This window comes from Nocardia sp. NPDC058058 (assembly GCF_042885355.1).
Classification (GTDB): domain Bacteria; phylum Actinomycetota; class Actinomycetes; order Mycobacteriales; family Mycobacteriaceae; genus Nocardia.
In genome coordinates this window covers 1-40,908 of the sequence record NZ_JBHVSA010000002.1, presented here as the reverse complement: position 1 = coordinate 40,908, position 40,908 = coordinate 1, and the positions used below count along the sequence as shown (strand labels likewise).

Annotated in this window: 39 protein-coding genes and 2 tRNA genes; 31 read left to right on the top strand and 10 right to left on the bottom strand. The window is 66.4% G+C overall.

What is annotated here, in order from left to right:
• Window positions 1–118 precede the first annotated feature (118 nt).
• Complete coding sequence (locus ACFVUS_RS15335; RefSeq protein ID WP_387765748.1) at window positions 119–1,156, bottom strand: hypothetical protein; 1,038 nt, start codon at window positions 1,154–1,156, stop codon at window positions 119–121.
• Between the two features lie 76 nt (window positions 1,157–1,232).
• Window positions 1,233–1,775 carry a MarR family winged helix-turn-helix transcriptional regulator gene (locus ACFVUS_RS15330; RefSeq protein ID WP_387765745.1) on the bottom strand — a complete coding sequence of 181 codons (543 nt, stop codon included), beginning with the start codon at window positions 1,773–1,775 and terminating at the stop codon, window positions 1,233–1,235.
• A gap of 89 nt (window positions 1,776–1,864) precedes the next feature.
• Between ACFVUS_RS15330 and ACFVUS_RS15325 the strand changes: the two genes are divergently transcribed.
• Complete coding sequence (locus ACFVUS_RS15325; RefSeq protein ID WP_376072579.1) at window positions 1,865–2,707, top strand: DUF3105 domain-containing protein; 843 nt, start codon at window positions 1,865–1,867, stop codon at window positions 2,705–2,707.
• Window positions 2,708–2,770: 63 nt separating this feature from the next.
• Window positions 2,771–2,844: transfer RNA gene (locus ACFVUS_RS15320), tRNA-Cys, on the top strand.
• A 55-nt stretch (window positions 2,845–2,899) separates the two neighbouring features.
• Here the strand turns inward: ACFVUS_RS15320 and ACFVUS_RS15315 are convergent.
• The 4 genes from ACFVUS_RS15315 to ACFVUS_RS15300 form a co-directional block, all read right to left on the bottom strand.
• On the bottom strand, window positions 2,900–3,253 hold the full coding sequence (locus tag ACFVUS_RS15315; RefSeq protein ID WP_387765741.1) for a hypothetical protein: 354 nt from the start codon (window positions 3,251–3,253) through the stop codon (window positions 2,900–2,902).
• A 158-nt stretch (window positions 3,254–3,411) separates the two neighbouring features.
• Entirely contained in the window at window positions 3,412–4,533 is a 1,122-nt protein-coding gene (locus tag ACFVUS_RS15310) for an ABC transporter ATP-binding protein (RefSeq protein ID WP_387765738.1), read from the bottom strand.
• Window positions 4,530–6,080 carry an ABC transporter permease gene (locus ACFVUS_RS15305; protein ID WP_387765735.1) on the bottom strand — a complete coding sequence of 517 codons (1,551 nt, stop codon included), beginning with the start codon at window positions 6,078–6,080 and terminating at the stop codon, window positions 4,530–4,532. Before ACFVUS_RS15305 ends, ACFVUS_RS15310 begins: the two co-directional genes overlap by 4 nt.
• 3 nt (window positions 6,081–6,083) lie before the next feature.
• On the bottom strand, window positions 6,084–7,103 hold the full coding sequence (locus tag ACFVUS_RS15300; protein WP_387765732.1) for an iron ABC transporter substrate-binding protein: 1,020 nt from the start codon (window positions 7,101–7,103) through the stop codon (window positions 6,084–6,086).
• 151 nt (window positions 7,104–7,254) lie between these two features.
• On the opposite strand from ACFVUS_RS15300, the gene ACFVUS_RS15295 reads away from it, so the two are divergent.
• From ACFVUS_RS15295 to ACFVUS_RS15285, 3 genes are all read left to right on the top strand, one after another.
• Complete coding sequence (locus ACFVUS_RS15295; protein WP_387765729.1) at window positions 7,255–7,761, top strand: hypothetical protein; 507 nt, start codon at window positions 7,255–7,257, stop codon at window positions 7,759–7,761.
• Window positions 7,762–7,768: 7 nt separating this feature from the next.
• A complete protein-coding gene (locus ACFVUS_RS15290) occupies window positions 7,769–9,175 on the top strand; it encodes a metallophosphoesterase (protein ID WP_387765727.1) in 1,407 nt (468 codons plus the stop codon).
• A gap of 168 nt (window positions 9,176–9,343) precedes the next feature.
• Window positions 9,344–10,663: a hypothetical protein gene (locus ACFVUS_RS15285; RefSeq protein ID WP_387765725.1), complete on the top strand. Its 1,320-nt coding sequence runs from the start codon at window positions 9,344–9,346 to the stop codon at window positions 10,661–10,663.
• Here the strand turns inward: ACFVUS_RS15285 and ACFVUS_RS15280 are convergent.
• Window positions 10,618–11,910 (bottom strand): alpha/beta hydrolase family protein, encoded by a 1,293-nt coding sequence (locus tag ACFVUS_RS15280; RefSeq protein WP_387765722.1) that lies wholly within the window; start codon window positions 11,908–11,910, stop codon window positions 10,618–10,620. The genes ACFVUS_RS15285 and ACFVUS_RS15280 overlap by 46 nt on opposite strands.
• Before the next feature lie 226 nt (window positions 11,911–12,136).
• Between ACFVUS_RS15280 and ACFVUS_RS15275 the strand changes: the two genes are divergently transcribed.
• On the top strand, window positions 12,137–12,628 hold the full coding sequence (locus ACFVUS_RS15275; protein ID WP_387765719.1) for a beta-class carbonic anhydrase: 492 nt from the start codon (window positions 12,137–12,139) through the stop codon (window positions 12,626–12,628).
• Between the two features lie 68 nt (window positions 12,629–12,696).
• On the opposite strand, the gene ACFVUS_RS15270 is transcribed toward ACFVUS_RS15275, so the two are convergent.
• The 3 genes from ACFVUS_RS15270 to ACFVUS_RS15260 all read right to left on the bottom strand — a co-directional run bounded on the left by ACFVUS_RS15270 (window position 12,697) and on the right by ACFVUS_RS15260 (window position 14,580).
• Window positions 12,697–12,769, bottom strand: a tRNA-Arg gene (locus tag ACFVUS_RS15270).
• 120 nt (window positions 12,770–12,889) lie between these two features.
• A complete protein-coding gene (locus tag ACFVUS_RS15265; RefSeq protein WP_387765716.1) occupies window positions 12,890–13,606 on the bottom strand; it encodes a DUF305 domain-containing protein in 717 nt (238 codons plus the stop codon).
• Window positions 13,606–14,580: a DUF3105 domain-containing protein gene (locus ACFVUS_RS15260; RefSeq protein WP_387765713.1), complete on the bottom strand. Its 975-nt coding sequence runs from the start codon at window positions 14,578–14,580 to the stop codon at window positions 13,606–13,608. The genes ACFVUS_RS15265 and ACFVUS_RS15260 overlap by 1 nt, the downstream gene beginning before the upstream one ends.
• Before the next feature lie 125 nt (window positions 14,581–14,705).
• Between ACFVUS_RS15260 and argS the strand changes: the two genes are divergently transcribed.
• From argS to murA, 25 genes are all read left to right on the top strand, one after another.
• Window positions 14,706–16,364, top strand: coding sequence for an arginine--tRNA ligase (argS, locus tag ACFVUS_RS15255; protein WP_387765710.1), 1,659 nt, complete (start codon window positions 14,706–14,708; stop codon window positions 16,362–16,364).
• Window positions 16,365–17,786 carry a diaminopimelate decarboxylase gene (gene lysA / locus ACFVUS_RS15250; RefSeq protein WP_387765707.1) on the top strand — a complete coding sequence of 474 codons (1,422 nt, stop codon included), beginning with the start codon at window positions 16,365–16,367 and terminating at the stop codon, window positions 17,784–17,786.
• Entirely contained in the window at window positions 17,783–19,114 is a 1,332-nt protein-coding gene (locus ACFVUS_RS15245; protein ID WP_387765704.1) for a homoserine dehydrogenase, read from the top strand. Before lysA ends, ACFVUS_RS15245 begins: the two co-directional genes overlap by 4 nt.
• The gene (gene thrC, locus ACFVUS_RS15240; protein WP_387765701.1) at window positions 19,111–20,196 is read left to right on the top strand and encodes a threonine synthase; all 1,086 of its coding nucleotides are present in this window, start codon (window positions 19,111–19,113) and stop codon (window positions 20,194–20,196) included. Before ACFVUS_RS15245 ends, thrC begins: the two co-directional genes overlap by 4 nt.
• A gap of 26 nt (window positions 20,197–20,222) precedes the next feature.
• Window positions 20,223–21,173, top strand: coding sequence for a homoserine kinase (thrB, locus tag ACFVUS_RS15235; RefSeq protein WP_387765698.1), 951 nt, complete (start codon window positions 20,223–20,225; stop codon window positions 21,171–21,173).
• Window positions 21,174–21,498: 325 nt separating this feature from the next.
• A complete protein-coding gene (gene rho / locus ACFVUS_RS15230; protein ID WP_387765694.1) occupies window positions 21,499–23,556 on the top strand; it encodes a transcription termination factor Rho in 2,058 nt (685 codons plus the stop codon).
• Window positions 23,557–24,218: 662 nt separating this feature from the next.
• The gene (gene rpmE / locus ACFVUS_RS15225; protein WP_387765691.1) at window positions 24,219–24,446 is read left to right on the top strand and encodes a 50S ribosomal protein L31; all 228 of its coding nucleotides are present in this window, start codon (window positions 24,219–24,221) and stop codon (window positions 24,444–24,446) included.
• Window positions 24,447–24,573: 127 nt separating this feature from the next.
• Complete coding sequence (prfA, locus tag ACFVUS_RS15220) at window positions 24,574–25,653, top strand: peptide chain release factor 1 (RefSeq protein ID WP_387765688.1); 1,080 nt, start codon at window positions 24,574–24,576, stop codon at window positions 25,651–25,653.
• Window positions 25,654–25,745: 92 nt separating this feature from the next.
• Window positions 25,746–26,621 (top strand): peptide chain release factor N(5)-glutamine methyltransferase, encoded by an 876-nt coding sequence (gene prmC, locus ACFVUS_RS15215; RefSeq protein WP_387765685.1) that lies wholly within the window; start codon window positions 25,746–25,748, stop codon window positions 26,619–26,621.
• Between the two features lie 122 nt (window positions 26,622–26,743).
• Window positions 26,744–27,409, top strand: coding sequence for an L-threonylcarbamoyladenylate synthase (locus tag ACFVUS_RS15210; protein ID WP_387765682.1), 666 nt, complete (start codon window positions 26,744–26,746; stop codon window positions 27,407–27,409).
• Between the two features lie 11 nt (window positions 27,410–27,420).
• The gene (locus tag ACFVUS_RS15205) at window positions 27,421–28,614 is read left to right on the top strand and encodes an MraY family glycosyltransferase (protein WP_364646470.1); all 1,194 of its coding nucleotides are present in this window, start codon (window positions 27,421–27,423) and stop codon (window positions 28,612–28,614) included.
• 11 nt (window positions 28,615–28,625) lie between these two features.
• Window positions 28,626–29,054: a hypothetical protein gene (locus ACFVUS_RS15200; RefSeq protein ID WP_364646473.1), complete on the top strand. Its 429-nt coding sequence runs from the start codon at window positions 28,626–28,628 to the stop codon at window positions 29,052–29,054.
• Window positions 29,055–29,323: 269 nt separating this feature from the next.
• Window positions 29,324–30,172, top strand: coding sequence for a F0F1 ATP synthase subunit A (gene atpB, locus ACFVUS_RS15195; RefSeq protein ID WP_387765678.1), 849 nt, complete (start codon window positions 29,324–29,326; stop codon window positions 30,170–30,172).
• Between the two features lie 71 nt (window positions 30,173–30,243).
• Window positions 30,244–30,489: an ATP synthase F0 subunit C gene (locus ACFVUS_RS15190; protein ID WP_067562316.1), complete on the top strand. Its 246-nt coding sequence runs from the start codon at window positions 30,244–30,246 to the stop codon at window positions 30,487–30,489.
• A 26-nt stretch (window positions 30,490–30,515) separates the two neighbouring features.
• Window positions 30,516–31,067, top strand: a complete 552-nt coding sequence (locus tag ACFVUS_RS15185; protein WP_364646480.1) for a F0F1 ATP synthase subunit B — start codon at window positions 30,516–30,518, stop codon at window positions 31,065–31,067.
• A gap of 19 nt (window positions 31,068–31,086) precedes the next feature.
• On the top strand, window positions 31,087–31,899 hold the full coding sequence (locus ACFVUS_RS15180) for a F0F1 ATP synthase subunit delta (RefSeq protein ID WP_364646483.1): 813 nt from the start codon (window positions 31,087–31,089) through the stop codon (window positions 31,897–31,899).
• Between the two features lie 88 nt (window positions 31,900–31,987).
• On the top strand, window positions 31,988–33,628 hold the full coding sequence (gene atpA / locus ACFVUS_RS15175) for a F0F1 ATP synthase subunit alpha (protein ID WP_387765672.1): 1,641 nt from the start codon (window positions 31,988–31,990) through the stop codon (window positions 33,626–33,628).
• Window positions 33,629–33,686: 58 nt separating this feature from the next.
• Window positions 33,687–34,655 (top strand): F0F1 ATP synthase subunit gamma, encoded by a 969-nt coding sequence (locus ACFVUS_RS15170; protein WP_364646489.1) that lies wholly within the window; start codon window positions 33,687–33,689, stop codon window positions 34,653–34,655.
• A gap of 16 nt (window positions 34,656–34,671) precedes the next feature.
• Window positions 34,672–36,114 (top strand): F0F1 ATP synthase subunit beta, encoded by a 1,443-nt coding sequence (atpD, locus tag ACFVUS_RS15165; RefSeq protein ID WP_067702204.1) that lies wholly within the window; start codon window positions 34,672–34,674, stop codon window positions 36,112–36,114.
• Window positions 36,115–36,120: 6 nt separating this feature from the next.
• Window positions 36,121–36,498, top strand: coding sequence for a F0F1 ATP synthase subunit epsilon (locus ACFVUS_RS15160; protein ID WP_364646492.1), 378 nt, complete (start codon window positions 36,121–36,123; stop codon window positions 36,496–36,498).
• Between the two features lie 258 nt (window positions 36,499–36,756).
• A complete protein-coding gene (locus ACFVUS_RS15155) occupies window positions 36,757–37,362 on the top strand; it encodes an MspA family porin (RefSeq protein ID WP_387765666.1) in 606 nt (201 codons plus the stop codon).
• A gap of 29 nt (window positions 37,363–37,391) precedes the next feature.
• Window positions 37,392–38,084, top strand: a complete 693-nt coding sequence (locus tag ACFVUS_RS15150; RefSeq protein ID WP_387765663.1) for an MspA family porin — start codon at window positions 37,392–37,394, stop codon at window positions 38,082–38,084.
• Window positions 38,085–38,248: 164 nt separating this feature from the next.
• Window positions 38,249–38,668, top strand: a complete 420-nt coding sequence (locus ACFVUS_RS15145; protein ID WP_364646501.1) for a DUF2550 domain-containing protein — start codon at window positions 38,249–38,251, stop codon at window positions 38,666–38,668.
• A gap of 12 nt (window positions 38,669–38,680) precedes the next feature.
• On the top strand, window positions 38,681–39,274 hold the full coding sequence (locus ACFVUS_RS15140; protein WP_387765659.1) for a cob(I)yrinic acid a,c-diamide adenosyltransferase: 594 nt from the start codon (window positions 38,681–38,683) through the stop codon (window positions 39,272–39,274).
• A 10-nt stretch (window positions 39,275–39,284) separates the two neighbouring features.
• On the top strand, window positions 39,285–40,547 hold the full coding sequence (murA, locus tag ACFVUS_RS15135) for a UDP-N-acetylglucosamine 1-carboxyvinyltransferase (protein ID WP_387765656.1): 1,263 nt from the start codon (window positions 39,285–39,287) through the stop codon (window positions 40,545–40,547).
• Window positions 40,548–40,908 lie beyond the last annotated feature (361 nt).

The window sequence follows — 40,908 nt, the reverse complement described above, 5'->3', positions numbered from 1 at the left end:
GCCCGGCCCGTGGCGTTGTCTCCTGCCTCGACACACTCCCACACAACGGCGCATATGTGGGGGTGGTTTTGGCGGGACGGCACCCCAAACCCCCTTCTTCTTGCGCCGAAGGCGCGAGTCAATGTCGGGTCGGCCCGACCACTTCCACGGTCGGCTGCTTGCCGTCGGTGTGCTCGCCCTCGTGATTCATGGCGAGCGCACCGGCGATGGTGCCGCCGAGGGTGGCCGTAACCGCAATGGCCGCAACGAGTTTGCGGCGTGAGGGGATATCCTCGCCGCGCAGGCTGGGGACGGGATTGAAACGCACACTGCGCACCCGGCGTGCGGAGGGGCGTTCGGCGGCCAGCAGCACCGCACCGCGGGTGGAGACGAATTCGGGTTCCGGATCGTAGATCAACGGCAGATCGAGTTGCTGCTTCAGTTCATCGCGAATGCTCTTGTTGCGGGTGCACCCGCCCAGCAGCGCCATGGCGGAGGGGTGCACGCCGGTCTCATCGATCATCTGCCGGACGAACGACGCCGAATGGTGCACCCCCGCCGACACCAGATCGGCGAAATCGCTGCGGGTGATGACCGCGCGGTGCCCGTTGATCGGATCGCACACCGTGATCACGCGATCACCGGCCAGGGCTTCCTTGTGGCGGCGGGCGGTGGCCAGATCCACACTCACGCCGCCGCGGGCCAATAACCAGCGTAGTAGCGCGTCATGCCCGTCACCGCCGAGCACCGTACTGCGTTTGCTGGCCAGAATCGCCTCGGTGCGGCAGTCGATCTGGGTCAGCGTCAAACCCGAAGCGCCCAGGTCATATAGGAGAATCGACCCTTCGGCGGGCAGTCTGCCGGTGAACCGCAGATATCTGAGCTGCGCGACCTGCTCGTCGATCAGGGTCAGGCGATTGCGCCCCGCCGTGGTGCGAATGGCGTCCGCGTGCGCCGAGCACCGGCAGGTGACCGCGATACCGGTAATGAATTCATCACGCCGAGCAGCGGATTTGCGCATCAGGCGGACGGCTTCGAAAACCCCCTCCTCGATACCGCCGCCGGTGCGGCGCGCCACTTTGCAGCGGTCGATGGGGGGCAGATGCGGCTGGTCGGAATGGGTGAGCATGGCGCGCGCACCCGCCGCGCCAGCTGACACCCCGAGGACCAGCACCATGGCCTCAATGGTGAACCTTTTGCGGTCCGATTCCAAGACTATGACGCAGGAAATTGGCTGACCGGATGCTGGACGGTTACTGGGTGGCCCATCTGGTCGGCGAGCCACCACTGTCGAAGTCGCCCGCGGTCTGCCGGAATTCCGCCAGCAATCGCAGCAGCAGCTGTAATCGATCCGGTGGCAGGCCGGTATTCGCGAACACCTGCCGGTTCAGCTCAGTGGTGGCCTTGGACACCAATTCTCTTCCGGCATCGGTGATTTCGATCAAGGTCGCGCGCCGGTCACTCGGATGCGGCACCCGCTTCACCAAATGCGCGGCCTCCAGTCGATCGACCGTATTGGTGACGCTGGTCGGATGCACCTGCAAGCGTGCGCTGGCAACCGCCATGGGCAGCGCACCCGTTTTGCTGAAGCCCAACAACATCAGTAGCTCGTACCGGGAAAAGGTGAGCCCGGACGGTTTGAGCGCCTCGTCGACCCGGGCCATCACGATCTGCTGCGCCCGCACCAGCGAGGTGACCGCCGCCATCCCGTCCGCGACCTCGCCCCAGCCGTGCTCGGTCCACTGGCGATGCGCCTCTTCGATCGGATCGAGTGGCAGGGGACGTGGCCGAGACATGTCCACGATCATCGCATGCGAAGCACTCGTATTCCGCCGCACCGAGCCCTATTTCGGTGTCGTACTCTTTGCGGACAAGGAGGCAGTACGTGACCAACCCGCTCGGCCCGAAGTTCGACCCGGCATCATCCGCACCCCGGGGCCCGTACAGTGTGCCCTTCCCCGAATTCACCCCGCGCAAGCCCGATCGCAAACCGCTCTTCATGGGCCTGGCCATCGCCGTGATCGCCGCCGGCGTCGCCGGAATTCTCCTGTGGCCGCAGAACGCCGGCGGCGACTCCGCAGCCGCCGCCGACGAATTCGTGCCCACCGCGACCGACCACGATCCCTCGACCCGGATCGACGGCGTGGTGCGCAAGGACTATCCGGCCGGTGTGCACGTAGCAGCGAACCAGCGCGTCGCCTACACCCAGAGCCCGCCCTTCGGCGGTGCGCACGACAGCTCGTGGCTGCCGTGCACCGGCGTCAACTACACCGTGCCGATCCGCAACGAGAACGCCGTGCACGCACTCGAACACGGCGCGGTCTGGATCACCTACAACCCGACCACGCTCGGCGTCGACGGCGTCTCGGTGCTCACCGGACAGGTCGGCGCGAAGCCCTACATGCTGCTGTCGCCGTATCCGGGACTGGACACCCCGATCTCGCTGCAATCCTGGGGCCACCAGCTCAAACTCAGCGATGCCCGCGATCCGCGCGTCGGCCAGTTCATCACCGCGCTGCGGCTGAACCCGTACACCTACCCCGAGCCGGGCGCGAGCTGCTCCAACCCCACCATCGATACCAACAACCCGCCGCCGTACGACCCGACACCGCCGGGACCGTACGCGGTCACCGAAGCCGGAGTCACCCCGCCGCCGCCTCCGCCGCCACCGGCCCCGGAACCCGCGCCCGAACCGCCGCCGGGACCCGAACCCGCGCCCGAAGGCTGATTGGAATCAGGCTGATTCGAACACTGGCCCCGAATGCGCACGCCCGGCATCATTTACAGCGATGCGGGTGTGACCGAGGGGCTAGGTAGCGGTCTGCAAAGCCGTATACGCGGGTTCGACTCCCGCCGCTCGCTCCAAAGGAAATGTCCCCCATGGAAATCCATGGGGGACATTTCGCGTTTCGGTGCCGCGCTACGCGCAGCGGAAGCGGAAGGTGGCGACCGGGATGATGCCGGGCACCGTGCTCACCTGTTGTGCCGCATCACCATCGAGTGAGCAGCCGGTCGGCGTGGCGACCTGCACCCGATAGCAGCCGGAGCCGCCGATGAAGGTGGCGCTACCGTCCCGGCCGGTGGTGATGGTGCCCGCGGCCGGACCACCCGTGCACGGGGTGACATCGGCGGTGACGCCCGCGATGGGGAACTGCTCCACGCCGTACACCGCCTGCACCTTCACCGCGGAGTCTCCGGCGGGGTCGGCGGCCGCGAGCGGGGCCAGGGCGACGGCCGCGCCTACGACGGACAGGGCGAACAGCATGCTGCGCAACGAGACTCCTCAGGTAGTACCCGGGGCAATTCGCCCCCGCGCCAATATAGGTGCTCGGAGACGTGTCCGGTGGGAGCACGCCGAGTAGACCGGCGGCGCTGTCACATTCACGCCGTGCCGACCCTCGCGCGGCAGCCCGGGCGGCGCGCTGCTCGGAGTCAGACGGCCAGGGCGTCCCGGGTGACAGGCGCGCCGACAGCCCCGTTGGTCAACCGGGCGGCCGATGCGCACTGTTCGGCGGTGAATGCGACTGCCGCGCCGAGGACTTCGAGGTCCACGCGGTCTCCGACGGCCGGGGCGGCGACACTGACGCGGCGCACCTGGATGGGGTCGGCGCGGCCGTCCAGATCCAGGGTGAGCATGACGTCCGCACCGCGGAATTCGACGCCGCGCACCGTGGCGCAGCCCGGATCACCGTTCGAAACCACGTGGGCGACAAGCTGTTCCGGGCGCATCATGACGGTCGCGGCGCCGGCGGGGGCGTCCGGCTGCACCGGAATGCGGCCCAGGGCGGTCTCGGCGGAATCGGCCCGCAGGGTGGCGTCCAGCAGCACGGTGTCACCGAGGAATCCGGCCGTGAACAGATCCGCCGGAGCGGCGTAGACCTGTTCGGGCGTGCCGACCTGGGTGAAGCGACCGGTGCACATGACCGCGACCTGATCGGCGAAGGACAGCGCCTCCTCCTGATCGTGGGTGACCAGAATGCTGGTCATGCCCGCCGCGCGCAGCGTATCGGCGACGGCCTGCCGGGTGGCGGCGCGCAACCCGGTATCGAGTGCGCTGAACGGTTCGTCGAGCAGCATGAGATCGGGTTTGCGCGCCATGGCGCGGGCCAGCGCCACCCGCTGCTGTTGCCCGCCGGACAGCTGATGCGGTCGCCGATCCGCGTAATCCGCTCCCAGCGAGACCATTTCGAGCAGTTCGCGCACCTGGGCTTTATGCCGCCGCCGTCCAGCCAGGCCGCCGTTTAGGCCGTAGGCGATGTTCTGTCCCACCGTCAGATGCGGGAAGAGCGCCCCGTCCTGCGCCACGTAGCCGATGCGGCGGCGATGCGGCGGGAGCGAGAACCCGTCCCGGGTAACCACTTCCGAGCCGACCATGACCGAACCGGCATCCGGGTTCTCGAATCCGGCGATCACCCGCAGCAGCGTGGTCTTACCGCAGCCGGAGGAGCCGACCACGGCCGTCGCGCCGCCGTCGGGCACATCGAGGTGAATACCGTCCAGCACCCGGGTCGGCCCGAAGTGCTTGCGGACATTGTCGACGACAAGACGACTCATAGCCCGGCCGCCTTCCTGGATTGAGTGAACAGCAGATACGTGACCGGCACCGCCGCGATGATCATGATCAGCGCGTAGGGCGCGGCCGCCGCGTAGTCCAGTTCGCCGGACAGCGACCAGAAGCGCATGGCCAGGGTGCGAGTTCCATTGGGGGCCAACAGCAGTGTGGCGGTCAGCTCGGTGGCCACCGCCACGAACACCATGGCCGCCGCCGACGCCGCGGCGGGCGCGGTGAGTCGTAAGGTGATGCGCAGGAACGTCATCGGCCGCGAGGTGCCCAGCGCCTGCGAGACCTCCTCCAGGCCGACCGGCACCTGCGCCAGCCCCGCGCGCACACCGACCAGCGCTCGCGGCAGGAACATGAGCGTGTAGGCGGCGAGCACGGTCGCGGCGGTCTGATACAGCGCGGGCAGCCAGCGAATGCTCACCGTCACCAGGGCCAGCGCGATCACGATGCCCGGCAGCGAACTGGTGATGTAGTTGGCGCCCTCGATGATTCGGGCGAAACGCGAGGTGGAGCGCACCGCGATCCAGGCCACCGGGAACGCGCACAGCGTGGTGATGACCGCGGCGGTGGCGGCCAAACCGATGGTCTGGCCCAGGGATTCGCCGATATCGGCCATATCCCAGACCTTGGAACCACCCAGCCGCAGCCAGCGGATGATGGTCCACAGCGGCACCCCGAGCGCGAACACCAGCGCGGCGGCCAGCAGCAGGAATACCGGAATCTTGTTGACGCCCAGCCGAACCCGGATCGCGGCGCGCGGAACACCGCTGCCGATGCGGGCGTAGCGGGCATTATCGCGCGCGGCCGCCTCACCCGCCAGCAGTACCAGGCACAGCACCACCAGCACCCCGGCCAGCGTATTGCCCGCCGCCCCGGCGAAACTGGATTGGTACTGCTCGAAAATCGCGGTGGTGAAGGTGGAGAACCGGATCATGGCGAACGCGCCGTATTCGGCGAGCAGATGCAGCGCGATCAACAGCCCGCCGCCCAGAATGGCCAAGCGCAACTGCGGCAGCACGATTCGCGCGAATACCGTGACCGGGCCCGAGCCCAGCGCTCGCGCGGATTCCTCCACCGCCGGATCCAGCCTGCGCAATGTCGCGGCCGCGGGCAGGTAGACCAGCGGGAAGTAGGACACGGTCGCGATGAGCACCCCCGCCCACAGTCCGTGCAGGGACGGGAAAGCGCTCACCCAGCCATAGCTGTTCACGAACGCGGGGACCGCCAGCGGAGCCGCGAAGATCGGCCCCCACCAGGTGGCTCCCGGTACGTCGGTGCGTTCCACGATCCAGGCCAGCCCGATGCCGAGCACCAGGCAGACCGGCACCGTGATGACCACCAAACCCACCGTATTGCGCAGCAATTCACCGACCCGGGGCCGGAAGATCAGGTGCGCGGTCTCGGTGAATCCGGTGCTGAACAGCGTGGACACGATGTAGCCGAGCGGTACGAACGTCGCGGCCACCAGCAGCAGCGCGAGGATCGTGACGAGCGGCCCGGGCCGGGTGGCCCGGGAGGCGACAGCGGTCCGGACTGCCATGGGTTAGAGCAGACCGGCGTCGGTCATCAACTGGGTGACCTTCTTGGCGTCCAGCTTGCTGGGGTCGACCTTCGGCGCGTCCAGCGAAGCCAGCGGCGGCAGCGCCGGATTGGCGGCGACGGTGGCCGAGACCGGGTACTCCATCGAATCGCCGTCGCGCAGCACCTCCTGGCCCTTCTGCGAGGCGATGAAGGCGAGGAACTTCTGCGCGTTCTCCGACTTCTTGCTCGACTTCAGCACGCCGCCACCGGAAATGGAGACGAACGCGCCCGGGTCCTGGTTCTTGAAGTAGAACAGCTTGGTGTTGTTGCTGTTCTCCTTGGTATTGGCCTGATCGCGGTACCAGTAGTAGTGGTAGATCACGCCGCCGTCGAACTGCCCGGCATTGACGCCCTTCATGGTCGTCACATTGTTCTGCGAGGCAATGGCGTTCTCTTTCATGCCCTTGAGCCACGCCTTGGTGACGTCCTCACCCTTCAGGGCGAGCAGGGCGGCCACGATGGCCTGGAAATCCGCGCCGGACACGCCCGCGCTCCAGCGGCCCTTCCACTGCGGCTGCTGCAGATCCAGCAGCGAATGCGGCAGCTGATCGGCCTGGAGCTTGCCGGTGTTGTAGACGAAAACGGTTGAGCGGGCGGCGATTCCGGTCCACTTGCCGGTGGAGGGGCGGAACTGCTCGGGCACCTGCGCGAGGGTGTTCGGATCCACATCGGCGAACAGCCCGGCGTTCTCGACCAGGGCCATGGCGGGGGAGTTCTCGGTGAGGAAGACATCGGCGGGCGAATTCTTGCCCTCGGCGACGAGCTGGTTGCCCAGATCGGTGTCACCGCCCTGGCGCAGGGTCACCTTGATACCGGTCTCCTTGGTGAAGGCCTCGGCCCACTCCTTGGTCAGCGATTCGTGCTGGGCGTTGTAGACCAGGATCTCGTTGTCGTCCTTGGACGAACTCGAGCATCCGGTTGCCGCCAGCAGGGTGATCGCGGCGATCGCACCGGACACCAGTTTCCATCGAGCCGCTGCCATGACCGTCCTTTCGACATGCCAATCCTCATTCCTGAGGTTTGGCTAACCAACGTACCGTCTCGCGGGGTGGACAGATCCGGCACCCCACCGAATCGCAACCTATTTGCCGTAGTCTGCGGACATTCAGTGGTGGACCGATCGAAGGAAATCGATGACCCTGCCGCCCGGCGGACAACCGTACAACCCTGCTACGGACATCCAGCAATCTGCTGGCAAACGCGGTGGGGGAGGTCGTAAACCACTCTTCGTCGGATTGGCCGTGGCGGCCGTCGTCGTGGTCGGCGGCGGCGTCGCCGCGGCGGTCTCGCTGTCCGGCAAAGACTCTCCGAGTGACAGCCAGCGCATCGACGCCGGTATTCGCGATTTCTACGGCACGCTGTCCGCCAAGGGACCGGGCGCCGCGGTCACCAAGGCCTGCGCCGCGGACCGCGCCGAATACGACGCGCTGTCCACCGCGCAGAAGAACGCCTCCGAACAGGGCCGGATGGACATCCGCATCGTGAGCATCGACCAGATCGTCGTGACCGGCGATCGCGCGACCGCGAAAATGGTTGGCGCGCTGTCGGTATCAGGCGCGGACGACAAGTCGACCACCGCCACCGAACATCTCCGCAAGGAGGAGGGCACGTGGAAGGTGTGTTCGACCGACGGCAGGTAGCCCGGTCGTGAACTGCTGCGGGCCGAACCGGCGCACCGTACTGGGTGCGCTCGCGGCGGCCACCCTGCTACCGCTCGCGCGGCCGGGAGTGGTTCGCGCACAGCCGGGTTCGGTGATCGCGACCGACCTGGAGGTCGTCACGATCACGGCCGAGTCGGCGATCTTCACCTGGACTACGTTGGGGCTCAACGCCAATGGTGACCCGGTGCCGGTCGAGACCGACGCCGAGGTGTGGCTGGGACCGGCCGACGGCACGGGTCTGCGGCAGGTGTTCGCCGATCCCGAACCGACGGCGTACCACTACGCCGAGATCACCGGCCTGGAACCGGGGCGCCGCTACCGATTCGAGGCGCGCTCACTGGGGGTGACCGCCGCGCCCGCGCTGAATGTGGCCACCCGGCTACCGAATACGCCGGAGGCGAGCGGTGAGTTCGGTACGCCGATACCGCCGCCGGGCCGACTGCTGCGCACCATCGCGCTCTGCAACGATGTGCACTACGGCGAGGAGATCAGCGGCCTGATCGCCGCCGGACTGCCGCCCGGCGTGCGCCAGGATCCCGGTCTCGCACCGTATCCCGAGGTCATGCTGGCCGCGATCCTGGATGATCTGCACCGTCCCGACCGCGCCGCCGATCACCTCGTGATCGCGGGCGATCTGACCGCGGAGGCGACGGCCGAACAGGTGCGCGGTGTCGATCGGGCGCTCGCGAAATGGGGTGTGGCGGGTCAGGATTGGTTCGCCTGCCGGGGCAATCACGACCGCCCGCATCTCGGCGGCGACTACGCGGGCTGCGCACCGTACGCCGATCACTTCGACTGCTGGGGCGAATCCTTCGGTCCCCGACAGCGATTGGGGGAGTACGAGGTCGGCGAGCTGCGCCTGCTGGCCCTGGATACCACCGAACTCGACGGCTCCGGCGGCAGTATCGACCGACCGCAGCTGGATCGGCTGCGCGAGGTGCTGCTGGCCGATCCGGACCGCCCGACGCTGGTCTTCAGCCATCATCCGGTTACCGCCGAATCCGGCTGGACGAATATCGCGGGGCCGGGATTTGTCCTGAACAGCGCCAATTCGGCTGAGCTGCAATCACTTTACCGGTCCGCGCCCGGCGTATTCCTGCATCATTCCGGCCACACTCATCGAAATCGCCGCACCCGCCCCGACTTTCCCATTCCGGTGGAATTCCTCGAGGTCGCCGCGGCCAAGGAATACCCCGGCGGCTACTCCCTGCTGCGGCTCTACGAGGGCGGCTACACCGTCAACTTCTACAAGACCCGGACGGCGGGCGCGCGCCGCTGGAGCGCTCGCTCGCGCGGTGAGTATTTCGGGCTGCTGCCCGAGTACACCCTGGGCTCCACGGCCGACCGCAATCACACCGTGCCGCGTGATCTGTCAGGTCTCGATTCGGTCTGAGGCAATGGGCTGGGTCACTGGCCCCGGCACCCATGCGCATTTGCTGTTAATCTCGCAAACAGTTAGCTGTTTCGTTCGGCTGTAGCGCGAGAAGCGTTCGATCACCGGTGAAAGGGTGACGAGATGGGCGCGAAGTTCGCGTTGGTGCAACCCGTGAGCGTGTCCGAAATGCCTGATATACGCAGGTTCGACGGGGTACTCCAGCCTGCCTCCGCCTTCTTCGGGGCGGTGGTCGCCGGACTGTTGCTCATGGCGCCGCTCGATCTCGGCTGGTCCAACGACGCCCCGCTCGAACTCGATCTGCTCGTGATGAACATGCCCCGCGCCGCCGCGGCCGGCGGCATGTTCGCGGTCATCGCCGCCGCCCTGGCCGTGGCACTGGGCCGCCGCACCGCCTGGATCGTCTCCTTCGGCAGCGCCGCCGTGCTGGCCGCCGACCACCTGTGGAATATGCGCTCGGCGCTGAGCGGCACGCTCATCACGGTCAATTACATCGACGCCATCTTCGGCGGCATCCTGCTCGGCGCACTGGCCGTCGCGGTCTTCGGGAAACCCATCGCCACCGGCGCGTACCTGCTGGGCGCGGTGGTCAGCATCACCGTCGGCGACCTGACCGCGCTCCCCGCGCCCGGGGCCGAGAGCCGCACCCTCATCGAATGGGCCTCCAGCGGCACCCCGCCGCTGTGGATGATCCTGGCGACCGTGGTGCTGCTGGCTCTCGGGGCGCTCGGCGAACGCGTCGACCCGGCCGCCGATCCGGCGGAGAACGCCGACCTGCCCATCGGGCCGATCCTCGCGGCACTGCTGCTGGTCGGGGCGACGGCCTTCTCCACCGACTGGTACGTCCGGCACGCGGACACCTTCGCCCAGACCGCGCTCGCGGTGGGCGTCACCGTGCTGGCCGCGCTCGGGGCCGCGCTGCTGCTGCCCGGGCGGGACGGGGTGCTGGTGCTGCTCGCGGTGGCGGTGACCAATTCCGGCAGTTCCATCTTCACCGTGCCGCGCCCGGATTGGAGCGCACCGCTGCCCATCATCGCGGTGGCCATCGGGTGGTACGCGGGACGGCGCGCACACCTGCCCTGGGCGGTCTTCGCCGGCACCGGGGCGCTCGCCGTTTTCGCGTCCACCACCGCGGGCAGCGCGCATCACGCGATACTCATACCGCTGATCGGCATCACCGGACTCGGCTTCCTCATGGGCTACTGCTTCGCCGGACACACCCCGCGCAACGCCCCGAGCATGGTGGTCGCACTGGCGGCGCTGGTGGTGCCGTGCCTGGTGATCGCGGTGCGCGGCAGCGGTTTCGGCCGCGTCGCCTATTCACCGCGCTGGTATCGCGACCCCTCGAGCATCACCTCCAGCACGCCCGGCTGGGTGGCGCTCGCCGTCACTCTCGGCTGTGCCGCCGGACTGGCGCTGCTGTATCGGTGGCGATCCGCCGATCACCTGCCGAAGCGGCCGTCGACCCAGCTCAGCGCATCCGCGTAGGACGCCTCCAGCACACCCCGGTGGTCCACCCCGGGATAGCCGCGATACTGCACCGGCTGGCCCGCCGCGCGCTGGCGCACCACCATGACATCGGTCGCGGGCGCGGGCACCGTGGTATCGGCCCGGCCCTGCAATACCAGTAGCGGCTGCGCGAAAGTCAGTGTGCTGGGGTCATTCTCATTCAGCACCCGGGTCAGCGCGCGAATATCGCCGGCGGGCGCGAACACCTCGCTCGCGGTCAGCCCACCCCACTGCTGCGGACTCCGCAGTTGCGCAATGCATCCCACATCGGCCAGGGTGACCATCGCCGACGCCTCGGGGGTCAGGAAACGCGCCGGATCGATATCGGCGACCGTCTGCGCACCACGAATGATCAAGGGCAGGAACGCGGTCGCGCCACCGGTGAGCGGGCCGAGCGCGGTCGAGGCCCCCACCGCCGTCGCCAGTTGCGATGCCTGGATGCCGATGCCCTGATGCGACGCCGGAGCCATCGCCACCGCACCCAGCAATTGCAGTTCCGGCGCCCACTGCTGCGCCTGCGCATCGGCGAAAACGGCGGCCTGCCCACCCTGCGAATGGCCCATCGCCACCCATCGGGTACCGATCTCCGGATCGATTTCCCTTGCGGCCCTGGCCATATCGGTGACCGCGCGCTGCTCGGCGGTGCCGATCAGATAGCCGTGCGGGCCGGGCGTGCCCAGACCCTGATAGTCGGTCTGCGCCACCGCGTATCCCGCGGCTATCCACTGCGCCTGTACTTTTCGCACCAGGGAGGTGTAATCGTGCGCCGGGAACTCGTCGGAGGTATCGCGCGAGGGCGCGCAGGAATCATCGACCCCGGTGGTGCCGTGCGCCCACGAGATCAGCGGCCAGCCGCCCGGCGGCGGGCTGCCCTCGGGCACCGCCAGCGTGCCCGATACCGCCACCGAATCGCCCCGCATATCGACGGATCGGTACAGCACCAAGTAGTTTCGCGCACCGGGCAGTCCGGGATCGCCGTCGATGGGCCGCAACTGGATCACCGATCCGTGCACACCGGCCACCCGATCCTCCGGCGCGGTGTAGAACGCCGCGACGTCGGTCGTCTCGTCCATGATCGCGATGGGGGTGACGGGGGTGGCGTGACCCGGTGCGACGGCGATGCAGGTACCCGCGATTGCGGCCAGGGCCGCACTCGCTATCGATCCGGCCCGTCGCACATGTCGCCGCCGTGGTAGGTCCGCGCACCTCGCCTCGATGTCCGACATGCCCAAAAGATACCGGTCTGTCGGACAATTCAGGGCCAAGGCAACACGCCCTGGTGAGTGTCCGTTCTCACCCGCGCCCGCCCGCCACGTGCACCGACCGGACCGGATATCCGCAGCGCAAGCGTTTATTTCACGGTGCGCGCATCCCTCGCGCGACACCGTCGGCTACGCCACGGTCGATGCAGAGATTCGCATGTCCGCACCCCACCGACGCAAGGACGCGACCATGACAGTCACCGACGAATACCTCGCCAACAACGCCGAATACGCCTCCCGCTTCGCCGGGCCGCTGCCGTTGCCGCCCAGTAAGCAGGTCGCGGTGCTGGCCTGCATGGACGCCCGGCTCGACGTGTATCGCATTCTCGGGCTGGGGGACGGGGAGGCGCACGTCATCCGCAACGCGGGCGGTGTGGTCACCGATGACGAGATCCGCTCGCTCGCCATCAGCCAGCGCCTGCTGGGCACCACCGAGATCATCCTCATCCATCACACCGACTGCGGCATGCTCACCTTCACCGACGACGACTTCAAACGCACCATCCAGGACGACACCGGCATCAAGCCCGCCTGGTCCGCGGAGGCCTTTCCCGACCTGGACGATGATGTGCGGCAATCGATTCGGCGCATCGAGGCCAGCCCCTTCATCACCGCGACAACGTCCTTGCGCGGCTTCGTATTCGACGTGGCCACCGGCAAACTCAACGAAGTGGTCGGCTGAGACCGCACCCGTCCGGGACAAGAAAAAGGCCCCGACCGGCGAATGCCGTTCGGGGCCTTGCTCTTCGGTGCCCTCGGCAGGATTCGAACCTGCGGCCTTCTGCTCCGGAGGCAGACGCTCTATCCCCTGAGCTACGAGGGCGGGGGTGGACCCGCTCGGACTTCTCGACTTTCCGAGTGGGCTGGGAAAGCGTATCGCATTGCCTGCCCTGCACCAAAAACCCGGGTGGACCGGGCGTTTTGCGGACGCCCGGCACCGAACTCAGTTGAGCGGGAGGGGTTTGGCGTTGCGCTCGGCGAGCATCTGGGTCATCAAATCGGCTTCGCTGGACTGGGTTTTGGCCATGCTCTGCGCCAGCGACCGCACCACATCGATATCGGCACGCTGCTCGGCGTACTCGATCATGGGCATACCGCCCTGATGATGGCGCAGCATCAACTGCAGGAACATGGTGTCCAGCGCCGGACCGGTGGCCGCGCGCAGCGCCGTGATCTCCTCGGTGGAGGCCATCCCGGGCATCACCGCCACCGGACCCGAATGCTCGGCGGTGCCCATGTGGTGATGCGCCGACATATCGGTCATCCAACCCATGTAGCCGCCCGTGGACAGCAGCGGTTCGCCCCAGCTCTGCAGCCAGGCCTGCATGCGGCCCGCCTGGTTGCCCTGGGTGGTGAGAATGTCATAGGACAGCCGCTTCACCGCCGGATCGACGGTGCCGCTGAACGCGATCGCGGCCATTTCCACCGCCTGCGCGTGATGCACCGACATGTCCTGGCTGAAGCCGATATCCACCGCGCTCGGCTTCGGATCCGAGGCCCGCAGATTGCCGACCATCAGACCCGCCGCGAAACCGGCCAGCAGCACCGCGATCACGCCGAGGATGAGCAGCGCGGGCCGCTGACCGCGGCCCGTCGCCTCCACCGGTTCGGCTGCCTCGGAATCGCCGGGCTCGTTCGCGTGCGACAAGAACGGCGGCATTACTGCGCCGGAGCCGGCTGCTCCGGCTGCGGGTCGCCGGTGGGCACGGGAATGCTCGGAATGCCGCCGGGCAGCGTGCCGTCGCCGCCGGGCGCGGTCGCGTCACCGCCGGGCAGGGTGCCGCCGGGGATGGTGCCTCCGGGCAGGCCGGGGATGCCGCCGGGGATGTTCGGTATGCCGCCGGGAATCTGGCTGCCGCCGGCACCGCCGAGCTCGGTGGTGTCCTTGGTCAGGCCCTTACCGTCCAGCGGCACCGCGTCCGGACCCGGCTTGGACGGATCGAACGGCGGCGGGTTGTTGGTGTCGAAGGTCGGGTTCGCGCAGCTCGCGCCGACCTCGGGGTAGGTGTTCGAGTTCAGGCGCAGGTCCTTGATGAACCGGTCCACCCGGGAATCGTCGGCCTTCTGCAGCTTGAGCTGATGACCCCACGCCTGCAACGAGATCGGGGTGTCCAGGCCCGGGTACGGCGACATCAGCATGTACTGCTGGCCTTCGACCTTCTTCTTCAGCGTGTCGATGGTCGCCTGATCCACCTTGTCGGGGTTGTAGGTGATCCACACCGCACCGTGTTCCAGCGAATGCACAGCATTCTCCGTACGGATCGCCTTGGCGTACACATTGCCCATGCAGGCCGCCCACGAACCGTCGTGCGGGCCACCGAACGGCGGTGCCTGGTCGTAGGCCACGCGCTGCGTGGAGGACACGTGCAGACCGGCCGGGTAGTCCTTCTTGACGACGCCGTCGATATACGCGGAAGGGTTCTTGATCTCTTCCTTGGCGTTGTACTTGGGCACCAGGAAAGCGGCGATTCCGCCGATCAGCGCCAGCACGGCCACCACCGCGGCAATGGTCATCCACGGGATGTTCCGTTTCACGGGCAGTTTGCCCCCGGACCCGCCTTTACGGCCCGATCCCGACGATTTGCCCGCGGCCTTAATAGCCTTGGCCGACTTGGCACTGGTGCTGTTCGGCATAACTAGTTGTGCTCTCTTCGACGTGTTCGGACAATCAAGCGATGCGGCGGCATCGTTTGCTGGGCGCCTGCCCGTGCGGTGCCCGCGCGCGGCGTGCACCTGCTCAGACCATAGGATAGTGACTCGTGACTCCAGCTGACCTTGCAGATCTCCTTCGCGCAACCGCGGCGAAGGTACTTGTCGAACGTGGATCCGACCCTGCGGTCCTGCCCGACGAGGTCAAGGTGGAGCGTCCCCGCAACCCCGAGCACGGTGACTATGCCACGAATGTGGCCATGCAGGTAGGTAAGCGGGCCGGAATGAACCCGCGCGACTTTGCGAATCTGCTCGCCGAGGCGCTGGGACAGACCGAGGACATCGAGGTCGCCGAGGTCGCCGGACCGGGCTTCCTGAACATTCGCCTCGCCAAGGCCGCGCAGGGCGCGATCGTGGAGAAGATTCTCGCGGCGGGCCCGAAGTACGGCAGCGGCGACGCGCTCGCCGATACGAAGATCAACCTGGAATTCGTCTCCGCCAACCCGACCGGACCCATCCACCTGGGCGGCACCCGCTGGGCCGCGGTCGGTGACGCGCTCGGCCGCATCCTGTCCGCCCAGGGCGCGGATGTCACCCGCGAGTACTACTTCAACGATCACGGCGCGCAGATCGACCGCTTCGCCAACTCCCTGGTCGCGTCCGCGAACGGACAGCCGACCCCGGAGGACGGCTACGGCGGCGCGTACATCAAGGAGATCGCCGACACCATCGTCGCCGCGCACCCGGATGCGCCGAGCCTGCCCGCCGCCGAACAGCACGAGCTGTTCCGCCGCGAAGGCGTCGAGCTGATGTTCGCGCAGATCAAGCAGAACCTGCACGAATTCGGCGTCGACTTCGACGTGTACTTCAACGAGAGCTCGCTGTTCGCCTCCGGCGCGGTCGAGAAAGCCATTCAGACGCTGAAGGATTCGGGCAAGCTCTACGAGAAGGACGGCGCCTGGTGGATCGCCTCCACCGAATACGGCGATGACAAGGACCGCGTCGTCATCAAGAGCGATGGCAACTCCGCGTACATCGGCGGCGATATCGCCTACTTCCAGAACAAGCGCGCGCGTGGCTTCGACCTGTGCATCTACATGCTGGGCGCGGACCATCACGGTTATATCGGCCGTCTGAAGGCCGCCGCCGCCGCGTTCGGCGACAACCCGGACACCGTCGAGGTGCTCATCGGTCAGATGGTGAATCTGCTCGATGGCGATGTGGCCGTGCGCATGTCGAAGCGCGCGGGCACCGTGGTCACCCTGGACGATCTGGTCGAGGCGATCGGCGTCGACGCCGCGCGCTACTCGCTGGTGCGCTCCTCGGTGAACTCCAGCATCGATATCGATCTGGACCTGTGGACCAAGCAGGACACCGAAAACCCGCTGTACTACGTGCAATACGCGCACGCGCGCACCAACAACATCATCGGCAATTCCGCCGCGTTCGACTTCGCCTCGGTCGCACCGGATTTCAGCCTGATGACCGCAGACCGCGAGGGTGAGCTGATTCGCACCCTCGGTGAATACCCGCGCGTCCTCGCCACCGCCGCCGAGATGCGTGAGCCACACCGGGTAGTCCGCTACCTGGAGGAGCTGGCCGGGGCCTACCACCCCTTCCAGTCCGATAAGGAAATGCGCGTCATCCCCATGGGTGACGAGCCTGTCACCCCCCGAAACGCCGCTCGCCTCGAGCTGGTCAAGGCCACCCGTCAGGTGCTGGCCAACGGTCTCGGCCTGCTAGGCGTCACTGCCCCGGAGCGTATGTAGATGAGTGCACATCCCGCCGGTCCCCGTCACGCGGACATCCCGCCCGCTCAGAATCTCCCTGAGCGGCCGGAGAATTCGCAGCAGATGATTACGCTGCCCGCGAATGTGTGGCCGCGCAATGCTTCTCGCGATGCCGACGGCGTCGTCCGGCTCGCGGGTGTGCCCGTGCACGAGCTGGCCGCCGAATTCGCCACCCCGCTCTTCGTCATCGACGAGGACGACTTCCGGTCCCGCTGCCGCGATATGGTCAGCGCGTTCGGCGAGGGTTCGCGAGTGCACTACGCCTCCAAGGCTTTCCTGTCCGCCGAGATCGCGCGCTGGATTCGCGATGAGGGCCTGCACCTGGACGTGTGCTCCGGCGGCGAGCTCGCCGTGGCGCTGCACGCGGGCTTCCCCGCCGAGCGAATCGCGTTGCACGGCAACAATAAATCGGTTCCGGAGCTGGAGACCGCGGTCGCGACCGGCGTCGGCCACATCGTGCTGGACTCGCTGATCGAGATCGACCGCCTGGAGGCCGTCGCCAAGACCGCGAACAAGGTCGTCGATGTGCTCGTCCGCGTCACCGTCGGCGTGGAAGCCCATACGCACGAATACATTTCGACCGCGCACGAGGATCAGAAGTTCGGCTTCTCGATCGCCAGCGGTGATGCCATGCAGGCCATCGCCCGGGTCTTCGAATCCGACAATCTGCGTCTGGTCGGGCTGCACTCGCACATCGGCTCGCAGATCTTCGAGATCGACGGTTTCGAGATCTCCACTCGTCGCATGCTGGGCCTGCTGCGCGAGGCCGCCGACAAGTTCGGCATGGAGCGCGCGGCGCAGATCAATGTGCTGGATCTCGGTGGCGGCCTTGGTATTTCGTACCTGCCGCACGAGGATCCGCCGTCCCTGGCGGACTTCGCGGCCAACCTGCGCCGCATCGTGGCCGAGGAGGCCGAGCGCGCGGGCTTGCCCATGCCGACCATCGCGGTCGAGCCGGGCCGCGCCATCGCCGGACCGGGCACGGTCACCCTGTACGAGGTCGGCACCACCAAGGATGTGGTGCTCGACGCGGGCGCGCGTCGCCGTTACGTCAGCATCGACGGCGGAATGAGCGACAATATCCGGCCCGCGCTGTACCAGGCCGAATACGATTGCCGTCTGGTCTCGCGCTCCAGCGAGGCCGCGCCGGTGGTCGCTCGGGTGGTCGGAAAGCATTGCGAGAGTGGGGATATCGTCATTCGCGATACCTGGCTCCCGGCCGATGTCGGCCCGGGTGACCTGGTCGCGGTGGCGGCTACCGGCGCGTACTGCTACTCGATGTCGAGCCGTTACAACATGCTCACCCGGCCCGCCGTGGTCGCGGTGCGAGACGGCAAGGCGCGCTTGATTCTTCGCCGCGAAACGGTGGAGGACCTACTCAGCTTGGAGGTGAATGCATGACCGAGGTAACCAAAACCGGCGTGTGGGGATCGGATCATCCGATCGGAATCGCGGTCCTGGGGATGGGCACGGTCGGCACCGAAGTGGTTCGCATCATTCGCAACCAGGCTGATGACCTCTGCAATCGTGTCGGCGCGCCCGTCGTGCTGCGCGGCGTTTCCGTGCGTGATCTGAGCAAGGATCGCGGCATCCCCGCCGAGCTGCTCACCACCGACGCCGAGGCCCTCGTGGCCCGCGACGATGTGGACATCGTGGTCGAGGTCATGGGCGGTATCGATCCGGCCCGCGCGCTCATCCGAACCGCCCTCGAGCACGGCAAGTCCGTGGTCACCGCCAATAAGGCGCTGCTCGCCGACCACACCGGCGAACTGTCCGCCGCCGCCGAATCGCACCGCGCCGACCTGTATTTCGAGGCCGCCGTCGCCGGCGCCATCCCGGTGCTGCGCCCGCTCATCCAGTCGCTGTCCGGTGACCGGGTGAACCGCGTGGTCGGCATCGTGAACGGCACCACCAACTTCATCCTCTCGGCCATGGCCGAGACCGGTGCGGCGTACGCCGACGTGCTGGCCGAGGCCACCCGCCTGGGCTACGCCGAGGCCGATCCCACCGCCGACGTCGAGGGTTACGACGCCGCCGCCAAGGCCGCCATCCTGGCCTCGGTCGCCTTCCACACCCGCGTGACCGCGGCCGATGTCTACCGCGAGGGCATCTCCAAGATCACCGCCGAGGATCTGGAGACCGCCGCGGCCGTCGGCTGCACGGTGAAGCTGCTGGCCATGGCCGAGCGCGTCACCGATGACGGCGGCAAGGAATCCATCTCGGTGCGCGTCTACCCGGCGCTCATCCCGCGCAAACACCCCCTGGCCTCGGTCAGCGGCGCGTTCAACGCGGTCGTCGTGGAGGCCGAGAACGCCGGCCGCCTGATGTTCTACGGGCAGGGCGCGGGCGGCGCGCCGACCGCATCGGCCGTGATGGGCGATCTGGTGATGGCGGCGCGCAACAAGTTCTACGGTGGCCGTGCTCCGGGCGAGTCGGTTTATGCTGAGCTGCCGATCGCCTCGATCGGTGAAACCCCGACCCGCTACCACGTGAATATGCAGGTCGCCGACCGCACCGGTGTACTCCAGGCGGTCGCGGGCGAATTCGCCAAGCATGGGGTCAGCATTTCGACGGTCCGCCAGGAAGGTCATGACGCGGGCGCCCGCCTGGTCGTGGTGACCCACCACGCGCAGGAATCGGCCCTGGCCGATACGGTTGCCGCGTTGGCCGAATTGGATTCCGTCACATCCGTGACCAGCGTTCTGAGATTGGAAGGCACCGAGGAATGAGTACGACCGCGCGGTCTGCCGTGCATACCCCGTGGCCCGGTTTGATCACCGCGTACCGGGATCGTCTGCCGGTGCCCGCCGACTGGGAGCCGGTGACGCTGTTCGAGGGCGGCACCCCGCTGGTGCCCGCCACGCATCTGTCCGAGCTGACCGGCTGTGAGGTGTACCTCAAGGTCGAGGGCGCGAACCCGACGGGTTCGTTCAAGGACCGCGGCATGACCATGGCCATGACCGATGCCAAGTACAGCGGTAAGACCGCGGTGCTGTGCGCCTCCACCGGCAACACCTCGGCCTCGGCCGCCGCGTACGCGACCCGTGCGGGTCTGCACTGCGCGGTGCTGATTCCGCAGGGCAAGATCGCCATGGGCAAGCTGGCCCAGGCGGTCATGCTGGGCGCGAAGATCATTCAGGTCGAGGGCAATTTCGACGATTGCCTGGAGCTGGCCCGCAAGGTCACCGCGGACTTCCCCGAGGTCGGACTGGTGAACTCGGTGAACCCGGCCCGTATCGAAGGCCAGAAGACCGCCGCGTTCGAAATCGTGGACGCGCTCGGCAAGGCCCCCGATGTGCACGTGCTTCCGGTCGGCAACGCCGGAAACATCACCGCGTACTGGAAGGGCTACAGCGAGTACTTCGCCGACGGCACCTCCGGTTCGCGCCCGCGCATGCTGGGTGTGCAGGCCGCCGGTGCCGCTCCGCTGGTCAACGGCGCTCCGGTGAGCGATCCGGAGACCATCGCGACCGCCATCCGGATCGGCGCTCCCGCCTCGTGGAATGCCGCGATGGCCGCCAAGGAGGAGTCCGGCGGCGCGTTCCGGGCCGCCACCGATGAGAAGATCCTCGAGGCGTACCGACTGGTCGCCGCCACCGAGGGTGTTTTCGTGGAGCCCGCGTCGGCGGCTTCGGTCGCCGGTCTGCTCGCGGCGCGCGCGGAGGGCTGGCTCGATTCCGGCCTGACCGTGGTCTGCACCGTGACCGGCAACGGTCTCAAGGATCCGGACAACGCACTGGCCGGTATGCCCGAGGTCAAGCCGATCGCGGTCGATCCGGTCGCCGTCGCGCACGCACTCGAGCTGGCCTGACGGTGAATTCGCGCGAAGGTCAGTTGATGACCAGGACGCTGCCCGCCGGAATCACCGTCACCGTGCGGGTTCCGGCGTCCAGCGCCAATCTGGGGCCGGGATTCGACACCCTCGGCATCGCGCTGGGGGTGTACGACGAGATCGTGGTCACCACCACCGATTCCGGCCTGAATATCCGGGTCGAGGGTGAGGGCGCGGACGATGTGCCCTGGGGCCCTTCACATCTCGTCGTACGCGCCATCGAACGCGGCCTGCAGGCCGCGGGCGTGTGGGCGGATGGCCTGGACGTGCTGTGCCGCAACGTGATTCCGCATTCGCGGGGGCTGGGCTCCTCGGCCTCCGCGGTGGTCGGCGGGCTCGCCGCCGGTCGCGGTCTGGCCGCGAAATTCGATGCCGCACTGGCCTATGACCAGGACGTCATGGTGCAGCTCGCGGCCGAATTCGAAGGCCACCCGGACAATTCCTCCGCCAGCGTGCTCGGCGGAATCGTGGTGTCCTGGACCGAAACCGACCGTCCCGACGCAAATGGCCTGGCGGACCACCACGTTCGCGCCTATCGCGCGGTGCGCCTGGAACCGCATCCGTCGTTGCGGCCATTCGTGCTGATTCCCGAAGAGCGGTCCTCGACCGCGCACACCCGGGGACTGCTGCCCGATAATGTCCCGCACGCCGACGCGGCGTTCAATGCCAGCCGTGCCGCGCTGGCCGTCGTAGCCTTGACGCAACGCCCTGACCTGCTGCTCCCCGCCACCGCGGACCGGCTACACCAGGGTTACCGCGCGTCGGCGCTGCCGCTCACCACGAAATGGATCGAACGCCTGCGCGCCGCGGGCATCGCCGCCACCGTTTCCGGTGCCGGACCGACCATTCTGGCCCTCGGGACCAGCGAATTCCCTGCGGAACTGCGCGAACTCGCCATTGCCGACGGACTGCGAGTTCTCGAACCCGGTATTGCCGGTGGGGTATCGGTGGATTGACAGCGCGCCTGCCTTGCCGATGTAAAGGCCGGGAGCTATCCTGAGCGAGTCCGTACATCGTGCGCGTCAGACGCCGGTGCTTCATCAGGGCAAATCGCTCCAGAGGCTCCTTGCTCAGGCTCGAGGCTTGAGGCTCGAAACTTGGGGGTAGCCAGTTCACTGGAATGATCTCTCCCACCTTTTCACTCGGTGGCGAAGCCCACGCGGTGGTAAAACCACCAATCCGGCGCAGCACGCGATACGGCATCCGAGTCCGGCATACGACCGGACTGCAGGAGGAACCCTCGAACAGGCACACGGCAGTCGAGGGAAGGAAAGGATTTCCGTGACAGATACGGACCTGCTCGCGACACCCGGGGTGGAAAGTGATTCAACCTCCTCGGATCGCGAAAGTGAATCCGGACAGATTTCGAAGATGAGCGAACACACTGACATCGCACGATCGGGGCTGACTGGAATGTTGTTGCCGCAGTTGCGTGCGCTTGCGGGGGAACTCGGAATTCGAGGCACCTCCGGGATGCGTAAGGGTGATCTCATCGCCGCCATCAAGGAGAATCAGTCCGGCGGCGCCGCGAAGGAGACCGGTGGCAAGGCCACCTCCACGCGGAATGCCAAGGGCAAGAGCGATTCTGCGCCGACCGGCGGGGAGTCCGCGTCGGCTGCGCCCGCTCCCGCGAAGGCCGAAACCGCTGCCGTGAAGGCCGAAACCGCCCCCGCGAAGGTCGAACAGACTCGGGTCAAGACCGAGGTTCCGACGTACAACTCCGCCGAGAAGACCGCCGAGCCGCGTGAGGCGAAGCGGGAAGAGGCCGAGGGCACTCGCGCCGAGGGCGGTGACGACAACCGCGACGGCGGCCAGCGCGGCCGCGGTCGCCAGCGCCGGGGTCGCGATCAGCGTCCCGCCGGCGGAAATGCCAATGCCGAGGCCGCTGCCTCGGAATCCGCCCCTGCCGCTGAGAAGCCGGAGCAGGAGGGTGGTGAGCGTCGCCGCGAGCGCAATAACAATCAGCAGTCCGGCGGCCAGAACCAGAACAGCAATCAGAACGGCACCGCGCGCGGCGGCAACAACAACGACCGCGACCGCAACCGTGCCGCCGCCGCTGACGACGACGAGGAAGGCGGCCGCGGTCGCCGGGGTCGTCGCTTCCGTGAGCGTCGCCGCGGGCGTGACCGCGACGGCGTGCCCGGCGAGGTCGGCAACAGCCGCGAGAGCCGCGAACTCGAGATCCGCGAGGACGACGTCCTGCAGCCGGTCGCGGGCATTCTCGACGTGCTCGACAACTACGCGTTCGTGCGCACCTCCGGCTACCTGGCCGGTCCGAACGACGTGTACGTGTCGATGAACCTGGTCCGCAAGAACGGCCTGCGCCGCGGTGACGCCATCACCGGCGCGGTGCGCGCTCCGCGTGACGGCGATCAGAGCAATCAGCGGCAGAAGTTCGATCCGCTGGTGCGACTGGACACGGTCAACGGCTCGGATATCGAAAGTGCCAAGCGCCGACCGGAATTCCAGAAGCTGACCCCGCTGTACCCGAATCAGCGACTGCGGCTGGAGACCCAGCCGAACAAGCTGACCACGCGCATCATCGATCTGATCATGCCGATCGGTAAGGGTCAGCGCGCGCTGATCGTGTCCCCGCCCAAGGCGGGTAAGACCACGATCATGCAGGACATCGCGAACGCGATCGCCGTCAACAATCCGGAGTGCTACCTCATGGTGGTGCTGGTGGACGAGCGTCCCGAGGAAGTGACCGATATGCAGCGCTCCGTGCGCGGCGAGGTCATCGCCTCCACGTTCGACCGCCCGCCGGGCGATCACACCTCCGTCGCGGAACTCGCGATCGAGCGTGCGAAGCGTCTGGTCGAGATGGGTCAGGACGTCGTGGTGCTGCTCGACTCGATCACCCGATTGGGCCGCGCGTACAACAACTCGTCCCCGGCGTCGGGCCGAATCCTTTCCGGTGGTGTGGATTCCACCGCGCTGTACCCGCCCAAGCGGTTCCTCGGCGCGGCCCGCAATATCGAGAACGGCGGCTCGCTCACCATTATCGCGACCGCGATGGTGGAGACCGGTTCCACCGGTGACACGGTCATCTTCGAGGAGTTCAAGGGCACGGGTAACGCCGAGCTCAAGCTCGATCGCAAGATCGCCGAGCGTCGCGTGTTCCCCGCGGTCGACGTCAACCCGTCCGGCACCCGTCGCGACGATCTGCTGATGTCACCCGATGAGGCCGGGGTGCTGCACAAGCTGCGCCGCGTGCTGTCCGGTCTGGACTCGCATCAGGCCATCGACCTGCTCGTGGATCGACTCAAGAAGACCAAGAGCAACGCCGAGTTCCTGATGACCGTTTCGAAGACCGCGCCGAACGCGATCGACGAATAAGACTCGCGCACAGGCGATTCCGTCTGGAATGATTCGGCAGCAGCCCCACTTCGGTGGGGCTGTTGCCGTTTCACGGATAGATACGCGGGTGCGGGTCTCGGGCTGTAGAACGCCATTCCGATGACCGCCGCCCCCGCGATCATGACGGCGAGAATGGTCGCGGTCACGGCGCCGGACGTGCTGTCCGGCGCCGTGACCGCCGTGTAGGTGAGCGTGCCGTCCCCGTGCGGCGGGGTAGGGGCCAGGGTCTGGTTTCCCGCCGCACGACCGGACTCGTTCGGAACGGCACACCACCCCGCGATCACGATCAGCGTCAGCGCTCCCAGGACCACCCCTGCGGCGATCTCCGCATCCTTCCTGGTCACAGCTGCCCTTCCCGTAGTCGCGAGGTTTTCACCTGCGACCACTTTATGAACATCAGTGTTCGCATTCATGAGTAGCGAACTACTCGTTCTTCAGCCTCGCTCGAGGACTGCGAACTCGCGTGCCCACAGTTTCTTGGGGGTACACGAAACCGACCCATCGGTTGGTTCACTGCCCGGCCGGATCGGCCCGGAATTTTTCGGACCCGGGCATTGTCTATACTTTCCGTTTGGCAACCATGCCTAGTCGGTTCCGGTTCACGCCTCGCGAGGCGACCCGGCGCCATTCGAAAGGACACCATGAAGGCAGGAATTCACCCCACGTACGTCGATACGACGGTCGTGTGCGGCTGCGGCAACACCTTCCAGACCAAGAGCACCAAGGAGTCCGGCCAGATCACGGTCGAAGTTTGCTCCCAGTGCCACCCCTTCTACACGGGCAAGCAGAAGATCCTGGACACCGGTGGCCGCGTGGCTCGCTTCGAGGCTCGCTACGGCAAGCGTACGAAGGCCAACGACGCCAACTAGCTACTCTGACGACGCCCGTCCTGTGCACGCAGGGCGGGCGTCGCGGTGTTTTCAGGGTCGGCCGCGGACAGCAGCGGAAAGACCCGCAAACTATCTGTGAGCACGACCGACCCGAGGAGCAACCGCGATGGCTGACAAGACAGCCCCCAACGCGATAGACGACATCCTGGCCGAATACGGCGCGCTGGAAGCGCAACTGGCCGATCCGGACCTGCACAACAATCCCGGCGCCGCGCGCCGAGTCGGCAAGCGCTTCGCCGAACTCGGCCCGATCATGGCCGCCTACAACAAACTCACCGCCACGCGTGACGATCTGGCCGCGGCCGAAGAACTGGCCGCCGACGATTCCTCCTTCGCCGCCGAAATCCCGGGATTGCGCGCGCAGGTCGAGGAATTGGAGAAGACGCTCACCGATCTACTCGCCCCGCGCGACCCGCATGACTCGGATGATGTTGTGCTGGAAGTGAAATCGGGTGAAGGCGGCGAGGAATCCGCGCTCTTCGCCTCCGATCTGGCGCGCATGTACATCCGGTACGCCGAACGGCACGGATGGAAGGTCGAGGTGCTCGACGCCAACATCACCGATATGGGTGGCTACAAAGAGGCGACCATCTCCATCAAGGCCAAAGAGCCGTCCCTCGACGGCGTCTGGTCCAAGCTGAAATTCGAGGGCGGGGTGCACCGCGTGCAGCGCGTCCCCGTCACCGAATCGCAGGGCCGCATCCACACCTCGGCCGCCGGTGTCCTGGTGTACCCCGAGCCCGACGAGGTGGAAGAGGTGCAGATCGACGACAAGGATCTGCGCGTGGACGTGTACCGCTCCTCCGGTAAGGGCGGACAGGGCGTCAACACCACCGACTCCGCGGTACGCATCACCCACCTACCCACCGGCATCGTCGTGACCTGCCAGAACGAGCGCTCGCAGCTGCAGAACAAGATGCGCGCCATGCAGGTGCTCTCGGCTCGACTCCAGGCCCTGGCCGAGGAGCAGGCCGATCAGGAAGCCGCCGCCGGCCGTGCCTCGCAGATCCGCACCGTCGACCGCTCCGAGCGCATCCGCACCTACAACTTCCCCGAGAACCGCATCGCCGACCACCGCATCGGCTTCAAGGCGCACAACCTCGATTCGGTCCTCGACGGCAACCTGGAAGACCTCTTCCAGGCCCTCGGCGAGGCCGATCGCGCCGCCCGCCTCGCCGCCGAATAACCCGTCAGCTATCTGAATCCCGCGGGTCGGAACAGGTTTCGTGGGAATATGAATCGCTCGTCGGGACCGTCCACCGGAGAGGTCGGCACATCATGAACCGCGCGCCGTTGCGCCCAGCTATCCGCGAGGCTGCGGAGGTGTTGGCGGGTGCCGGGGTGCACAGCCCCGGCACGGACGCGGAATTGCTCGCGGCGCATGTGCTGGGGGTGGACCGGATGCGCCTGGCCCTGGTGCCCATGGTGACGGCCGACCAGTTGGAGGAATTCCGCAAACTGGTGGCCCGTCGCGCCGAACGCGTTCCGCTGCAACACCTTACGGGTACCGCGGCGATGGGGGAGATCGATCTCGCAGTGGGCCCGGGCGTTTTCATCCCCCGCCCGGAGACCGAACTCCTGTTCGCCTGGGCCCTGGCCCAATTGGAGGCGGTGGGCCACGAACACCAGCCCGTCGTGGTGGACCTGTGCACCGGCTCCGGCGCACTCGCGCTGGCGATCGCGCACGCCCGCCCCGATGCCCAGGTGCACGCGGTCGAACTCGACTCCGAGGCGATCGCCTGGGCACGCCGCAATGCCCTGCAACTCGCGGACGAGGGCGACACCCCGATAGATCTGCACGCCGCCGACGTCACCGACCCGGACCTGCTCACTCATCTCACCGGCAAGGTCGACATCGTCGTCTCCAACCCGCCCTACATCCCCGAAGCCGCCCAGCTGGATCCCGAAGTCGCGGACCACGATCCACACCGCGCCCTCTTCGGCGGCCCCGACGGCCTGGACGTCATCCGCCCCATGGTTCCGAATATCGCGCGATTGTTGCGCTCCGGGGGTGCGGTGGCCATCGAACACGATGACACCAACGGCTCCGGAGTGGCGGCGCTGCTCACCGCCGCCGGGTTCACCGCGGTCGTCGAACACCCCGATCTCGCGGGCAAACCCCGCTTCGTGGTCGCCCGGTTCGCCGCCGAATAGGCGGCGGCGCGCACCGTCATCGGCAGGGCTTTCCGTCCGGGCGGTCGTGGAATTCGAGTCCGCGCCGCCCGCGACCCACCGCGACGAATGACTCTCGAGGTATCCGTGCCAAGATGTTGCGCGTGAGTACCGTCTACGACTGTGCCGATTCCGATTCACGAGCCGCCGGTTTGATCGCGGCCCGGAGTGCGCTGAAATCGGGACGGCTGGCAGTGATTCCGACCGACACCCTCTACGGCCTGGCCGCCGACGCCTTCGACAGCCAGGCTGTCAGCGCGCTGCTGGCCGCCAAGCGGCGCGGGCGGGATATGCCGGTGCCGGTGCTCGTCGGATCGTGGAACACGATCGACGGGCTGGTGTTCTCGGTTCGCCCGCAGGCGCGTGAACTCATCCGCGCGTTCTGGCCCGGTGGCCTGAGTCTTGTTGTGCAGCAAGCCCCTTCGCTGGCCTGGGACCTGGGGGACACCCGGGGCACGGTCATGCTGCGGATGCCGCTGCATCCGGTCGCGCTCGAGGTGCTGCGCGAGGTCGGCCCGCTCGCGGTGTCGAGCGCGAACGTCTCCGGGCAGCCGCCCGCCAAGACCGCCGCCGAAGCCAAGGCGCAATTGGGTGATCTGGTCGGGGTGTACCTCGACGGTGGTCCCGCCGATCACGCGATCGCCTCCACCATCGTGGATCTGACCTCCGATGCCCCGCGCATTCTGCGCGCGGGCGCCGTCCCGACCGAGAAGGTGGCGGAGGTCCTCGGCATGTCGCCGGAGGAGCTGCTGTCCCCAGGCGAGCGGTGACGGCCCGATAAATGCTGTTGAGTCAGGGCGTTTTCAGCCAGGGCGCGGTCGTCCCGCTGCGGGAGCTGCTGCTGGTGCTGTTCGTCGCGTCGGTGGTGACCTTTCTCTGCACCGGCGGAATCCGGGTGGGGGCCATTGCCTTCGGCGCCGTGGCGGTACCGCGTGAGCGCGATGTCCATGTGAAGCCGATTCCCCGCATGGGCGGGCTCGGCATCTATCTGGGTGTCATCGGCGCCGTGCTGTTCGCGCATCAGCTGCCCGCGCTGCGCCGCGGCTTCGACTATCCGAAGGACATTCCGGCGGTGCTCGCGGCGGGCACGCTGATCGTGCTGGTCGGAATCATCGACGACCGCTGGGGTTTGGACGCGCTCACCAAATTCGTCGGTCAGGTGACCGCGGCCGGTGTGATGGCGGTGATGGGCCTGTCCTGGGTGGCCATCTACAACCCCTTCACCAATGAGACCGTGGTGCTCGATCCACTGCAGGGCGGTCTGGTGACGGTCGGCATCACGGTGACGCTCATCAATGCCATGAATTTCGTCGACGGTCTGGACGGTTTGGCCGCGGGACTGGGTTTCATCGCCTCGGTCGCGGTTTTCGTGTTCAGCGTCGGCCTGCTCTACGAAGTCGGCGGTTCGACCGACACCTATCCGCCCGCGCTGCTGGCCGCCGCGCTTGCCGGAGGTTGTCTGGGATTTCTGCCGCACAATTTTCAACCGGCCCGAATATTCATGGGCGATACCGGTTCCATGCTCATCGGATTGATGCTGGCCGCGGTGTCGACGGGTGCGTCGGGCCGAATTCCGCTGCAGGGTTACGGCCCGCGCGACATCGTGGGTCTGCTGTCGCCGCTGTTGCTGGTGGGTGCGGTGATGTTCATTCCGGTACTCGATCTTGTTTTGGCGATCGTGCGGCGCGTGCGCGCGGGTGTGAGTTTCTCCACTCCCGACAAAATGCATCTGCATCACCGTTTGCTGCAGATCGGGCATTCGCATCGCCGCGTGGTGCTGTTGATCTACTTGTGGGTGAGCGTGCTCGCTTTCGGCGCGGTCGGCACGTCATTGATGGATCGGCGCGTGGTGGTGCTGCTGTTCGCGGCGGGCCTGGTATTCGCGCTGATCGTGACTTCGGTCCCGTCCTGGCGGGAGCTCACCGCGCGTGCGGGACGTAAACCACCGCGCGGCCCGGACGCGACCGCCCGGTAGAGTTTGCTGACGTGAGCACGCCTTCCACCCCGGATCCCGACGCCCCGCTGCGGGCGGCCCTGCGCTACGGCCTGATGGGTTTGGCTGTGCTGGTGGTGGTTTCGGCAATTCTGTCGTCGATCATCGCCGGTGTGCCCGGCCTCTGGGGCGCCCTGATCGGTTCCGCCATCGGCGGCGGATTCATTCTGACGACCGCCGCCTCGGTGCTCTTCAGCGCGAAGATCGAATCCGGTTTGCAGGGCATCGTGATCCTGGGCAGCTGGGTCGGCAAGCTGGTGCTGGCGCTCGTCGTCGTCGCGATTCTTCGCAAATTCGACTTCTACAGCCCGACCGCGCTGTTCCTGACCGTGGTCGGCGCGCTCCTGATCGTGCTCGGCGCGGAGACGTATGGCCTTCTGCGGCAACGGGTTCCGACGGTTCAGACCGAACGCGAGCTGTAGCCGCGGCGCAGTTCACCGGCTGTTTATGCCACCCCCTACACGTTGTCGTAGATAACTTGATAAACTCTTTACTTGTAGCCGACCGAAGCACAAGGGGGGGTCACCTGAGACCCGCCTGAGAGCAGGTTATGCTTACTGCCGTACCGGACCCTTCGGGTCTTGGTTCTGCACCGTCGACGATGTCGCCGACGCGCGTACAGACGCCCGGGCGCAAGCCCCTCAGCTGCTGACGAACTTCGAGCCGACCTGAGTCGACCACCAGATCGTCAATGTCCGATCGAACCGCAGGCAAAGCATTGCCTGCGGCCCGACCACGGGAGAGAACGCTGAGCGTCACCATTTTGGCGGGCGAGTTCCACGCGCCGTCGCTTAACGACTTCTTCCCTCCAGCAGTGCTGTTCGAGGGGACGCCTTTCGAGCTCGACCGTTTGATGCTCATTCGCATCATCATGGCGGCCGTTCTTGTGATCGTGATGCTCGCGGCTTTCCGTCGTCCGCAGCTGGTTCCGCGCGGTCTGCAGAATGTCGCCGAATCCGGTCTGGTGTTCGTCAAGGAACAGATCTGCGATGAGGTCCTGGGCAAGGAATCCGGTAAGAAGTTCTTCCCGCTTATCGCGTCGATCTTCTTCACCGTCCTGTTCCTGAACATCTCCGGTGTCATTCCGGGCCTGAACATCTCATCCAATGCGCGCATCGGTATGCCGCTGGTGCTGGCCGTCGTCGCCTACGTCACCTTCAACTACGTGGGCATCAAGAAGTACGGCTTCCTGAAATACATGCGCTCGAGCATCGTCGTGCCGAATGTGCCGCCCGCGCTGCACATCCTGCTGATCCCGATCGAGTTCCTCTCGACCTTCGTGCTCCGCCCGTTCACGCTCACCGTTCGTCTTCTGGCGAATATGCTGGCCGGCCACATCATGCTGGTGCTGTTCTTCAGCGCCACCCAGTTCTTCCTGTTCGATGCCGTCTCCTGGATGAAGGTGTTCTCGCCGTTCTCGCTGCTCGCGGGCTTCGGCTTCACACTCTTCGAACTCCTGGTGGTCTTCCTGCAGGCGTACGTGTTCGCACTGTTGACCGCTGTTTACATCGGTCTGGCGCAGCACGCCGACTCTCACTGACCGACCGCACTACCAAAACCTGCCTTACACGCCGCCCGGCGGGTGGGCGACAGAAAGGGAATGGAACACACATGAGCACCCTCTCGTACCTGGCTGCTGAAGTTGCCGAATCCAAGTCCAAGGGCTTCGGCGCCATCGGTTACGGCCTCGCTGCGATCGGCCCCGGCATCGGTGTAGGCATCGTGGTCGGTAAGGCCATCGAGGGCATCGCCCGTCAGCCCGAGCTGCAGGGCACCATCCGGACCACCATGTTCCTGGGTATCGCGTTCACCGAGGCCCTGGCGCTGATCGGTCTCGTCGCCGGCTTCATTTTCTGATTCCGGCATAAGACTAGGAATCAACGATGAACAGCATTTATTTGCTCGCGGCCGAGGAGGATATCAATCCCCTCGTCCCGAAGACCTATGACATTGTCTGGTCCGCGATCGTCTTCATCGTTATCGCCTTTGTCTTCGCCAAGTACGTCGTCCCGCGCCTGACCAAGGTGCTCGACGAGCGCACGGAGAAGATCGAGGGCGGTATCGCCAAGGCGGAGGCCGTGCAGGCCGAGGCCCAGGCCACCCTGCAGCAGTACCAGGAGCAGCTGGCCGAGGCTCGCCTCGAGGCCGCGCGCATTCGTGAGGAAGCGCGCACTCAGGGCCAGACCATCCTGGCGCAGTTGCGCGCCGACGCACAGGCCGAGGCCGACCGCATCGTGGCTTCGGGCCACACCCAGCTGGAGGCCCAGCGCCTGCAGATCGTGACCGAACTGCGTTCCGAACTCGGCCGCACCGCGGTCGATCTGGCCGAGAAGATCATCGGTCAGTCGGTGGCCGACGAAGCCAAGCAGGCCGCGTCGATCGACCGGTTCCTCGCGGAACTGGATGCGAACGCCGGCATCGGGGTCGGAAGGTAACGAACCGAAAGTGGGAAGCATGTACGCAGCGAGCCGTGAGGCGAGCTCCCGTGCGCGGGAAGCTCTTCGGGCCGCTCTGACCGGTAGCGACACCGTCGCGGCCACGACGGGCTCCGAACTGTTCGCCGTTGTCGCCGTCCTCGACGACCAGCGCTCGCTGCGTGTGGCGCTCGCGGATAAGTCGGTGTCCAGCTCGGCCCGCGCCGAACTGGCCGAGCGCCTCTTCGGCGGCAAGGTCAGTGGAGCCACCCAGACGGTGCTGACCACCGCGGTGGCGCAGGACTGGTCCCGCGCCCGCGACCTGGTCGACAGCCTGGTGCTGCTCGGCAACGAAGCGCTGTTGCGTGCCGCGGAAGACCGCGGCCGTCTCGGCGCCGTTGAGGACGAGCTGTTCCGGCTGGGCCGGATCGTCGAAGACAACCCCGCGCTGGAGCAGGCGCTGACCGATCACGGGAAGCCGCTCGCGGCCAAGCGTGAACTGGTGCAGCGTTTGCTCGCGGACAAGGTCGAGGAGATCACCCTCGAACTGGTCCAGCAGGCGGTCGCCCGCAGCAAGAAGGGCGATATCGGCGAGGCCTTCGACCACCTGTCCGACCTGGCAGCGTCGCTCCGGGATCAGATCGTGGCGCATGTGCGCTCCGCGTCGGCCCTGACGACGCAGCAGCGTGAGCACCTTGCGGCCTCGCTGCAGCGCATCTACGACAAGCCCGTCACGGTGCACGTGCAGGAAGACCCGAGCCTGCTGGCCGGTGTCGTCGTGCGCGTGGGCGACGACCTGATCGACGGCAGCGCCGTCGGCCGACTGCAGCGCTTGCGTCAGTCTCTCGCGTGAGACCACCGGCTTCGGCCGGTAGTCCGCAGAGACGCGAAAAGCGCACCAACACACCGACATTCGAGACCACAGCGAGAGCAGGAAGAACATGGCGGAGCTGACGATCTCCCCCGATGAGATCCGTAGCGCGATCGAGAGCTACACCCAGAGCTACACCCCGGAAACCTCCATCGAGGAAGTGGGCGTTGTCACCGACACCGGTGACGGCATCGCCCACATCAGCGGCCTCCCCGGCGCGATGGCCAACGAGCTGCTGGAGTTCCCCGGCGGCGTGCTCGGCGTCGCGCTGAACCTGGAGGACACCGAAATCGGTGCCGTCGTCCTGGGTGAGTTCGACACCATCGAGGAGGGCCAGCAGGTCCGCCGTACCGGCGACGTGCTCTCGGTCCCGGTGGGCGACAACTTCCTGGGCCGCGTGGTGAACCCGCTGGGCGCCCCCATCGACGGCCTGGGCGAGATCGAGTCCGACGAACGTCGCGTCCTCGAGCTGCAGGCCGCCACCGTGCTGGAGCGCCAGCCCGTCGGTGAGCCCCTCGCCACCGGCATCACCGCCATCGACGCCCTGACCGCCATCGGCCGCGGCCAGCGTCAGCTCGTCATCGGTGACCGCAAGACCGGTAAGACCGCGGTCTGCATCGACGCGATCATCAACCAGAAGGCCAACTGGGCCACCGGCGATCCGACCAAGCAGGTGCGTTGCATCTACGTCGCGATCGGCCAGAAGGGTTCCACCATCGCGGGCGTCAAGGCCGCGCTGGAGGCCCACGGTGCGATGGAGTACACCACCATCGTCGCGGCTCCCGCGTCCGACTCCGCCGGCTTCAAATGGCTTGCGCCGTACACCGGTTCGGCCATCGGCCAGCACTGGATGTACCAGGGCAAGCACGTTCTGATCGTGTTCGACGACCTGTCCAAGCAGGCCGAGGCGTACCGCGCCATCTCGCTGCTGCTGCGTCGCCCGCCGGGCCGCGAGGCGTACCCGGGTGACGTGTTCTACCTGCACTCCCGTCTGCTGGAGCGTTGCGCGAAGCTCTCCGATGAGCTCGGTGCCGGTTCCATGACCGCGCTGCCGATCATCGAGACCAAGGCCAACGACGTGTCGGCGTTCATTCCGACCAACGTCATCTCGATCACCGACGGCCAGGTGTTCCTGGAGTCGGACCTCTTCAACAAGGGTGTCCGCCCGGCCATCAACGTCGGTATCTCGGTGTCCCGTGTCGGTGGCGCCGCGCAGACCAAGGCCATGAAGCAGGTCGCCGGTTCGCTGCGTCTGGAGCTCGCCTCCTACCGTGAGCTGGAAGCCTTCTCCGCGTTCGCCTCCGATCTGGATGCCGCCTCGCTGGCGCAGCTGGAGCGTGGCGCCCGCTGGGTCGAGCTGCTCAAGCAGGACCAGTACGCCCCGGTTTCGGTTGAGGATCAGGTTGTTTCGCTGTTCCTGGTCGACGCCGGTTACTACGACTCGGTGCCGGTCGGCGATGTGCGCCGCTTCAACTCCGAGCTGCTGGAGAACCTGCACGCCACCGTGCAGCCTTCCTTCGACGCCCTGCAGGGTGGTTCGAAGAAGCTCGAGGGTGAGACCGCCGACTCCTTCAAGACCGCGACCGACAAGTTCAAGCAGGGCTTCCTTGCTTCGGACGGCAGCCGCGTCGTGAACGAGGCCGAGGCCGGCAAGCTCGATCACGAAGAGGTCGAGTCGCTTTCCGTCACTCGCAAGCACGTCGAGAAGTAAGAACGGCGAAGCTGATGCGACTGTCTGACTCGAGGAATGAAGGGAGTGTGAACCGCTAATGCCAAGCGTGCGCGAACTGCGCTCCCGAATTCGTTCCGTGAGCTCGATCAAGAAGATCACCAAAGCGCAAGAGCTGATCGCGACCTCGCGAATCAGCAAGGCGCAGGCCCGGGTCGCGGCGGCCAAGCCGTACGCGGAGGAGATCACCAAGGTGCTTGCCGAATTGGCAAGCGCCAGTGGGAATCTCACCCACCCGCTGCTCACCGAGCGGCCGAACGCGCGCCGTGCCGCGGTACTGGTGATCACCAGTGACCGCGGTATGTGCGGTGGCTACAACTCCAACGTGCTCAAGCGCACCGAGGAGCTGCTGACCACGCTGCGGTCCGAGGGCAAAGAGCCGGTGCTGTACGTCATGGGCGCAAAGGGCCTGACGTTCTACACCTTCCGTAAGCGTGATGTGAACGGCGCGTGGACCGGCTTCTCGCAGTCGCCGAACTATGTGGACGCCTCCGCGGCGTGCAACCACCTGGTCGAGGCGTTCATGGCGGGCGCCGACGGCGAAGTGGCCGCACCCAACGGCGAAGGCACCATGGCCGGCGTCGATGAACTGCACATCGTCTACACGCGTTTCGTGTCGATGCTGTCGCAGGTCCCCGAGGTCCGTCGCCTGGCTCCCATTCAGGTGAGCTACGTCGACGAGAACTTCGATCTGGGTGAGGACAGCTTCTCCGACGGGAACTCCGAGCCCACGGCTCAGTACGAGTTCGAGCCGGATGCGGACGTCCTGCTGGGCGCGCTGCTGCCGAAGTACATCAACACTCGGATTTATTCGTCGCTGCTCGACGCGGCGGCATCGGAGTCGGCTGCGCGCCGCACCGCGATGAAGGCGGCCACCGATAACGCGACGGACTTGGTGAATTCACTGACCCGTACCGCGAATTCGCTGCGCCAGGCCGGAATCACGCAGGAAATCACGGAAATCGTCGGTGGCGCCAACGCGCTGGCGTCGAGCTCGGACCGCGACTAGACACGGAAGAGAACCAATGACCGCAGCTGTCACTAAAGAAACCCGGGTGGGCGCTGGCACCGGCCGCGTCTCCCGTGTCATCGGCCCCGTCGTGGACGTCGAGTTCCCGCGCGGCTCCATCCCCGAGCTGTACAACGCGCTGAACGTCGACATCGCGCTCGCGTCGGTCGCCAAGACGCTGACCCTCGAGGTCGCACAGCACCTGGGCGACAACATCGTTCGCACCATCTCCATGCAGCCGACCGACGGTCTGGTGCGTGGCGTCGAGGTGCGCGACACCGGCAAGCCGATCTCGGTTCCCGTCGGTGACGTCGTCAAGGGCCACGTCTTCAACGCGCTGGGCGACTGCCTGGACACCCCCGGCCTGGGCCGCGACGGCGAGCAGTGGGGCATCCACCGCCAGCCGCCCGCCTTCGACCAGCTCGAGGGTAAGACCGAGATCCTGGAAACGGGCGTCAAGGTCATCGACCTCCTCACCCCGTACGTGAAGGGTGGCAAGATCGGTCTGTTCGGTGGCGCCGGTGTCGGCAAGACCGTGCTGATCCAGGAGATGATCACCCGTATCGCGCGTGAGTTCTCGGGCACCTCGGTGTTCGCGGGCGTCGGCGAGCGTACTCGTGAGGGCACCGACCTCCACCTGGAAATGGAAGAGATGGGCGTCCTTCAGGACACCGCCCTCGTCTTCGGCCAGATGGACGAGCCGCCGGGCACGCGTATGCGCGTCGCCCTGTCGGCCCTGACCATGGCGGAGTACTTCCGCGATGTGCAGAACCAGGACGTGTTGCTCTTCATCGACAACATCTTCCGGTTCACCCAGGCCGGCTCCGAGGTCTCGACCCTGCTGGGTCGTATGCCCTCGGCCGTGGGTTACCAGCCCACCCTGGCGGACGAGATGGGTCAGCTCCAGGAGCGGATCACCTCGACCCGTGGTCGCTCGATCACCTCGATGCAGGCGATCTACGTCCCCGCCGACGACTACACCGACCCGGCGCCGGCGACCACCTTCGCCCACCTGGACGCGACGACCGAGCTTTCCCGCCCGATCTCGCAGAAGGGCATCTACCCGGCCGTCGACCCGCTGACCTCGACCTCTCGTATCCTCGAGGCTTCGATCGTCGGCGACCGTCACTTCCAGGTGGCCAACGAGGTCAAGCGGATCCTGCAGAAGTACAAGGAACTGCAGGACATCATCGCCATCCTCGGTATGGACGAGCTCTCCGAAGGCGACAAGGTCCTCGTCGGCCGTGCGCGTCGTCTGGAGAAGTTCCTGGGTCAGAACTTCATCGTCGCCGAGAAGTTCACCGGCCAGGAAGGTTCCGTCGTTCCGCTGGAGCAGACGATCGACGACTTCGATCGCGTCTGCAAGGGCGAGTTCGATCACCTGCCCGAGCAGGCGTTCAACTCCTGCGGTGGCCTGGACGACGTCGAGGCCGCTGCGAAGAAGATCGCCGGGAAGTAGTCCACCATGGCGGATATGTCAGTTGATCTGGTCGCCGTAGAGCGACTGCTGTGGTCGGGGCGGGCGAAGTTCGTCTCCGCCCAGACCACGGAGGGCGAGATCGGCATCCTCGCCGGCCACGAGCCGCTGCTCGGTCAGCTGGTCGAAGCCGGCACGGTGACCATCGTGTCCGACAGCGACGAGCGCATCGTCGCGGCCGTGCACGGCGGATTCTTCTCGGTGACCGCCACTTCGGTGCGCGTGCTCGCCGAATCCGCTGATTTCGCAGGCGATATCGACGAGGCGGCCGCCAAGGCCGTACTCGCCGACGCCGATGCGAGCGCGGATGCGCAGGCCAAGGCCCAGGGCCGCCTGCGCGCGCTGGAGAAGGCCGCACAGGGCTGATCCGAGTTTCCATTCGGCAAAAGAGCGGCGGCTCTGGGAAATATCCCAGGGCCGCCGCTCTTTTCGTTTACACTCAGCACCGGCCGCGGATGTGATCTGACCCATTCCGCAATGCCTCGGCTATTTCAGCACTTTCAGCTTTACCTCAAATGAGTTGGCGCAGCGCGGTCTCGCCCGGGTATGAGCGGGTGTGGCCTCGCCTCGATGAGCGAGGGGTGAATGATCGGGCTTCGAATCAGCAGGTGGACCATCGCGGCAATGGCTGTCGCGGTAGGCATCGGTTTCTTTTCACCGGGGGCGGCGAACGCGGATGTCATCGTGCCGCTGCCCAACGGGCATATCGAGGGACCCGGCGTCAAAATCACGAGTGTCGGTGAGCGCGCGGTCATTTCGCCGTCGCTGGCGTCCAATGGCGCGGGCCGCACCTCCTGGGTGAGCGGCAATGTGATCGCCGATGTGGAAACGCCGGACGGTGAGGTCGGCCCCAATAACGGCCCCAGGAATTTTCCGGGTACGAATAATTCCGGTACCCACGGCTCCTCCAACCTGACTGTTGGATATGTGGTGGGCTGCCAGGTTTCGCTCGGTGCTTTGAGCGCGAATGCGGCGGTGACGATCAGCACCACCCCGACCCTGGCCGCGGGATTCAGTTTTCCGCTGTCGCCCGGACAGGTGGTGTGGCTGGCGATCAACAACATCGAATTGATCAAGACCGGTAGTTATCAGATTCAGTATCAGGATCTGCCGATGGAGGTGCAGGGCTGCGCCGGATACGCCCAGGCGCGCCAGTTCTCGGTGGTCGAGATCATCGGCGTGGACTACGCCAAGGTCACCCTCTACGGCCAGCCGTTCAGCCTCGGCTGACGGCTCGCACTCCGACGCGAAGGGATCGCATGTTCGGCTCGAATCGAAATCCATTGAGCGGCAAGCTTTTCGGGGTAGCGCTGGCCGCGGCGACACTGTTCGGTCTGCACGCGCCGGGGACGGCGGCGGCCGACACCTTCATTCCGCTGCCCGGCGGGATGATCTCGCGGACACTGGCGGACGGCACCATCGTCACCATCCGCATCGACAATGAATCGGCCAAGATCAATCCGTCCATGGGTGATACGCCGGTGCATCGCAATGTGTGGGTGTCCGGGCGCGGCAGCGTCGATCTGGTCGGTCCGAGCGCGTCCGAGGCGACCATCAAGATCTCGCCCGGATACGTGGTCGGCTGCCAGGTGGATATCAGCCAGTTCTCGCCGAGCGAGAATGCCAGCGAATCCGCCACCCTGGGTTCGGGCGGTCTGACCAACCTCCAGCCTTCGGAGGCCCTGGGCGGCGGGATCACGGTCGCGCCGGGCCAGGCGGTGGCGCAATTGCTGCTGGATCTGGAGAAGCCGGACGACTACGGCCAGGAATCGCATAAGCGCTACAACAAGGTTCCCGGCCCGCACGCCAGCGTCTCCTGGGTGGACGAGACCTTCGCGGTGAACGGTTGCGGTGGGTATGCCCAAGCTCGCTCGTTCGTACTCGCCGAGATCGACACCACCACCTTCATCGGCAACCTGGCGCTGTGGGGAGAGCCCTTCAGCATGGGTTGATCGATAGGGGAGCTGAACAGGGCATACGTCACATTCGGTGGATGGTGGAACCTCGTGTTCACACGGTCGCTACTATCGACCGAACACGGGGTCCTGCCGATGGCCGGTTCGTGAAATGACAGCCGAGGCTGATGTGAAGGGACGGAGCAACATTGCGGACCGGGATGGTGGTTCTGATCATTCTGGTGCTGTTGCTTGTCGGATTGGCCCTGGCTTCCACATATCGCCTGATCATGCTGCGTCGCGGCGGAACCGCAGCGCTGCTGCGGGTGCTCCCGGCGCGCGGTCACGGCGGCGGCTGGCGGCACGGATTGATCCGCTACGGCGAGGACACCCTGGTCTTCTACAAGCTCTCCAGCCTCAAACTGGGTCCGGACTCCACGATTCGCCGCCTGGGCATCGAGGTTGGCACCGGCCGGCGCGCGCCCGAGGGCGATGAGTTCGACATCATGAACGACGAGGCCATCGTCGAGGTCTCCGACGAGAGCGGTAGCTACGAGCTGGCTTTGGATCGCGGCGCGCTCGCGGCGTTCCTGTCCTGGGTGGAGTCCCGCCCGTCGGAGCGCATTCGCCGCCGGCGGTAATAGTGTGAACGCGTGAGTGTGCATCTGACGCGGATCTATACCCGGACCGGAGACGACGGGACCACGGGGCTCAGCGATTTCTCGCGGGTCGCCAAGACCGATCCCCGGCTCATCGCCTACGCCGACTGTGACGAGGCCAATGCCGCACTCGGTGTCGCCATTGCGCTCGGCAACCCCGATGAGCGCATCCGGCGGGTGCTGCTCGCCATCCAGAACGATCTCTTCGATGCGGGCGCGGATCTGTCCACCCCCGTTGTCGAAGATCCGAAATACCCGCCGCTGCGCATCACGCAGCCGTACATCGACCGCTTGGAAAAGTGGTGCGATGAGTTCAATGAGCCTCTGGCAGCACTGAATTCGTTCATTCTGCCCGGCGGCACACCGCTCGCCGCGCTGTTGCACGTGGCGCGCACGGTAGCGCGACGCGCCGAGCGTTCCGCCTGGGCCGCGGTCGACGCGCATCCCGATGACACCAGCGCGCTGCCCGCGAAATACCTGAACCGACTGTCCGACCTGCTGTTCATTCTGGGTCGCGTGGCCAACCCCGAAGGCGACATCCTCTGGCGGCCGGGCGGAGAGGCCACGGGGGAAGGACAGGACCACTAGGCTGACCGTCGTGAGTGAACGGTTTCTGGTGACCGGGGGCAGCAGGCTCGTCGGTGAGGTCGCGGTAGGCGGCGCGAAGAACAGCGTCCTCAAGCTGATGGCCGCCGCGCTGCTGGCCGAGGGTACGACCACCATCACGAACTGCCCGGACATCCTGGACGTGCCGCTGATGGCGGACGTGCTGCGCGGTCTCGGCTGTGATGTCACGGTCGACGGCGGGACGGTCACCATCGTGACCCCGCCGGAACCCAAGTACCACGCGGACTTTCCCGCCGTGACCCAGTTCCGCGCCTCGGTGTGCGTACTGGGTCCGCTGATGGCGCGCTGCAAGCGTGCGGTGGTCGCGCTGCCCGGTGGTGACGCCATCGGTTCGCGACCGCTCGATATGCATCAGCAGGGGCTGCGGCTGCTCGGCGCGACCAGCGAGATCGAGCACGGCTGCCTGGTGGCGCGCGCCGAGGAATTGCAGGGCGCGCGAATTCGCCTGGACTTCCCGTCCGTCGGCGCGACCGAGAACATCCTCATGGCGGCGGTGCTCGCCGAGGGGGAGACGGTCATCGACAATGCCGCGCGCGAACCCGAGATCGTGGACCTGTGCAACATGCTGGCGCGCATGGGAGCTCGGATCGCGGGTGCGGGCACCTCGGTATTGACCATCGAGGGTGTGGACAAGCTGTCGCCGACCACCCACCGCGTGATCGGCGATCGCATCGTCGCCGCCACCTGGGGTATCGCCGCGGCGATGACGCAGGGCGATGTGCGGGTGACGGGTATCAACCCCAAGCATCTGTCCCTCGTCCTGGACAAGCTGCGTGCCGCGGGTGCGCGAATCTCGTTCGAGCCGGACGGTTTCCGCGTCGTGCAGTCCGATCGCCCGCGCGCGGTGAACTTCTCGACGCTGCCGTTCCCGGGTTTCCCGACCGATCTGCAGCCGATGGCCATCGGCCTGGCCGCCATCGCGGACGGCACCTCGATGATCACCGAGAACATCTTCGAAGCGCGTTTCCGCTTCGTGGAGGAGATGATTCGCCTCGGCGCCGATGCCCGCACCGACGGTCATCACGCTGTGGTGCGCGGGATTCCGCGGTTGTCGAGCGCGCCGGTCTGGTCTTCGGACATTCGCGCCGGCGCGGGCTTGGTGCTCGCGGGTCTGGTCGCGGACGGCGTCACCGAAGTCCACGATGTCTTCCACATCGACAGGGGCTACCCGGATTTCGTGGAGAACCTGCGCTCGCTCGGAGCCGAGATCGAGCGGGTCGGCACCGCCGAATGAACGGCCGGTGACGGGAAGGGTTCGCGAAAACCCCTCCTGAACAGCCGATTTGACATGCGAATGACCAACACGTAACTTTATTCGAGTCAGAGCGACACGGACACCAACCCGGACCGAGAGGTCAGGGAAACGAGGTTGGACGGCGAGCGCCTGACTGATCACATTGGCTCTTCCGATCAGCGGATTTGGTTCTGCTGCGCCGGTCGGGCTAAGCTTTGAAAGCAGCCGCAGAGATCAACCGGGACAAAGAGCCCGAGAGATTCTGCGTGCGTGTGTTCTTTGAGAACTCAATAGTGTGTCGATGAATGTCAGTGCCAATATTTTATTGGTTCCGGCCTTCCACACCCCCGTGTGGGTGGGT

Excerpts from the sequence above, each read along its gene's own strand:
- ACFVUS_RS15335 (WP_387765748.1), bottom strand. The coding sequence starts at position 1,156 with ATGGTGCTGGTCCTCGGGGTGTCAGCTGGCGCGGCGGGTGCGCGCGCC.
- ACFVUS_RS15330 (WP_387765745.1), bottom strand. The coding sequence starts at position 1,775 with ATGTCTCGGCCACGTCCCCTGCCACTCGATCCGATCGAAGAGGCGCAT.
- ACFVUS_RS15310 (WP_387765738.1), bottom strand. The coding sequence starts at position 4,533 with ATGAGTCGTCTTGTCGTCGACAATGTCCGCAAGCACTTCGGGCCGACC.
- ACFVUS_RS15305 (WP_387765735.1), bottom strand. The coding sequence starts at position 6,080 with ATGGCAGTCCGGACCGCTGTCGCCTCCCGGGCCACCCGGCCCGGGCCG.
- ACFVUS_RS15300 (WP_387765732.1), bottom strand. The coding sequence starts at position 7,103 with ATGGCAGCGGCTCGATGGAAACTGGTGTCCGGTGCGATCGCCGCGATC.
- ACFVUS_RS15295 (WP_387765729.1), top strand. The coding sequence starts at position 7,255 with ATGACCCTGCCGCCCGGCGGACAACCGTACAACCCTGCTACGGACATC.
- ACFVUS_RS15285 (WP_387765725.1), top strand. The coding sequence starts at position 9,344 with ATGCCTGATATACGCAGGTTCGACGGGGTACTCCAGCCTGCCTCCGCC.
- ACFVUS_RS15280 (WP_387765722.1), bottom strand. The coding sequence starts at position 11,910 with ATGTCGGACATCGAGGCGAGGTGCGCGGACCTACCACGGCGGCGACAT.
- ACFVUS_RS15275 (WP_387765719.1), top strand. The coding sequence starts at position 12,137 with ATGACAGTCACCGACGAATACCTCGCCAACAACGCCGAATACGCCTCC.
- ACFVUS_RS15265 (WP_387765716.1), bottom strand. The coding sequence starts at position 13,606 with ATGCCGCCGTTCTTGTCGCACGCGAACGAGCCCGGCGATTCCGAGGCA.
- ACFVUS_RS15260 (WP_387765713.1), bottom strand. The coding sequence starts at position 14,580 with ATGCCGAACAGCACCAGTGCCAAGTCGGCCAAGGCTATTAAGGCCGCG.
- lysA (WP_387765707.1), top strand. The coding sequence starts at position 16,365 with ATGAGTGCACATCCCGCCGGTCCCCGTCACGCGGACATCCCGCCCGCT.
- ACFVUS_RS15245 (WP_387765704.1), top strand. The coding sequence starts at position 17,783 with ATGACCGAGGTAACCAAAACCGGCGTGTGGGGATCGGATCATCCGATC.
- thrC (WP_387765701.1), top strand. The coding sequence starts at position 19,111 with ATGAGTACGACCGCGCGGTCTGCCGTGCATACCCCGTGGCCCGGTTTG.
- thrB (WP_387765698.1), top strand. The coding sequence starts at position 20,223 with ATGACCAGGACGCTGCCCGCCGGAATCACCGTCACCGTGCGGGTTCCG.
- rpmE (WP_387765691.1), top strand. The coding sequence starts at position 24,219 with ATGAAGGCAGGAATTCACCCCACGTACGTCGATACGACGGTCGTGTGC.
- prfA (WP_387765688.1), top strand. The coding sequence starts at position 24,574 with ATGGCTGACAAGACAGCCCCCAACGCGATAGACGACATCCTGGCCGAA.
- prmC (WP_387765685.1), top strand. The coding sequence starts at position 25,746 with ATGAACCGCGCGCCGTTGCGCCCAGCTATCCGCGAGGCTGCGGAGGTG.
- ACFVUS_RS15205 (WP_364646470.1), top strand. The coding sequence starts at position 27,421 with ATGCTGTTGAGTCAGGGCGTTTTCAGCCAGGGCGCGGTCGTCCCGCTG.
- atpB (WP_387765678.1), top strand. The coding sequence starts at position 29,324 with ATGTCCGATCGAACCGCAGGCAAAGCATTGCCTGCGGCCCGACCACGG.
- ACFVUS_RS15190 (WP_067562316.1), top strand. The coding sequence starts at position 30,244 with ATGAGCACCCTCTCGTACCTGGCTGCTGAAGTTGCCGAATCCAAGTCC.
- ACFVUS_RS15185 (WP_364646480.1), top strand. The coding sequence starts at position 30,516 with ATGAACAGCATTTATTTGCTCGCGGCCGAGGAGGATATCAATCCCCTC.
- ACFVUS_RS15180 (WP_364646483.1), top strand. The coding sequence starts at position 31,087 with ATGTACGCAGCGAGCCGTGAGGCGAGCTCCCGTGCGCGGGAAGCTCTT.
- atpA (WP_387765672.1), top strand. The coding sequence starts at position 31,988 with ATGGCGGAGCTGACGATCTCCCCCGATGAGATCCGTAGCGCGATCGAG.
- ACFVUS_RS15170 (WP_364646489.1), top strand. The coding sequence starts at position 33,687 with ATGCCAAGCGTGCGCGAACTGCGCTCCCGAATTCGTTCCGTGAGCTCG.
- atpD (WP_067702204.1), top strand. The coding sequence starts at position 34,672 with ATGACCGCAGCTGTCACTAAAGAAACCCGGGTGGGCGCTGGCACCGGC.
- ACFVUS_RS15160 (WP_364646492.1), top strand. The coding sequence starts at position 36,121 with ATGGCGGATATGTCAGTTGATCTGGTCGCCGTAGAGCGACTGCTGTGG.
- ACFVUS_RS15155 (WP_387765666.1), top strand. The coding sequence starts at position 36,757 with ATGGCTGTCGCGGTAGGCATCGGTTTCTTTTCACCGGGGGCGGCGAAC.
- ACFVUS_RS15150 (WP_387765663.1), top strand. The coding sequence starts at position 37,392 with ATGTTCGGCTCGAATCGAAATCCATTGAGCGGCAAGCTTTTCGGGGTA.
- ACFVUS_RS15145 (WP_364646501.1), top strand. The coding sequence starts at position 38,249 with ATGGTGGTTCTGATCATTCTGGTGCTGTTGCTTGTCGGATTGGCCCTG.